Origin of the sequence: Microbacterium cremeum, assembly GCF_015277855.1 — a bacterium.
Lineage (GTDB): Bacteria > Actinomycetota > Actinomycetes > Actinomycetales > Microbacteriaceae > Microbacterium > Microbacterium cremeum.
This window is the reverse complement of record NZ_CP063812.1, coordinates 1935813-1993483: the sequence shown is the minus strand read 5'-3', so window position 1 is coordinate 1993483 and position 57671 is coordinate 1935813. Positions and strand designations below refer to the sequence as shown.

Genomic DNA, 57671 nt, shown 5'->3' with positions numbered 1-57671 from the left:
GCGAAGACCAGGCGCATGGGATTCCTCAGTGTTCGATCGATCAGAGGTCGAGATCGGGCACGTCCACCCGGACTCTCAGTGTATTGGCGGGTCCGGGGGCGCGTCCCTTCGCGGGGCGTCGAGCCTTGACCGCCTGGGCGACCACCGAGGCGCGCAGGCTCTCGGCCACCCGTGCGCCCAGCGCGTACTCGAAGCGCACGAGCGCGCGGACCCCCTCCGGGCGCGGGAGCGGCCCGAGCACGGCCTGCGCGTCAAGCTCGGGCACGGCGTGTCGCAGGTCGTCGAGCGCGGATTCGACCACGCTGCGTGCGCCGTCGACCGCCGCGACCCGCACGGTCGGGGGCATCCGCAGCGGGGCGCGCTCAGCGAGTTCGGCGCGCGCATATGCCGGCTGGGTCCAGGTGGCGAGAGCGCGGGCGATGGAGCCGCCGACGCCCACCAGGTGCACGGGAGCGCCCGGCGCCGCGAGCGCGGCGGCGTTGGACCACCATCGCAGGCACGACTCGCCGATGCGCAGGTCCTCTGCCATCAGCATCCGGTCGCCGTCGAGGAGGATGACGGCGCGATAGCCGCCCTCGGCCATGGGCTCCGCGCCGCGCGTGGCGACGACCAGTGCGGGCCGGGCGTCGACCGCCGCGACCGGGTGGTCGCCGTCGGCGACGATGACGCGCGTACCGGGGAACGCGCGGCCGAGCTCGTCGGCGGTCCGCTCGCTGCCGGACGACGCCATCCGAAGCAGCGTGGAGGAGCATTCCGGGCACTTCCACGCGGTCGCGGCGCGTCCGCACCAGGAGCACGACGGCGTCGCTCCGTGGCGCGGGGCGTGCAGCGGACCGCCGCAGTGCGCGCAGCGCGCGGGCTGACGGCATTGGGCGCACACCAGCACGGGGGCGTAGCCGGGTCGCGCGACCTGTACCAGCACCGGTCCGGAGGCGAGCGCTTCGCGCGCCGCCGCGAACGCCGATGAGGGCATCCGCGAAGAGCGCGACTCGCCCTCGCGTGTCGCGCTCAGCACCACCCGGGGGCTCGCACGACGCGTGGCCGGCACCTCGCGCACCCAACCGACCGCGACCAGGCGCTCGACGTCCGTCGTGCGCGTGTGCCCCGCGAAGATGAGTGCGCCGCCGTCGAGCTCCTGGCGCAGCAGCGCCGCATCGCGCGCATGGACGCCGGGGCTGAGCGGCTCGGCGAGCAGTGGATCGCCGTCGTCCCACAGGGCGACCAGACCGAGATCGCCCACCGGCGCGTACACGGCGGAACGATTGCCGATCACGATGCAGGGCGCGGCGGCGAGCGTGCGGAGGAACGCCGCGTACCGTGCCGGTCCGCTCTGCTTCGCGTCGTCGCGCACCAGGGCATCCGCCGGCAGGCGGGGCGCGAGGATCGCCTCGAGCTGGGCGCGGTCGCGGTGGTCGGGAACCGCGATGACCGCGCTCCGGCCGGCCGCCAGGACATGCATCGCGGCCGCGGCGAGGAGCACCGCCCACGATCCCACGACGACGCCGTCGTCCAGCGTCGTGGGCGCCGGCGGTGCATCGAGGGCGAGCCGCTCGCCGCCGGCGAGCGCATCGGCGAGGCCCGGATACGCATCGAGCACCGTGCCGGTCCACGCGACGACGTCGGGATCGAGCACGGCGGCCGACGGCGGATCCGCGGCCAGCCAGGCCTTCTCGGCGCGCACCATGCGCTTGGGGATCGCCAGGCGCAGGATGTCGCCGGCGGATCCCGCGGCGCGGTCCGCGGCACGGCGGGCGAGGGCGTAGAGGCGGGGCGGCAGGACCGCGACCGGCGAGACGACGTCGTCGAGCTCCGAGAGGGGGCGGTCGGAGGCATCCGGATCCCCGACCTCGACGAGGAAGCCGTCCACGACACGGCCGGCGGTGCGCAGCGGCACCCGCACACGCACCCCGGGCACCGCCGAGTCGGCGAGGGCTTCGGGGATCGCGTAGTCGAACAGCCGGTCCAGCTGCGGCAGCGGCGAGTCGATCAGCACCCGCGCGACCCGGCGCACGCTCACGCGTACCCCCGCCACGCGCTGCGCACCGGACCCACCGCGATCACGCGGCCGCCGTCAGAGTCCGGCCGCGGCGCGCAGGGCGTCCGCGCGATCGGTGCGCTCCCACGTGAAGTCGGGCAGCTCGCGGCCGAAGTGTCCGTAGGCGGCGGTCTGGGCGTAGATCGGGCGAAGCAGGTCGAGTTGGTCGATGATCGCCTTGGGACGCAGATCGAAGACCTCGAGGATGGCGCGGGTGATCGCCTCGTCCGAGACGTGACCGGTGCCGAACGTCTCGACGTACAGGCCCACCGGCTTCGCCTTGCCGATCGCGTACGCGATCTGCACCTCGAGCCGGTCGGCCAGGCCCGCCGCGACCGCGTTCTTGGCGACCCACCGCATCGCGTACGCCGCCGAGCGGTCGACCTTCGACGGGTCCTTGCCGCTGAACGCGCCACCGCCGTGACGGGACGCGCCGCCGTACGTGTCGATGATGATCTTGCGGCCGGTCAGGCCCGCGTCGCCCTTCGGCCCGCCGATCACGAAGGGACCGGCGGGGTTGATGTAGTACTGCACGTCGGGCAGTTCGAGACCGGTCGCCTCGAGCACCGGGTCGATCACCTCGGCGCGCACGGCGGCGCGCAGCGCCTTCTGCGAGATGTCGGGGTGGTGCTGGGTCGAGAGCACGACGGACTCGACGGTCCTGGGCGTCTGGCCGTCGTAGCCGAGGGTGATCTGGGTCTTGCCGTCGGGGCGGAGGAACGGGAGCGCGCCCGAGCGGCGCACCTCCGACAGGCGCTCGGCCATGCGATGCGCCGTCCAGGCGGCCATCGGCATGAGCTGCGGGGTCTCGGTCGTGGCGTAGCCGAACATGATGCCCTGGTCGCCCGCGCCCTGAAGGTCGTGCGGATCCTCCGAGCCGTCCTCCCGCCGCTCGAACGCCTTGTCGACTCCCGCGGCGATGTCGGAGGACTGCGCGCCGATCGACACGCTCACGCCGCACGAGTCGCCGTCGAAGCCGGTCTCGCTCGAGGTGTACCCGATGCGGTTGACGACGCCCCGGACGATCGCGGGGATCTCGACGTAGGCCGAGGTCGAGACCTCGCCTGCCACGTGCACGAGTCCCGTCGTCACGAGGGTCTCGACGGCGACGCGGCCGTCGGGGTCATCGGTGAGGATGGCGTCGAGGATCGAATCCGAGATCTGATCGCAGATCTTGTCGGGATGCCCCTCGGTGACGGACTCGGAAGTGAACAGACGAAGGTCGGTCATCGATTCTCCAGGTGAGAGGGGCGGACACCAGTATGCCCCCGAGGATCGACATCGCCGACCTCGAGGGCATACAGGACGTAACGGGATTACTCCGCGCGGCGCAGCCGCAGCTTGTCTTCGTGGATCTCGTGCAGCGCGATCGTGAGCGGCTTGTCCTCGACGGTCGAGTCGACGAGCGGGCCGACGTTGTCGAAGAGGTTGCCCTCGTGAAGGTCGGAGTAGTAGTCGTTGATCTGGCGCGCGCGCTTGGACGCGTAGATCACGAGCTGGTACTTCGAGTCGACCTTCTCGAGAAGAGTGTCGATGGGGGGCTCGATGATGCCCTGGTTCGTTCCGGCCATGGCGAAACCTCCTGGATCGGATGACGGGATGGGAGTCTGCGGAGCCTCGACGCGTCGAGGCATCCCACCATTCTACGCGAGAGGCCGCCGACTGCGGCGCAGCATCACCGCGCGAGCCGCGCGACTTCCTCGGCGGCGCGGGCCACGTCGTCGTTCACGACGCGATAGTCGAACTCGCCCTGCGAGGCGAGCTCGGTCTTCGCGGTGCGCAGTCGACGTGCACGCTCTGTCGCGTCCTCGGTGCCGCGGCCCACGAGGCGCTGCACGAGCTCGTCCCAGCTCGGCGGCAGCAGGAACACCAGCGTCGCGGACGGATCGGCTTCGCGCACCTGCCGGGCTCCCTGGAGGTCGATCTCGAGCAGCACGGTCCGACCGGCCGCGAGAGCCTGCTCGATCGGCGAGCGCGGCGTGCCGTACCGGTGGGCGTTGTGGACCGTGGCGTGCTCGAGAAGCTCGCCGGCCGCGATCATGCGGTCGAACTCGGCGTCGTCGACGAAGAAGTAGTGCTCGCCGTCGACCTCGCCGGGGCGCGGCGTGCGCGTGGTCGCCGACACCGAGAGGTGGATCTCGGGGTGGTGCTCCTTGATGTGCGCGGCCACGGTGCCCTTGCCCACTGCCGTGGGCCCCGCGAGCACGACCAGCCGGCTGCGGCCGCCGCGCGGCTCGAGCTCGGGCCACCGCGCATCGAGGAACTGCCGGAGGCCCTCGCGCTGCCGCGAGCCGAGACCGCCCAGGCGCTTGACCGGCGAGATCCCGAGGTCACGGAGGATGCGGTCGCGCTTGCCCTCGCCGATCGCGGGGATCGCGGTGAGGAACTCGGGCACACGCATCGCGCCGGCGGGCGACGCCGGATCGGCCAGGGCACGGCGCAGCAGCTCCTGCGGTGTGATGACGCGCGTCGCGACGTCCTTCTTGAGCGCGGCACGCTCGCGCCGCGCGGCCACCGCACGGCGGGACGCGGCGACCCGGTCGACCTCGGGAGGCCGCGTGGGCGCGCCGGGTGTGCGGGGAGGAGTCCCATCGGGCGTGCGGGCGGCTGCGGGTTCAGGCATGTCGATCACCACGGTAGAGAAGGGCGCGCTCGGTGATGCGCGCGGCGAGCCGGTCGGGTCCGGCAGCCAGGATGCTGCGGCTCTCCGACGCTATCACCGCGGGCGCCATCTCCCCGAAGCGGGACCGGACGTGCTCGGGCTCGGCGCCCTGATGCCCGAAGCCGGGACCGAGGATCGGCGCCACCGGCGCGAACGGCGAGAGGCCGGCATCCGTCCAGTCCACCGTCCCGCCGACGACGAAGCCGAGGCTCCCCCACTCCCCCTCCGGCGTGATGCGGGCGTTGCGCGCGGCGACCTCGCGGACGATCGCGCCCGACACCGTCTCGCCGGTGCCCAGGCGTGCCCGCTGCGCGGTGAACGCGTCGGGGTTGCTCGTCGCGGCGAGGACGAACACGCCCTTGTGGGCGCGCTCGGCCAGGTCGAACGTGCCCTCCAGCGTGCCGACGCCCAGGAACGGGTTCGCGGTGAGCGCGTCGGCCTCGAGGGGCGACCCCGGCGTGAGCCACGCTTCGGCGTAGGCGTCCATCGTCGAGCCGATGTCGCCGCGCTTGGCGTCGGCGATCACGAGCAGACCGGCGTCGCGCGCCGCGGCGAGGACGTCCTCGAGCGCGGCGAACCCGGCCGAGCCGTAGCGCTCGAAGAACGACACCTGGGGCTTCACGATCGCGACGCGCCCCGCCGCGGCGTCGACGACCCGCAGCCCGAACTCCCGCGCGCCGGCGGCCGAGGCATCCAGCCCCCACTCCTGCAGCAGCGGCACGTGCGGGTCGATGCCCACGCACAGGCGCCCGTGTGCGGCGATGCCGGAACGGACCCGCTCGCCGAACGGCGTGCCGTCGCCGGCGGGCGAGGTCACGCCCGTGCCCGACGGTCGGCCGCGTACTCCTGGAGGCTGCGCACGCGGAACCCTTCGCGCAGCACCGGCAGCGCGCTCACGGCGGCACCGAGCACGGCCATCGTGGTGAACAGCGCCTTGTCGCCGGCCACCGCCGCCGCCCGGATCTCGTAGCCGTCGGCCCGCGCGGCGCCGCCCGAGGGCGTGTTGACGACCATGTCGATCTCGCCGGCGTTGATGAGGTCGACGATGTTGGTGCCGCCGGACTCCTGAGTCTCGGAGTACTTGCTCACGACGCGGACCTCGATGCCGTTGCGGGCGAGGATCTCGGCCGTGCCCTCCGTCGCGACGAGGTCGAATCCGAGCTCCTGCAGGCGGTGCGCGGGGAGGATGACCGCGCGCTTGTCGCTGTCGGCCACCGAGATGAACACGGTGCCCTCGAGAGGCATGCCGCCGTACGCGGCCTCCTGCGACTTCGCGAACGCCGTCGGGAAGTCGCGGTCGATGCCCATCACCTCGCCCGTGGAGCGCATCTCGGGTCCGAGCACCGAGTCCACGGTCTGCCCGTCGGCGGTGCGGAAGCGCTTGAACGGCAGCACCGCCTCCTTGACGGCCACGGGGGCGTCCAGCGGCACACGGGAGCCGTCCTGCGGCGGCAGCAGGCCTTCGGTCTTCAGCTCGGCGATCGTGGCGCCGGCCATGATGCGGGCGGCGGCCTTCGCGAGCGGGATGCCCAGCGCCTTCGACACGAAGGGAACGGTGCGGCTCGCGCGCGGGTTCGCCTCGATCACATAGAGCACGCCGGCCGAGATCGCGAACTGCACGTTCAGCAGTCCGCGCACGCCCACGCCTTCGGCGATCGCGCGCGTGGCCTCGCGGACCCGGTCGATGTCGCTGCGGCCGAGGCTCACCGGGGGCAGCGTGCACGACGAGTCGCCGGAGTGGATGCCGGCCTCCTCGAGGTGCTCCATGACTCCGCCGATGTACAGCTCGTCGCCGTCGAACAGCGCATCGACGTCGATCTCGATCGCGTCGTCGAGGAAGCGGTCGACCAGCAGCGGCAGCCCGGGACCGATGATCGCCTGGTCGGCGATGCGCACGAAATAGTCGCGCAGCGCCTCGGTCGAGTACACGATCTCCATGCCCCGGCCGCCCAGCACGAAGCTCGGGCGCACCAGCACCGGGTAGCCGATCTCCTCGGCGACCGCGACGGCGCCGTCGACGTCGATCGCCGTGCCGTTGCGCGGCGCCACGAGCCCGGCACGGTCGAGCAGGCGCGAGAACAGCTCGCGCTCCTCGGCGAGGTCGATCGCTGCGGGCTTGGTGCCGAGGATCGTGTAGCCGGCGGCCTCGATGCCCTTGGCCAGGCCCAGCGGCGTCTGGCCGCCGAGCTGGCAGATCACGCCGAGGATCTCACCGGACTGCGCTTCGGCGTGCAGCACCTCGAGCACGTCCTCGAGCGTCAGGGGCTCGAAGTACAGGCGGTCGGAGGTGTCGTAGTCGGTCGACACGGTCTCGGGGTTGCAGTTGACCATGACGGTCTCGTACCCGGCGTCGGCCAGCGCGAACGACGCGTGCACGCACGAGTAGTCGAACTCGACGCCCTGGCCGATGCGATTGGGCCCCGACCCGATGATGACGACCTTGGTGCGCTCGGACGGCGTCACCTCGGTCTCGAAGTCGTAGCTGGAGTAGTGGTACGGCGTGAGCGCCGGGAACTCCCCCGCGCACGTGTCGACGGTCTTGTACACGGGACGCACGCCGAGAGCATGGCGGATGCTGCGGATCTGGGCCTCGGAGTCGTCGCGCAGCTGTGCGATCTGCGCGTCGCTGAAGCCGTGCTCCTTCGCGATGCGCAGGGTCGCGGCATCCAGTTCCGGCGCCTGCGCGACGTGCTCGGCCACCTCGTTGATGAGGACGATCTGGTCGAGGAACCACGGGTCGATCTTGGTCGCCTCGAACGCCTGCTCGACCGTCGCGCCCTTGCGGAGCGCCTGCTGCAGCACCACGATGCGGCCGTCGGTGGGGGTCTTCGCGATCTCGAGCAGTTCGTCCACCGACCGGGGCTCGTCGCCCCAGTGGAAGCTCGAGCCGCGCTTCTCGAGCGAGCGCAGCGCCTTCTGCAGCGCCGTGGCGTAGTTGCGGCCGATCGCCATCGCCTCGCCCACCGACTTCATTGTGGTGGTCAGCGTCGTGTCGGCGGCCGGGAACTTCTCGAAGTTGAAGCGCGGAACCTTGACCACGACGTAGTCCAGCGTCGGCTCGAAGCTCGCCGGCGTCACCTTCGTGATGTCGTTGGGGATCTCGTCGAGCCGGTAGCCGATCGCGAGCTTCGCCGCGATCTTCGCGATCGGGAAGCCGGTCGCCTTCGAGGCGAGGGCCGACGACCGCGAGACGCGCGGGTTCATCTCGATGACGATGACGCGGCCGGTCGCGGGGTCGACCGCGAACTGGATGTTGCAGCCGCCGGTGTCGACGCCCACCGCCCGGATGATGTCGATGCCGATGTCGCGCAGCTTCTGGTACTCGCGGTCGGTGAGCGTCAGGGCCGGCGCGACGGTGATCGAGTCGCCGGTGTGGACGCCGACCGGGTCGACGTTCTCGATCGAGCAGACGACGACCGTGTTGTCGGCCGTGTCGCGCATCAGCTCGAGCTCGTACTCCTTCCAGCCGAGGATGGACTCCTCGAGGAGCACCTCGGTGGTCGGCGAGTCGCGCAGGCCCGCGCCGGCGATGCGGCGGAGGTCGTTCTCGTCGTACGCGAACCCCGACCCGAGGCCGCCCATCGTGAACGACGGGCGCACGACCAGCGGGTAGCCGAGCTCGTCGGCGGCGGCGAGCACCTCGTCCATGGTGTGGGCGATGCGGGATGCCGCGACATCCGCCCCCGCGTCGAGCACAAGCTGCTTGAAGATCTGGCGGTCCTCGCCCTTGTTGATCGCCTCGAAGTTGGCGCCGATCAGCTCGACGTCGTACTTCTCGAGGATCCCGTGGTTGTGGAGGTCGATCGCCGCGTTGAGCGCCGTCTGGCCGCCCAGGGTGGGCAGGATCGCGTCCGGCTTCTCCTTGGCGATGATCGTCTCGATGACCTGCCACGTGATCGGCTCGATGTACGTCGCGTCGGCGAAGTCGGGGTCGGTCATGATCGTGGCCGGGTTGGAGTTCACGAGGATGACGCGCACGCCCTCTTCGCGGAGCACGCGGCACGCCTGGGTGCCGGAGTAGTCGAACTCGCACGCCTGGCCGATGACGATCGGGCCGGAGCCGATGACGAGGACGGAGTTGATGTCGGGGCGCTTGGGCATCAGTGCGCGGCCTTCTTCTCGAGGTTCGCGAGGACCATGTCGCGGAAGCGGTCGAACAGGTAGTTGGCGTCGTGGGGGCCGGCGGCGGCCTCGGGGTGGTACTGCACCGAGAACGCCGGGATGTCGAGGGCGCGCAGGCCCTCGACGACCTGGTCGTTGAGGCCGACGTGGCTCACCTCGATGCGGCCGTAGCCGTGAGGGCTGTCGAACTCGCCCTCCACCGGGGCGTCGACGGCGAAGCCGTGGTTGTGCGCGGTGATCTCGACCCGCCCGGTCGCCTTGTCGAGCACCGGCTGGTTGATGCCGCGGTGCCCGAAGGGCAGCTTGTAGGTGCCGAGCCCGAGCGCACGCCCGAGCAGCTGGTTGCCGAAGCAGATGCCGAAGAACGGCAGGCCGTCGTCGAGCACGCCCCGGAGCAGGTCGACGTGGTCGCCCGATGCGGCGGGGTCGCCGGGCCCGTTCGAGTAGAAGACGGCGACCGGGTCGATCGCGCGGATGTCGTCGATCGTGACGTCCTGCGGCAGCACGTGCACGTCGAATCCGCGCGCGGCGAGGTTGTCGACGGTGGCCTGCTTGACACCGAGGTCGAGCACCGCGAGGTTGCCGATGCGCTCGCCGGACGCGGGGGTCACCTCGGCCGCCGCCACCGACACCGCGGCCGACAGGTTCCGCCCCGCCATCTCGGGCGCCTCACGCACGAGGCGCAGCTGCTCGTCGGGGTCGATCGCCGCGGCCTCGCCGGAGAAGATGCCGCCGCGCATGCTGCCGGCCGAGCGGATGTGACGGGTGACGGCGCGGGTGTCGATTCCGCTGATGCCCACCACGCCGTCGGCGATCAGGGCGTCGTCGAGCGACTCGTCGGCCCGCCAGTTGGACACGACGCGCGACGGGTCGCGCACGATGTAGCCCGAGACCCAGATCCGGCGGGATTCCGGGTCCTCTTCGTTCATGCCCGTGTTCCCGATGTGGGGGGCCGTCTGCAGCACGATCTGGCCCGCGTACGAGGGGTCGGTCAGAGTCTCTTGGTAGCCGGTCATGCCGGTGGCGAAGACCACTTCGCCGAGCGTCGTGCCGGCGGCGCCGTAGGCGCGCCCGACGTGGCGCGTCCCGTCCTCGAGGACGAGGACGGCCGGGTCGGTGTGGAACAGGGAGGTCATGCGCGGGTTCCTGTCTGGTTCTGGGGAAGGATGCCGGTCACGGCGTCGGCGAGGGCGCGTGCCGAGGCATCCTGGGGGCGGAGATACGAGTCGACGACGGTGGCGTCGTCGGGGCGCCAGGAGAGGCGCACGAGGCCGTCGCGCTCGACGACGCGGTCGATCGCCACCGTCGCCTGCGCGACGTCGGCGATCCGCTCGACCGGCAGGAACACGCGCGGCTGGCCGGTGAGGTCGAGGGCGACGCCGGCGTCGGTCACCGTGACATCGGCCTTCGACCGGAAGCCGAGGCCCGTGATCGCGAGGCGCTCGAGCGGCTCGCCGTGTCGGGTCGTGGCGACGTAGAGCGCGGCGAACGTCGAGATAACGCGTGCTGCGGCGGGCGCGTCGCCCACCGGGGCACGCAGTCCGGCGTCGCGCCGGGAGCGTCGCCACCACGCCCAGGCGAGCACGGCGACGAGCGCCAGTACGGCGATCGCGGTGAGGGCGAGTGCGCCCTCGCGGGTCATGCGCGCTCCCCGGGGGTGTCGAGGACCGCGCCGTCCGCGACCGTGACGATCCCTTGGTGCAGCGTCCAGCGCACCTCGCCCGGCAATTCACGGCCCACATACGGTGAGTTGACGCTGCGACCGCGGAGGTCGTCGGTCGTGAAGGGGCGCACCGGAGCGGGATCGTAGAACGCCAGCGAGGCGGGGTGTCCTGCGGTCAGCGGTGTGCCGTGGCCGGCGAGGCGGCCGATGCGGGCGGGCTCGCGCGACATGATCCGCGCGACGTCGCCCCACGTGATGAGCCCGGTGTCGACCATCGCCTGCTGCACGACGCGCAGCGCGCTCTCGAGCCCTACCATGCCGTTCGCGGCGGCGTGCCACTCGCACGCCTTCGCCTCGGCGGGGTGCGGTGCGTGGTCGGTCGCGACGATGTCGATCGTGCCGTCGGCGAGGCCTTCGCGCACGGCGAGGACGTCCTCTTCGCGCCGCAGCGGGGGGTTGACCTTGAATCGCGCGTCGTAGCCCCGCACGAGCTCGTCGGTGAGGAGGAGGTGGTGCGGCGTGACCTCGGCGGTCACCTGAACACCCCGCTTCTTGGCCCACCGGATGATCTCGACCGAGCCGGCCGTCGACAGGTGGCACACGTGCAGGCGCGAGCCGACGTGCTCGGCGAGCAGCACGTCGCGCGCGATGATCGACTCCTCGGCGACGGCCGGCCAGCCGGCCAGGCCCAGCTCGGCCGACACCGCGCCCTCGTTCATCTGTGCGCCCTCGGTCAGCCTCGGGTCCTGTGCGTGCTGCGCGATCACGCCGTCGAAGGCCTTCACGTACTCGAGAGCACGTCGCATGATGAGCGGGTCCCACACGCAGAACCCGTCGTCGCTGAAGACGCGCACGCGCGCACGCGAGTCCGCCATCGCGCCGAGCTCGGCGAGGCGTTCGCCCTTCTGCCCGACGGTGACGGCTCCGATCGGCTGGACGGTGACGAACCCGGCCGCCTGACCGAGTGCGAGCTCCTGCTCGACCACCCCCGCCGTGTCGGCGACGGGCGAGGTGTTGGGCATCGCGAACACCGCGCTGTAGCCCCCCGCCGCTGCGGCGCGGGAGCCGGTGAGGATGGTCTCGGATGCCTCGTACCCGGGCTCGCGCAGGTGCGTGTGCAGGTCGACCAGACCCGGCAGCAGCACGAGCCCGTCGACGTCGACGACCGTCGCGCCGGCACGGCTGAGGCCGGTGCCGATCTCGGCGATCAGGCCGTTCTCGACGATCACGTCCGCGGGCGCGGATCCTTCGGCGAGAGCCCCGCGGAACAGGATGGTCTCGGTTGCCGAGTCGCCGCCGGCGGTGTGTCGAGGCGTGGTCATCGTGCGCTCCCCTTCTGTGTGGCATCCGTCGTTCCGGTATCGCGCTCCGCGCCCGCGAGCAGCAGGTAGAGCGCGGCCATGCGCACCGAGACGCCGTTCGTCACCTGTTCGAGCACTGTCGAGCGGGGCGAGTCCGCGGCTTCTGCAGAGATCTCCAGACCCCGGTTCATGGGCCCGGGGTGCATGACAATGCTATCCGTTCGGAGCGCCCGGAGGCGTCCGGCGTCGAGGCCCCACCGCCGGGAATACTCCCGTTCAGTGGGGAAATACGCGGCATTCATCCGTTCCAGCTGGATGCGGAGCATCATGAGTGCGTCCGGCCCTGCGGCGATCGCTTCATCGAGGTCGTACTCGACGCGCGCCGGCCACAGCGAGACGTCCTGCGGGATGAGGGTGGGCGGCGCGACGAGCGTTACGCGTGCGCCGAGCGTGCTCAGCAGCCACACGTTGGATCGCGCCACGCGCGAGTGCAGGATGTCTCCCACGATCGTCACCTGGACGCCCGACAGATCCCTGCCGCGGCTGTCGCCTCCGAACCGGCGCTTGCGGATGGTGTACGCGTCCAGGAGCGCCTGCGTGGGGTGTTCGTGGGTGCCGTCCCCCGCGTTCACGACGCCGGCCGTGATCCAGCCGCTCGTGGCGAGGGTGCGTGGTGCACCGGAGGCGCCGTGACGGATGACCACGGCATCCGCCCCCATCGCCTGCAGTGTCTGCGCGGTGTCCTGGAGCGACTCGCCCTTCGAGACGCTCGAGCCTTTCGCCGAGAAGTTGATGACGTCCGCCGACAGGCGCTTCGCCGCGGCCTCGAACGAGATGCGGGTGCGGGTGGAGTCCTCGAAGAAGAGGTTGACCACCGTCCTCCCGCGCAGCGTCGGCAGCTTCTTCACCTCGCGCCGCTGCGTGTCGGCCATATCCTCAGCGACGTCGAGGATCCGCAGTGCGTCCTCGCGGGAGAGGGACTTCGTGTCGAGGAGGTGCCTCATGATCCGATCGTCACCTCGTCGCGGCCGTCGATCTCGGCCAGACGCACGTTGACGCGTTCGTCGCGGGCGCTCGGCAGGTTCTTGCCGACGAAGTCGGGGCGGATGGGCAGCTCGCGGTGGCCGCGGTCGATGAGGGTCGCGAGGCGCACCACGGCCGGCCGGCCGATGCCCTGGAGGGCGTCGAGGGCCGCGCGGATGCTGCGGCCCGAGAAGAGCACGTCGTCCACCAGCACCACGACCCGGCCGTCGATCCCTCCTGGGGGGATCTCGGTCGGCTGCGGCGCCCGCGTCGGATTGCGGTGCAGGTCGTCGCGGTACATGGTCACGTCGAGGGAACCGACCGGGACCGGAGCGCCGCCGAACTCCTCGACGAGAGGGGCGATGCGCCGAGCGAGGGTCACGCCACGGGTCGGGATGCCCAGGAGGACCAGTCCATCGGGGCCCCGGTTGGACTCGAGGATCTCATGGGAGATCCGAGTCAGGGCCCGCGTGATGTCGGCGCCGTTCAGCACGGTGCGCGTGCTCATCCGCCGCTCCCTTCTCCGCCTCACGGGACGGGGTTAAAGGTTGCTGTGATCGCCGCTCAGTCTAGGGCACGGTTCTGCCCGGCTCCGAATCAGGCCGCGGGCGTCGTCGCTGCGCGGTACAGGTCGTCCTCCACCTGGGACGCGCGGATCGGGTGTCCCTGGCTCGTCAGGCACTTCCCGCTGGCGAGGTCCCATTTCCAGTCGTGGAGCGAGCAGGTCAGCACGCCGTCCTCGATCTTGCCGGTCTTGGTGAGATCGGCGCGCAGGTGAGGACAGCGGCGCTGCACGAGCCACTCGCCCAGCTGCGCGTCCTCGGTCTGGTCGGTCTGCTCGGCGTACCAGTTCTCGACGTACTCGATGCGGTCGCGCGAGAGGCACTTGAGGAAGGTCGTGAGGAACTCGTTGAACTTGCCGCTGCGGCCGACCTCGAACTGCATCGAGAGGAAGATCGAGTTCGACCAGTCGATCTCGTGGTCGGCGATGTTGGCCGAGACGAGGTCGGCGGGGATCGTGTACCAGTAGATGCACTCCTCGCCCGCGTACTCGCGGACCTTCGCCTTCGGGAAGTCCACGACCATGTCGAGCTCGCCGATGCGGAAGCGCACGTTGCCGCCGACGCCGTTGCGGATGGTGCGCCCGCGCCGCAGCAGCGGCTCCCACCACTCCTTGATCGCGGCGAGCATCTCGTCGGGCGGCAGCACGGCGGGCCGGGATGCCTCCTCCGCGGCGATCTCGTCCTGCCGCGTGTCACGCTGCTCGGCCAGGTAGGTCCACTTGTCGTCGAAGATGCGGTCGATCTCGGCCTGCGTGTACAGCGTCTGCGTGATCGAGAGCTCGCCGTGGTTCAGCTCCACGACGGTGCCGGGCAGGAACTCGTAGCCCTTCTGCTGGGGACGCGCCTCTTTCATGTGCTGCAGGAACTGCCGCTGGTCGGTGAAGATGGCGTCGTCGTCGAGACCCCACCCGTTGTACTTGAACAGCTCGTCGCGCAGGAACATCGGGGGCCCGGCCATCGGGAAGACGTGCTCGGCGTCGACCTTCTCGATGTAGTACATGGCGCGCTTGTTCTGCGCGTCGCGCTTGAGCTTGGCGAAGTTCTGCTTGGCGTCCTGCGGCAGGTCGTAGACCATCGGCCACCAGATCGCGCCCGACACCTGGGTGAAGTACGCCTCCGGCTTCGAGAACGACATGAGCCGGTCGAGATCGAGCGGGTGCGAGTCGTTCTGGTTGAGGATGCTGGCGGTGCCGTCGTCGACGCTGAGCGACGAGTCGCCGATCGGGCCGTCGCTGGGCGCGCGCAGCGGCGTCACCATCAGCTTGAGCGCGCCGAACTCGAGGGGCACGCCCGCCTCGGTGTAGACGATGTTGTCGTAGCCGAGCCTGCGCAGATCCTGCTCGAGGTCGTCGGTCGGGTACTCGGGCAGGAGGACCTTGATGTCCTTCGGGATGTGCCGCTGCATGAGCGCCGGATCGAAGTGATCGCGGTGCCGGTGCGAGATGTACAGGAAGTCGGCCTTGCCGAACCTCTCCCAGTCCAGGCCCCGGTTGTCGGGGAACGGGAACCACGATCCGAAGAAGGTCGGACCGATCACCGGGTCGCAGAGGATGGTTCCGCCTGCCGTCTCGATGAACATTCCCGCGTGGCCGAGGCCCGTGATGCGCATGGGATTCCTCCTGTGTCGAACCAGACGATTCTAGGCGAGGCCGTCCCTGCCCCCGGCCGGACGAGCCGTCAGTCGTCGAAGAGCGCGCGGATGTCGTCCGAGGTCAGCGTCCTGCCGAACAGGGCGTCGTCGTCCATCACCGCTCGGAACAGGCGCGCTTTGCGCTGCTGCAGGGCCATCACCTTCTCTTCGATCGTGCCGTTGGCGATCAGCCGGTACACCATGACGCTCCGGTGCTGCCCGATGCGGTGGGCGCGGTCGACGGCCTGGGCCTCGGCCGCCGGGTTCCACCAGGGGTCGAGCAGGAACACGTAGTCCGCCTCGGTGAGGGTCAGGCCGAATCCGCCCGCCTTCAGGCTGATGAGGAACACCGGCGCCTCTCCCCCGCGGAACGACGCCACGGCGGCGTCGCGGTCGCGGGTCGAGCCGTCGAGGTAGGCGAAGGGGATGCCGCGCTCGGCGAGCCTCGCCGACACCAGTGCGAGGAACGAGGTGAACTGGCTGAAGACGAGCACGCGGTGGCCCTCGGCGAGCACCTCGTCGAGCTGCTCGAACAGCGCGGTCAGCTTGCTCGGCGGGATGTGCGCGTGGGCGGGGTCGACCAGCTCCGGCGCGAGGCTCAGCATGCGCAGCAGGGTCAGCGAGCGGAACACGATGAACCGGTTGCGGTCGAGATCGTCGAGGAGTCCCAGCACCTTCTGCCGCTCGCGCTGCAGGACCGTGTCGTACAGCGCGCGGTGCGCGGCTCCGAGCTCGACGCGTACCTCCTGCTCCTGCTTCTCGGGCAGGTCGGCCGCGACGTGCTCCTTGGTGCGGCGGAGCACGAGCGGCCGGATGCGGCGCCTCAGCCGTGTCAGCCGCGCGGCTCGGTAGGCACCGCCCTCCTGGTTCTCGGGCACCTTGCCCTTCTCGATCGGACCCACGTACTCCTCACGGAAGCGCCGGCCCGACGCGAACAGCCCGGGTGCGGTCAGCGACAGCAGCGCCCACAGCTCGGTGAGGCTGTTCTCCAGGGGCGTCCCGGTGATCGCGAAGACCACATCGGCGCGCAGCGCCTTCGCCGCCCGGTACGTCTTCGTTCCGCTGTTCTTGACGAACTGGGCCTCGTCGAGGACGAGACCCGCCCACTCGACGCGCGCGAACTCCGGCTCGTCCAGCCGCAGCAGCGCGTACGACGTCACGATGACGTCCGCACCGGCGGCCACCGCGGCGGGGGTCGCCTCGCGCCGGGCCGTCGTGGTGTCGATGATCTCGACCCGGAGCCCCGGTGCGAACCGCTCGGCCTCCGAGCGCCACGTGGAGAGCACCGATGTGGGAGCCACGACCAGGAACGGGCGTGTCTCGCCGGCGTCGCGGGTGCGGGCGATGAGCGCGAGCATCTGCAGCGTCTTGCCCAGCCCCATGTCGTCGGCGAGGATCCCGCCGAGACGATGCGTCCAGAGGAATGCGAGCCAGTCGTAGCCCGCCTGCTGGTACGGGCGCAGATCGGCCCGGAGGCCCGTGGGGACGGGGGCCGGCGGGACCCCGCCGGACCCCCGCAGCGCCTCGACCGTCGCGCGCCACGACACCGCGGGTGCGGCCTCGTCGGCGACGTCCTCGAAGTCGGCCCACAGCGCCGTCTGATAGCGGCTGAGGCGGGGTCCGGTCTCCCACTCGTCGAGATCGCCGGCCTCCTCGATCAGGTCGCGCAGGCGCTGCAGCGACGGATGCGAGAGCGAGAAGTACGCGCCGTCACTGAGGAGCAGCTTCTTGCGGCCGCGCGACAGTGCCGTGAACAGCGCGCCGAAGGGGATGCGGCGACCATCGATCGTCACGATGACACCCAGGTCGAACCAGTCGGGATCCGTCGATTCGGCCGTGGTCACCTCGATCCGCGGGTCGCCGGCGAGCTCTCGATAGCGGGGCCGCTCCCCCGAGATCACGACGTCGACGTCGGCCTCGGCCTCGAGCACGGGGAGCAGTCGCGAGGCGAACTCGGCGGCGTCCAGACCCGACAGGCTGCCGGCGTGCGCGTACGCGGTGGGCGAAGCGTCGCGCCACGCCGCCTCGACGCGGCCACGGATCTCGTCCTCGACGCGAACGTCGCGGTCGGGCGTCCGCGGCGCGTCGATGCCGACCGGATCGTCGCCGCCGTACCGCCAGGCCAGCTCCCAGTCCAGCCGATGCGACGGCGCGAACCGCACGCGCACCACGAGAGCCGGCCGCGGCAGTGCGGGCACCTCGATCCCGGCGGCCGTCACGGCGATGCGGCGGGCGATGCGCGGCAGATGGTCGCGCACGAACTCGTCCGCCTCGGCCGACGGCACGCTCACCGGTGCACGAGCCGCCAGCACGGCAGGGGCGGGATCGGGCAGCGGCAGCTCGGCCAGCACGATGCCGATGCGCTCGCCCTGCACGGTGAAACGGTAGAGCCCGGTGCGTCCGATCGGGCGCAGGGCCGCGGCATCCACCGCCTCGCCGTCGATCGTGACGACCGGCGCGACCTCCACCCCCGAGGTGGTGCGGCCGGCACGCAGCGCGAGCGTCGCCGTGTCCGCCACGGCGACGGTCATCGTGCGCTTCGTCGCGACCAGCGGGATGCCGTGGGCCCCGGCGGTCGCCAGATGCGGCCACAGCAGGCTCGATTCGACATCGTCGAGCGTCAGCCACTCCGACACGTCCGAGAACGCGCCGAACGTGCGCACGTCACGGCCGATGCTGTGCAGCTCGGCGAACCACCGCGCCTGCGCGGGGTCGTACGTCGTCGTGGGACGCCGCAGGGCATCCCACGACACGGCGCCCTTGATCCACGCGTCCGAGCGCGCACTCCGCTCGAGCGGGCGCAGACCCACGAGCACATCGGTGCCGTACTGGTGCAGGCCGCGCGCCGAGGCGCTCTCGATGCGCGCCGGTGCCCATGTCGAGGCGCCGCGCCGCACGCGCTGGCGCAGCTCCACGCCCAGGGCGAGAGCCGTGGTCGGGCGTCGGGGCGCGGCATCCGTCGGCGCCAGCACACTCCGCCACGACGTGGTGTGCGCCGGGCTGCTCTCTGCCAGGCGGTTGCCGGCGAGAAGGGTCGCGACGGCGTGCTTGCAGTCGAACTGCATCGGGCACGTGCACGACGTGGCGGCGATGAGCCGTTCCGGATGCTGCGGATCGAGGCGGATGCGGCAACGGTAGCTCCGGTCCGCGCTCCCCGCGACGACCGACTCCATCACCGATGACAGCGGATCCCACGCGACCTCGAGCACCGCGCCGCCGTCGAAGTACGCCGCGCCTCGCTCGTACGCACCGTCGTCGGCGAGCCGGCGGATGTGCGCGACGGCGACGAACGGAGGGATCACGGCATCCATCCTCGCAAGCGCCGCCGACAGCCCGCGGCGCGGGTCAGGTCGAGCGGGCGATCCGCGCCAGCACGCCGTGCACGAACGACGGCGAGTCGTCCGTCGAGAACTCCTTGGCGAGCTCGACCGCCTCGTCGATCGCGACCGCCGTCGGCACCTCGTCGTTGTAGAGGATCTCCCACGTCGCCAGGCGCAGCACGGCTCGGTCGACCGCGGGCATGCGGGCGAGCGACCAGTCCTTCGCGAACGTGGTGATCTGCTCGTCGATCGCTTCGCGGTTGTCGATCACGCCGTCGACGATCTCTCGCGCGTAGAGCCACGACGCCTCGCGCGCCGGTTCGCTTGCGGCCCGCTTCGCTTCGGCGGCGAGGATCGTGGCGACCTCGTCGCCGCGGACGTCGGCCTGGAACAGGATGTCGAGGGCGCGCTTGCGCGCCTTGGTGCGGGCACTCATCGGTGGGACGCCGCCGCGTCAGCTGACGCGGCCGAGGTAGTCGCCCGTGCGCGTGTCGACCTTGACCTTGGTGCCCGTCTCGAGGAACAGCGGCACCTGGATCTCGTAGCCGGTCTCGACGGTCGCCGGCTTCGTGCCCGCCGAAGAACGGTCCCCCTGTAGGCCGGGCTCGGTGTAGGTGATCTCGAGCACGACCGAGGCGGGCAGGTCGACGTACAGCGGGTTGCCGTTGTTCAGGGCGATCGTGACCTGCTGGTTCTCGAGCAGGAAGTTCTTGGCGTCGCCGACCGTCGCGGCGGGCACCGTGATCTGGTCGTAGTCGCTCATGTCCATGAACACGAAGCCTTCGCCGTCGTTGTACAGGTACGTGAAGTCGCGGCGGTCGACGTTCTCGATGTCGACCTTGGCGCCGGCGTTGTAGGTCTTGTCGACGACCTTGCCGGTCATGACGTTCTTGAGCTTGGTGCGCACGAACGCGCCGCCCTTGCCCGGCTTGACGTGCTGGAACTCCACGACGCTCCAGAGCTGGCCGTCGATGCTGAGGACGACGCCGTTCTTGATGTCTGCGGTGGATGCCATGAGGGGTGAAGTCCGTTCTGCCCAGCCGGTCGCTGAGCTCGTCGAGTGCGGTCGTGTGCCGGTGCGGCGAGACGCGCCCGGATGCCGACGTTCGATTCTACGGGATGCCCGATCCGGGCCGCCGCGTCAGCCGTCCGCGGTGCCGGTGACGACCGCGACGAGCCGATCCACGGCGGTCGCGTAGCCGCGGACGCCCTCGCCGACGACGTGGACGACGGCGACGTCGGCGACGTAGGAGTGACGGCGGAAGGGCTCGCGCGCGGTGATGTCCGAGATGTGCACCTCGGCGACCGGAAGTCCGACGCCGGCGAGCGCGTCGCGCAGCACGACCGAGGTGTGCGTGAGGCCGGCGGGGTTGATCACGATCCCCGCGCAGTCGGTGCGCGCATCGTGGATCGCGTCGATCAGCACGCCCTCGTGGTTGCTCTGCACCGCCCGGATGTCGAATCCGCGCGCGGCTGCGGCATCCGTCGCGATGCGCTCGACGTCGGCGAGCGTGTCGGTGCCGTACACCGCGGGCTCGCGCGTGCCCAGCAGATTCAGGTTGGGACCGTTGACGAGGAGAAGACGGCGCGGCATGGTCACGCGCCCACCCTAGCGGGGCGCTCCGGCGACCGATGACGGCCGCCGCGTCACACCGCCTTCTGCGCGCCCCCCTGCGGCTCGCCGGCGCTGTCCTCGGCGGCGTACTCGGCCAGCAGCTCCCGCTCGCGCTTCGCGTTCGGGAACTTCCATGCCACCAGGGCAGCGCCCGCCACCACGGCGATGATGCCGGCCAGGTACGCCCATGTCTGGCCCTGCTCGAACGACTCCTTCGCAGCCTGGACGATCGCGTCGGCGTACTGGGGGTACTGCTCGGCGATGTTCGAGGCGCTCGAGAAGGACTTCGTGAGCTGGCTCTGCACCGACGACGTGATCTGGTCGGCGTTGGGGGCGTCGGCGATGAGGGCGTTGGCGGATGCCGCGTACCCGGCCGTCAGGAGCGCGCCCAGGATCGACTGCATGATGGCCCCGCCGAGGTCGCGCTGCAGGTCGGCCGTCCCGGAGGCCATGCCGGCACGCCGCACGGGCACCGCTCCGGTGAGCGAACGCGAGGCCGGGGTGCCTGCCAGCCCCACGCCCGCGCCGACGAACGCGTAGCCGAGGCCCACCACCCAGTACGGAGCGTCGCCCCGCCACAGCAGCAGCATCGTGAGGAAGCCGAGGAGCACCGCGGCGTAGCCGAGCAGCAGCGTGAAGCGGGCGCCCCGGGACTCGACCAGCTTGGCCGAGCGCGGAGCGAGCAGGATCATGAAGATCGCGGCGGGAAGGATCGCGAACCCGGACTCGATCGTCGAGTAGCCGAGCACGTTCTGCAGGTACTGCTGCCCGATGAACATCGCGCCCATGAGCGCGCCGAAGACGATGATGCCTGCGCACGCGGCGACCCAGAAGATCGGCCGCGCCGCGATCTTGAGGTCGTACAGCGGGTTGCGGGCCCGGCGCTGGCGGATGAGGAACGCGATGAGCGCCGCCACCCCGATGATCGTCAGGCCGAGCACGAGCATCCCCGCATCCGGTACCGCCGCGAAGTTGATCGCCAGGATGAGCGCGCCGACCAGGACGAGCGACAGGATGCCGCCGAGGTTGTCGACCGGGTCCGACGACTCGTTCACATGGCTCGGCACGAACTTCAGGATCATGAAGAACGCGACCACGATGAGCGGCACCGTCACCAGGAAGACCGACCCCCACGGCAGCGAGCTCAGCATCATGCCGGAGATGAGCGGGCCCAGCGCCGAGATCGCGCCGCCGATCGCCGACCACAGCGCGATGGAGCGCGTGCGTCGTGGGCCAGACCACAGCGCGGTGATGAGGGCGAGCGTCGTCGGGTACGCCATGCCGGCGGCGAGGCCGCCCACGATGCGCGCGATGATCAGCACCTCGATCGACGGGGCGAACGCGGCCAGGAGCGCCGCCGGAAGCGACAGCACCACGCCGATGACGAGCATCATCTTGCGTCCGTAGCGGTCGCCGACGGCACCCAGCCAGAGCACCGAAGCCGCGAGGCCCAGCGAGTACCCGACCGCGACGAGGTTGAGCTGGGTCTGCGAGGCGCTGAACGCCTTGCCGATGTCGGGCAGTGCGACGTTCGCCACCGACAGCGGCAGGTTCGCTACCGCGGCGACGAGGATGAGCGTCGTGAGGATGACGCCGCTGCGAGCCGGGGTGGCCGAGGTGCTGCTCATGGGTGCTCCGTCCGACGGGCGCACCGGGCGTGCGCGACGTCAGTATCTCAGCGGTCGGCGCACCGGGCCATCACGCGGTCTGCGTGGAATCGGGCGCTCGCGCGGTCAGCCCGCGACCTCCTGGTACGCGGCGAAGAGCAGCGACTCGTCGGGGGCCTGCAGCACCGTGGGCTTGGCGATGTCGTCGAGGACGATGAAGCGCAGCATGCCGCCGCGGCTCTTCTTGTCGCGCTGCATCGTCGCCTGCAGCTGCGGCCAGGCGCCCGGCCGGTAGCTCGTCGGCAGCCCGAGGGTTCCGAGGATGTCGCGGTGACGCTGCGCTGCGGCATCCGGGAGGCGTCCTGCCAGACGCGACAGCTCCGCGGCGAACACCATGCCCACAGAGATCGCCGCGCCGTGGCGCCAGCGGTACCGCTCCGCGTGCTCGATCGCATGCCCGAGCGTGTGGCCGTAGTTGAGGATCTCGCGGAGGCCCGCTTCGCGGAGATCCTCTCCGACGACGCGCGCCTTCATGTCGATCGCGAGCTCGATGGTGCGCCGGAAGGCGTCGCTGCGCGGATCGACCGCGGTTTCGGCGTCGGCCTCGACCAGGTCGAGGATCTCGGGCGCCCAGATGAAACCGGCTTTGACGACCTCGGCGTATCCGGCGACGCGTTCGTTGCGCGAGAGCGTGTCGAGCAGGTCGAGGTCGCACACGACGGCCCGCGGCGCCCAGAAGGCGCCGACGAGGTTCTTGCCCTCAGCGGTGTTGACGCCGGTCTTGCCTCCGACCGCCGCATCGACCATCCCGAGCACCGTGGTCGGCACCTGGACGACCTCGACGCCGCGCAGCCAGGTGGCCGCGACGAAGCCGGCGAGATCGGTGACGGCTCCGCCGCCGAACCCCACGACGGCGTCCGTACGCGTGAAGTCGGCCTTGCCCATCACCTGCCAGCAGAACGCGGCGACTTCGATCCGCTTGCCCGCCTCGGCGTCGGGGATCTCGGCGAGCAGCACTTCACGGTCGCCCACCAGCTGGGCGCGCAGGCGCTCGGCCTGCTCGGCGAGAGTCGGCGGGTGGATCACGAGCACCTTGCGAGCGGCGGGAGGCAGAACCTCGCCGAGCGACGACAGGATGCCTCGCCCCACGGTGATGTCGTAGCTCGCGTCGCCGCTCACCCTGATCGTCGTGACGTCGGTCATCGTGCCTCCTCCGGATCGGCGCTGCGGGGCTGTTCGCGGATCCACTCCACGATCGCGTCGACGATGTGCTGCAGCGGGCCGCTCGAGGTGTCGAACGTCGCGTCGGCGAGCGAACGGTAGACCGGCATGCGCTCCTCGAGGATCGCACTCCAGCGCGCCATCGCGTCCTCGCCCCGCAGCAGGGGGCGGGCCGAATCCCGCACGCGTCCGGCCACGACCTTCGGCGCCACGGTGAGCAGGATCACGCGGTGTGCGCCGAGATCGGCCCGGGTGGCGGGGTGGAGCACCGCGCCCCCGCCGAGCGACACGATGCCGCCCTGCGAGAGGCCTTCGACCACGGCCTCGCGTTCGAGGGCTCTGAAGTGCTCCTCGCCGTGCTCGGCGAAGAGCTGCTCGATGGGTCCGTGATCGCGGACGATCGCGATGTCGGTGTCGAAGAACGGCACGCCGAGCGCGCGCGCGGCCTTCTTGCCGATGCTCGTCTTGCCGGCCCCCATCGGGCCGATCAGGACGACGGCGTCAGAGCGCGAGGTCATGCTCGGCGAGGTCCGCGTCGCTCTCCGGCGCGGTGCGCAGGGACTCCGGGATCGCGGCGAGGTACGTCTGGATGTTGCGACGGGTCTCGGCGACGCTGTCGCCGCCGAACTTCTCGAGCACGACATCGGCCAGCACGAGCGCCACCATCGCCTCGGCGACGACGCCCGCCGCCGGCACCGCGCACACGTCGGAGCGCTGGTGGTGCGCCGCCGCCGCGTCGCCGCTCGCGACGTCGACGGTGCGCAGCGCCCGCGGGACCGTGGCGATGGGCTTCATGCCGGCGCGCACGCGCAGCACCGTTCCGGTCGACATGCCGCCCTCGGTGCCTCCCGCCTTGTCGCTGGAGCGCGTGATGCCGCTCGATGCGGTGAAGAGCTCGTCGTGGGCCTGCGAACCGCGCCGGCGGGTCGTCTCGAACCCGTCGCCGATCTCGACGCCCTTGATGGCCTGGATGCTCATGAGCGCCTGGGCGAGCTTGCCGTCAAGGCGCCGGTCCCAGTGCACGTGCGATCCGAGTCCGGGCGGCAGCCCGTACGCCAGCACCTCGACGATGCCGCCCAGCGTGTCGCCGTCCTTGCGGGCCGCGTCGACCTCGGCCACCATCGCCTCGCTCGTGGCGGCGTCGAAGCACCGCAGCGGGTCGGCGTCGAGCGCGTCGACGTCGTCGGGTGTCGGCAGGGCCGCGCCCGCAGGCACCTGCACCGGCCCGATCGACAGCGTGTGGCTCACCAGACGGATGCCGAGCTCGGCCAGGAACGCGCGCGCGACGGCGCCGAGCGCGACGCGGGCGGCGGTCTCGCGCGCGCTCGCGCGCTCGAGGATAGGCCGGGCCTCGTCGAAGCCGTACTTCTGCATCCCGACGAGGTCGGCGTGCCCCGGACGGGGGCGCGTGAGCGCCGCACCGCGGCCGCGGGACTTCTCGGTGAGCTCGACCGGCTCGGCGCTCATCACCTCGACCCACTTCGGCCATTCGGTGTTCCCGATGCGCAGCGCGAGGGGGCTCCCGAGCGTCAGGCCGTGACGGACGCCGGCCGAGACGGTGAGCTCATCCTCTTCGAACTTCATGCGCGACCCGCGGCCGTAGCCGAGCTTGCGGCGTTCCAGATCGGCCTGGATGGCGGCGCGGGAGACGGGGACGCCCGAGGGCAGGCCCTCCATGACGGCGACGAGTTCGGGGCCGTGGGATTCGCCGGCCGTGAGCACGCGGAGCATTCGTCCAGTCTCCCACGTGCCCGGCGACGGTTACGCCGCGGGGGGCGCGACGGCGGCGCGCATGGCGGCGATGACGGCGTCCTCGTGCTCCAGCGGCGCGTCGGCGTCGCCGGTCGCGAAGATCCGGATCTGGAGCACGGCCTGGTGCAGCAGCATCCCGAGACCCGACCGCGCCGGGCGGCCGGCACGCGCCCACGCTTCCGAGAGAGCGGTGGGCCAATGCCCGTAGACGACGTCGAGGAGCAGTCCCCCGGCGCTCGCCAGCGCGTCGGCGGCGGCATCCTCGATGCGGGCGTCGCCCGGGAGGGTGGCGATCGTGAGGGGGACGTCGGCGTGGCGGGATGCCGCGAACGACGCCGCGACGACGTCCACGCCCAGTAGCTCCCCCAGCGCGCGAAGGGGCTGGACGGCCTCGGGGCGCCGAGCGACGACTTCCACCAGATGCGCGCCCAGTTCCGCGACGGCCACGAGCGCCGACGTGGCGGTGGCGCCCGCGCCGATGATGCGGGCGGTGGGCACCGCGGCGATACCGTCCTCGGCCAGGGCTCGGACGATCCCGCCGACATCGGTGTTGAACCCGTGGTGCCCGCCGGCATCCAGCAGCAGGGTGTTGGCGGCGCCGGTCAGCTCGGCGTGGCGGTCGAGCACCGCTGCCGCCGTGAACGCCTCACCCTTCAGCGGCATCGTGAGCGACAGGCCGCGCCACGTGCGGTCGAGACCGGCAAGCTCTGCCCTGAACGCCGCCTCGGACACCTGACGGCTGCCGTACTCCCACGCAAGACCGAGCACCGCGTACGCGGCCGTGTGCAGGTGTGGGGACCGGCTGTGGCTGATCGGGTCGCCCCACACCTCCAGCCGCGTCGCGTCGGGGCTCAGCACCCCGAGTCCGGGTTGTCGGAGCACCACTGCTGCCACTGCCGGACGGCGCGGTTGTGGTCCGCGAGGTTGTTCGTGAAGATCGTCTCGCCGGTGTCGAGGTTCACCGTCACGAAGTACAGCCAGTCACCGTCGGCCGGGTGCATCGCCGCGTTGATCGCGACGTCGCCAGGGTTGGCGATCGGACCGATCGGCAGTCCAGGGTGCACGTACGTGTTCCACGGATTGTCGTCGGTGAGCGCCTCCTCCGACGAGCTCACGGTGCCGTCGTCCTCGCCGATGCCGTACTGGGCCGTCGAGTCCATCTGCAGCAGGCCGAACGTCTCCTGGTTGCTCGGATCGAGGCGGTTCTGGATGACACGCGAGACCTTCTGCATGTCCTGCTCGTAGCGTGCCTCGCGCTGGATGATCGACGCGATCGTGAGGATGCGCTGCCGGTCTTCCGGCGCGACGCCGGCCTCGTCGAGCGACTGGATCGTGCGGTTGACGAGTGTCTGGATGGCGGACTGCGCGGTGACGCCGGGGTCGAAGGTGTAGGTCGCTGGAAACAGCCAGCCCTCGAGGCTGTCGGCGGGGACGCGGTAGACGGACGGGTCGGCCCGGGCGGCCTCGAACTCCTCCAGCGGGATGCCGGTACCCTCGGCGAGTCGCTCGAGCGTGCCGTCGACGGTGAAGCCCTCGGGGATCTGAGCCGTCAGCTCCATCTTGTTCGCGGGGTCCATCAGCGCCGCCAGTGCGGCCTCGGAGGTCATCTGCTTCTGCAGCTTGAACACGCCCGGCTGGAACGGAGGGTCCTGTCGGCTCTTGATGAGGTAGTCGTAGAACGCGTCGGGGGTCTTCGTCACGCCCGCGTCGTGGAGCTTCTGCGAGATCGGCGAACCGGTGTCGCCCGATTCGATGGTGATGAACGCCTCGCCGTTCGCCATGCCCGCCTCGTACTCCTGGGACTCCTGCCAGCCCATGACCTCGCGGATCTGCTTCTCGTAGGTCGACCACACGTACCAGGCGCCGCCTGCGATCCCGCCGAGGACGACCAGCACCACGCCGAGCGCGATCCATCCGCCGATGCGGCGGCGGCGTTTGTTGCGCGGAGGCGGCGCGTCCCCGAGTTCGTCGGTCGAGGACGCGCCGGTGAACAGATCGTCGAGGGTGGCCGGCGCGGGCTTCGGCGAGCCGGCGTCCGTGCGTCGGCGGCCCGCGTCCGTGGCCGTGTCGCCGGGCGCCTGCGAGGCCGTGCCGGCGGCCACGGTGGCGGTGGCGCCGGTGCGGCTGTACGGCATCGCGGGGGTCGCGCCGGAGAAGATCCACGGATCTTGCGCCGGGCCTTCGGTCTCGACGATGTCGACCGGCTGCGTGGGCCGGGGCGTGCGCAGCGGAACCGGCTGGAACCCGGCACCGGTCTCGGCGCCCGCAGGCACGTCGGGCACGGTGCCGGCGGCAGCGGCACGGGCGGCGGTGACGGACGGCGCGGGCTCGCGCGCCGTGGCCCCGTCGGACGAGGGTGCGGCCGATGCCGGGGTCTCGCCCGCCGCAGCCCGCCGTGCCGCCTCACGGGCCGCGCGACGCGATGGCGGCGCTCCCTCGGGGTTCACAGGTGGCTTCGGAGCGGGTGATGTCGTGCCCGCGGAGCCGTCGGTGTCGGCCTCGGAGCGTGCGCGAGAGTCGGCGAGTCTGCCGAACAGGTCCGCGAAGGGATCGTCGGGCGTTGATTCGGGCATGTCAGGCGGGCTCCTGGGGGACGGGGATGCCGGGGGGCCGTCCTGTGCTCTTCTCGACGTCGAGGGCTTGCTGCAGCAGGACGACTGCGGCGACCTGGTCAACGATGCTACGCGAGGAACGCTGGGTTCTGCCCGCACCGCGCAGCGCCGCGTGTGCCGACACGGTCGAAAGTCGTTCGTCAATCAGGCGCACGGGTGTCCCGGCCGCCTCGGCCACCGCTGCGGCGAACTCCCGTGCGTCGAGCGTCGAACGGGTGTCCTCGCCGCGGAGATTCAGGGGCAGCCCGACCAGGATCTCGACGACCGAGTGCTCCTGCGCGAGCGCGACGACGCGAGCGACCGCCCCCTCGTCGCGCGGGACGGTCTCGACCGGGGTGGCCAGGAGCCCGTCCGGGTCGCTGCGCGCGACGCCGACGCGAGCCGTGCCCACATCGACGCCGAGGCGTGCGCCCCGCCGGAATCCGCTCATCGGAGCCGTCCGTTCACGCGCCGAGTGCGTCCTTCACCGAGGCCAGTGCCGCCGGCAGGGCCGCAGCATCCGTCCCCCCGCCCTGCGCGACGTCGTCACGACCGCCGCCGCCACCGCCGAGCACCGAAGCGGCGCCCTTCGCGAGGGCCCCGGCCTTCGCGCCGGCGGAGCGTGCAGCCTCGTTCGTCGCCACGATCACCACCGGGCGCCCGTTCACCTCGGCGCCGAGCGCGACCACGGCCGCGTCCGAGCCCAGGCGCTCTCGCACCTGCAGCGCGAGCGAGCGCACGTCGTCGGCCGACGACGCCGCGCCGAGCGACTCCGCCACCACGCGGGTGCCGTTCACACGGCCGGCGGCGGCGACGAGCGCCGGCAGACGGTCGCCGAGGGCCTTCGCCTCGAGCGCCGCGATCTTCTTCTCGGCTGCCTTGAGGCTCGCCTGCAGCTCGGCGATCCGCGCGGGAAGCTGCTCCCGCGGAGCCTTCAGCGTCGACGTCAGCTGCGACACCAGCGCACGCTCGGCCGCCAGCGACCGGAACGCGTCGAGTCCGACCAGCGCCTCGACGCGGCGGTTCGACGCGCCCACCGACGACTCGCCGACGAGGCTGATGACGCCGATCTCGGCGCTGGTCGACACGTGCGTCCCCGCGCAGAGCTCACGCGACCAGGGACCGCCGATGTCGACCATGCGCACTGTGTCGCCGTACTTCTCGCCGAACAGGGCCATGGCACCGAGCGAACGCGCCTCGTCCAGCGCGAGCACGCGCGTGGTCACCTCGAGGTTGTCGCGCACGGCGTTGTTGGCGATCTCTTCGATCTCGGTCTTCGTGGCGTCCGAGAGCGCCTGGCCCCACGTGAAGTCGAAGCGCATGTAGCCGGCGCGGTTGAGCGACCCGGCCTGGGTCGCCGTCTTGCCGAGAGTGTCGCGCAGCGCCGCGTGCACCAGGTGCGTCGCGGAGTGGGCCTGCCGCGCGGAGCGGCGGTTCGCGGCGTCCACGATCGAGGTCGCCGGCTGGTCGACTCCCACCTCGCCGGACGTCACCTCCACGGTGTGGCTGACCAGGCCCGCGACCGGCTTCTGCACGTCGAGCACCTCGAGCTCGTAGCCGGGGCCCACGATCACGCCCTTGTCGGCCACCTGGCCGCCGGACTCGGCGTACAGGGCGGTCTCGGCGAGGATCACCTCGGCGATCTGGCCCGCGCTCGCGCGGTCGACCGGAGCGCCGTCGACCAGGATGCCGAGGACGCGCGACTCGGTCTCGAGGTCGGTGTACCCCGTGAAGACCGTCTCGCCCTTCGCACGCAGGTCGCGGTACACGCTGGTGTCGGCGAGCTGGCGCTTGCGTGCGCGGGCGTCGGCCTTGGCGCGGGCGCGCTGCTCCTGCATGAGGCTGTCGAAGGCGCCGCGGTCGACCGTGAGCCCGGCCTCCTCGGCGATCTCGAGCGTGAGATCGATCGGGAACCCGTAGGTGTCGTGCAGCAGGAAGGCCTCGGCACCGTCTATCGTCGTCCCGCCGGCCTTCTTCGTCGCGGCCAGCGAGTCGTCGAGGATCGTCTCACCCGCGGCGAGGGTCCGCAGGAACGTCGCCTCCTCGGCGAGGGCGTACTGCGAGATGCGCGGCCAGTCGGCCTCGACCTCCGGGTACGCGTCCTTCATGGCATCGCGGGAGGCCGTGAAAAGCTCGCCGAACGTCGGTCCGTCCACGCCGAGCAGCCGCATCGAGCGGATCGCGCGACGCATGAGGCGCCGCAGGATGTAGCCACGGCCGTCGTTGGACGGCGTGACGCCATCCGACATGAGCATGAGCGAGGAGCGGACGTGGTCGGCGACGACGCGGAAGCGCACATCGTCGTCGTGGTTCGCTCCGTAGGTGCGGCCAGAGAGCTCGACCGCCTTGTCGAGCACCGGGCGCACCTGATCGGTCTCGTACATGTTGTCGACGCCCTGCTTGATGAACGCGATGCGCTCCAGGCCCATGCCGGTGTCGATGTTCTTCGCGGGCAGCTCCCCCACGATGTCGAAGTCGTACTTCGATCGGACGTTCGTGATCTCGTACTGCATGAACACGAGGTTCCAGATCTCCACGTACCGGTCGTCGTCGGTGGCCGGTCCGCCGTCGATGCCGTACGCGGGACCGCGGTCGAAGAAGATCTCGGAGCAGGGTCCAGCAGGGCCGGGCAGGCCCGTGCTCCAGTAGTTCGTGTCTTTGCCGAGACGCTGGATGCGCTCTTCGGGCAGCTCGGTGAGGCGCAGCCAGAGGTCGTGCGCCTCGTCGTCCTCCTCGTACACGGTGACCCACAGGTCCTTCGGGTCGAAGCCGAGGCCGCCGTCCGCCTCGGGCGCGGTGAGCAGATCCCACGCGTAGCGGATCGCGCCCTCCTTGAAGTAGTCGCCGAACGACCAGTTGCCGAGCATCTGGAAGAACGTGCCGTGACGCGGCGTCTTGCCGACCTCTTCGATGTCGTTGGTGCGGATGCACTTCTGGTTGTCGGCCGCCCGCGGGTACGGCGCGGGCACGTCGCCCGAGAGGTACGGGATGAACGGGACCATGCCCGCCACCGTGAACAGCAGCGCAGGGTCGTCGGTCACGAGCGATGCCGACGGCACGATGGTGTGGCCGTTCTTCTCGAAATAGTCGAGGAAGCGCTGGGCGATCTCGGCGGTCTTCATTCGGGTCCTTGCCATGGCGCGGTCATCCGCCCCGGCCCGACCGGGGACGGCATGATCGCTGGATCAGTCGGTGAGCTTTCGTGCGGTCTCGGAGGCTGCGTCGGCGGCGTCGGATGCTGCCGCCTTGGCGTTCGCGACGGTCTCGGCCGCAGCACCCCGGGCGTCCTCGACCAGTCCCGCGAACCGCGACTCCTGCTCGCGGTAGGCGTCCGCGATGCGGTCGGTGAACTCGGTGATGCGGGCATCGACGTCGGCGAGGATCTCGTGCCCCCGCGGGTCCTTGTTCATGAAGTGGGCCACGACGAATCCACCGGCAACTCCGAACAGGAACCACACCAGGGTCTTCATGTCAGCACTCCTCGCGGCCGCCGGGCGCGGCATCCCTCCATCGTAGAGCGAAATGACGAAGGGCGCCGGGTCTCCCCGACGCCCTTCGTGCTCCGGTCGCTGAGCGAGCGAAGCGAGACGGAACGCGAACCGCGCCGCGTCCGGTCGCAGCCTTAGCGGGCGGCGTAGTACTCGACGACGAGCTGCACTTCACAGGTCACGGGGACCTCGGCGCGCTTGGGGCGACGCACGAGACGGGCCTGGAGCTTGTCGAGCTCGACCTCGAGGTAGCCCGGAACCGGGGGCAGGACGTCGGCGTGACCGCCGGCGGCCGCCACCTGGAAGGGCTCGAGGCCCTCGCTCTTGGGCTTGACGTGGATGAGCTGACCCGGCTTCACGCGGAACGACGGGCGGTCGACGAGCTGGCCGTCCACGAGGATGTGGCGGTGCACGACGAGCTGGCGGGCCTGCGCGGTGGTGCGGGCGAAGCCGGCGCGGACCACGAGGGCGTCGAGACGCATCTCGAGCTGCTCGACGAGGTTCTCACCGGTCAGGCCCTGGGTGCGGCGGGCCTCCTCGAACTGGATGCGCAGCTGCTTCTCGCGGATGCCGTACTGCTCGCGCAGACGCTGCTTCTCGCGAAGACGGACGGCGTAGTCGCTGTCCTGCTTGCGCTTGGTGCGGCCGTGCTCGCCCGGAGCGTAGGGACGCTTCTCGAGGTACTTGGCCGCCTTGGGGGTGAGTGCGACGCCGAGGGCGCGCGACAGACGCACCTTGCGGCGGTCCTGGGACTTCGTAGCCACGAAGTGTTCCTTTCGATGACGCTGCCGTGTCTTTCACGGCTCGCGGGCGTATCGCCCCTCTTCGCCCTTCCGGACTGCACGCCGGGGCATGCCGGAAGGTGGTGAAGAAGAGAGGGGATGCCCGAAAACTCGGTTTCGAGCCGCTCTAGCTTACCAGACCTGCTGTCGGTGCCCTTTGGCCTCAGCTGAGCGCGACGACGAGGGTCGCGGCGGCGAGCACGATGCACACCGGGGTCATCGTGAGTCGTTCGGTGCGGCTGCGCGAGATCGCGTTCATCGCGATGCCGACGACGAAGTAGGCGAAGAGCACCCACGTGAGCACGCGGACGACGACGGTGTCGCCACCGGGAAGGAGTCCGGCTCGGCTGGCCAGCACCACGGCGATTCCGGTGTACAGGGCGACGGCGACGGCACTTCCCACTCGCAGCCGCGTCGGCAGCACACGGTGCTGCCCGCCCCACACCAGGCGGCCCCACGGTGCGCCCGCGGCGACGCACAGCTGCAGCACGGCGAGGGCACCGAGCACGGCGCACGCCACGAGGCTCGCGATGACGGCCGGCGTGTTCACAGCCGAAGCTCCTCGTGGATCACCTGATGCACGCGACCTACCATATCCCTACAAGGGATATGGATCTTCCACTGAGGGACGTCAGTCGCCGTCCAGGATGCGGCGGATCTTCTCGAGACGGGCCTGGACGTCGCGTTCGGCGCCGAGCGACTTCGGCGCGTAGTAGCGACGACCGCGGAGCTCGTCGGGCAGGTACTGCTGCGGTGCGACGCCGATCTCGGAGTCGTGCGGGTACACGTACCCCTTGCCGTGGCCGAGCCGCTTCGCGCCGGGATAGTGGGCGTCGCGCAGATGCACCGGCACGCGCCCGAACCCACCCGCGCGCACGTCGGCGATGGCCGCGTCGATCGCGAGGTAGGCGGCGTTCGACTTCGCGGTGGTCGCGAGGTACGCCGTCGCCTCTGCCAGTGGGATGCGGCCCTCGGGCATGCCGATGAACTGCACGGCGTCGGCGGCCGCGACGGCGATCGGCAGCGCCTGGGGGTCGGCCAGCCCGATGTCTTCGGCGGCCGAGATGATCAGGCGCCGCGCGATGAACCGCGGGTCCTCCCCCGCCTCGATCATGCGCGCGAGATAGTGGATCGCGGCGTCGACGTCGGAGCCCCTGATCGACTTGATGAAGGCGCTGATGACGTCGTAGTGCTCGTCGCCCTGCCGGTCGTAGCGCAGCAGTGCGCGGTCGACGGCCTGCGCGACATGCTCGGCCGTGATCGAGGGCAGGGTCTCGGCATCCGTCCCGTCGTCGTCATCGGCGGGGACGGCGAGGGATGCCGCGGCCTCGAGTGCGGTGAGCGCTCGGCGCGCATCGCCCGAGGCGAGTCTGACCAGCGCATCCTTCGCATCGTCGCCGAGCGAGACGGTCGCGGCCAGGCCACGGGGGTCCGCGACGGCGCGGTCGACGAGCATGCGCAGGTCGTCGTCGGTGAGCGGCTTGAGGGTCAGCAGGAGCGAGCGGGACAGCAGGGGCGAGATCACCGAGAACGACGGGTTCTCGGTCGTGGCGGCGATCAGCACGACCCATCCGTTCTCGACGCCCGGGAGGAGCGCGTCCTGCTGCGCCTTGGTGAAGCGGTGGATCTCGTCGAGGAACAGGATCGTCGACTGGTCGTACAGGTCGCGCTGGGTCAGCGCCTCCTGCATGACCTCGCGCACGTCGCGCACGCCCGCGGTGACCGCCGACAACTCGACGAAACGCCGACCCGACGAGCGCGCGATCGCCTGGGCGAGGGTCGTCTTGCCCGTTCCAGGAGGCCCCCACAGGATGACGGATGTCGCGGCGCGGGTCGGCGCGTCGGGATTGGCCAGGGCGACCAGTGGCGATCCCGGGCGCAAGAGGTGCGACTGACCCGCGACCTCATCCAGCGAGGTGGGTCGCATGCGCACCGCGAGCGGGGTCTGCCCCTGGAACAGGGCCGCCGGCGTGCCCGCGCTCCCCGAGGCTCCGCGCGACGCGCCGGCCGCGCGCGGAGAGGGAACGGGGGTTGTCACCTTTCCAGGCTATCCCGCGGGTGCGACACCGGACCGGGCGAGGTTTGGCCGGTGCACCGGCCGCGCCGTAGGATCAACCCGGCCCGGGCGGAGGGTCCGGATCGAAGGAGGCGCCGTGGCGGTCGGATCGAAGGACCGGAAGGATCGCGAGGCACGCGCAGCGCGCGAGCGGACGCGGCTGTATCAGGCGCGTCGTCAGTTCCACCAGGGTCAGGCCCGGCGCCGCACACGTGACAACCTGATCGCCGGGATCGCCGGCGGCCTGTTGATCGTCGGGATCGTCGCCGCCCAGACGGTGTACTTCGTCGCCGGTCCGGGAGCGCCCGAGCCTGTTCCCACGCCGACTCCCACAGGCATGACGCCGAGCCCCACGGACACCGCACCGGCTCCCGACCCGAGCGGCGAACCCACCCCGACTCCCTGACACGGAGATCCGAGTCACCGGGAACGAGGCATCCGCCGTACTAGGCTTGTGAGCCGTCCTACTCCCACAGACGGCGCAAGCCGTGATGAGGTGCATCCCGTGACTGCCGCAGCAGACCCCCAGCCCGACAACGACGCTCTCGAGAGCCCCGAGACCAGCGGTTCCGAGGCGTCCACCGCCGACGAAGTCGTGGCGGCGGAGAACGTCGCCGCCGCCTCCGACGATGCGCCTGACGCCGCCTCCTCGGACGACGCGCCGGCCGAGCCGAGCGAGTCCGGCGCGCAGGCGCAGGCCGAGCCCGCCGCCGGTGAGGCCGACGAGGCAGCCGGGGCCGAGACTGAACCCACGGTCGCCGAGCCGGGCGCTGAGCCCGCCACCGAGCCCACGGCCGCGGAGCCGGCGGCGGACGCCGAGCCTGTGCCCGCTGAGGCTGAGCCTGTGCCCGCTGAGGCCGAGGCTGAGGCTGAGTCCGCGGCAGAGCCGACCGCCGACGACGAGGCAGCGGCGCCCGCGCCGGCACGGCCCGCACCCGCGTCGCCGGCCGACATCATGGCCGCGATGGGAGGCCGCGCGGCGGCGCGTCCGGCCACCAGTGGCAGCGACGAGCCGTGGGGCCGCGTCGACGACGACGGCACCGTGTCGGTGCGCGAAGCCGGAGGATGGCGCGTCGTCGGGCAGTACCCTGACGGGTCGCCCGAGGAGGCGCTCGCGTACTTCGAGCGCAAGTACGCCGATCTCGCCGGCGAGGTGACGCTGCTCGAGGTGCGCCACCGTCGCGGCGGCGCCACGGCGTCCGATCTGCGCACCACCGCACGCGCGCTGCAGGCGAAGATCGAGGGCGCCGCCGCCGTGGGCGACCTCGCGGGCCTCGAGACGCGCATCGCCGCACTCACCGAGACGCTCTCGGCGGAGTCGGCCACCGAGGCCGCCGCCGCACGCCAGGCCGTCGACGACGCCGTGAAGGCGCGCACCGAGCTCGTCGAGAAGGCGGAGGCTCTCGCCGCCCGCGACCCGCGCTCGGTGCAGTGGAAGCAGGCGACCGCCGACCTGAACGCGCTGTTCGACCAGTGGCAGTCGCAGCAGCAGCACGGTCCCCGGCTGCCGAAGTCCACCGCGCAGCAGCTCTGGAAGCGATTCCGCGATGCCCGCGCCACCGTCGACAAGCACCGCCGCGCGTTCTACGCCGAGCTCGACGAGGCGCACAAGGGCGTCCGCGACCGCAAGACCCGCCTGGTCGAGAAGGCCGAGGCGCTGGCTCCCAAGGGCGAGGACGGCATCCCCGCGTATCGCGAGCTGCTCGACCAGTGGAAGACCGCCGGTCGGGCCGGCAAGAAGGTCGACGATGCCCTCTGGGCACGCTTCAAGGCCGCGGGCGACGCGCTGTACGGCGCGCGCATCGAGCGCGAAGCCGCCGACGCCGAGGCTTCGCGAGAGAAGATCGAGGCCAAGCGCGCCCTGCTCGAGCAGGCGAAGGCCGTCGCCGACGAACGCGACCTCGCGAAGGCGCGATCCCTGCTCACCAACGTGCAGCGGCAGTGGGACGACATCGGCCGCATCTTCCCGCGCGACGCCGAGCGCGCCCTCGACGACGAGCTCCGCAAGATCGAGCAGGCGCTGCGTTCACGCGAAGAGACGGACTGGAAGCGCAACGACCCCGAGACCAAAGCGCGTGCGAACGACATGACCCGCCAGCTGATGGATTCCATCCAGAAGCTGGAGGACGAGCTCGAAGCGGCGAAGAAGTCGGGAGACAAGAAGGCGATCGCGACCGCGACCGAGGCCCTCGAAGCACGGAAGTCCTGGCTGTCGGCCCTCGGCGGCTGAGTCCGCGGACCGCCGCGCGGGTGGTGCCGGCCGGGTTTGTCCACAGGGCACGCGGTCGCGGCATCCGCGCGGTCGTCCTTTGGGGCACACTTCCCCCATGGCCTCCCCGTTCCTGTACTTCGCAGGCGACCGGCTGTCGCGTGCCGAGCTGACCGCGGCCTGCCTGGACGGCGACCTCGTCGAACTCGGAGACGCGTACATCCCGGCGGACGCCGTCGAGACGCCGGCATTGCGGGCAGGATCGCTCCTTCCCGTGCTCGGCGAGACGCTGGCCGCGACGCACCTGACGGCGGCCTGGATCCACGGGGCTCTCCCCCGGCAGCCGGCGCGGCACACCGTGCAGCGGGCGGTGTCGCGGCGCCTGCATGTCGTTCCCGACCGTCAGGTCGTCTATCGCGACCGTGCGCTCTCGGCGGAGGACCTGCAGCTGATCGGCGGCGTGCGCGTGACCACGGTGCCTAAGACCCTGGCCGACCTCTCGCGTGTCGACGACGACGAGCATGCGCGCGCCGCACGCCTGCTCGCGGGGGCGGACCGGGATGCCGTCGCCGCGGCGATCGCCGGGCTCGAGGGCGCCGCGCTCCCCCACAAGCGCGCCGCGATGGCATTCCTGCGCCGTCTGGCGGCCGAGGTTCAGGAGGAGGTCACGCGGTACACGTCGTAGACCGCGTCGATGCGACGCACGGCGTTGAGAACGCGATCGAGGTGCACGATGTCGCCCATCTCGAAGACGAACCGGCTGATCGCGAGACGGTCGTTCGAGGTCGACACGGTCGCCGACAGGATGTTCACGTGGTGCTCGCTGAGCACGCGGGTGACGTCGCTGAGCAGTCCGGAGCGGTCGAGCGCCTCGACCTGGATCTGCACGAGGAACACGCTCTTGGTCGTCGGGGCCCACTCGACCTCGATGAGGCGCTCCTGATCGTTCATGAGCGACTTGACGTTCGTGCAGTCGGTGCGGTGCACCGACACACCGCTGCCCCGGGTCACGAAGCCGACGATCTGATCGCCCGGAACCGGCGTGCAGCACTTCGCGAGCTTGACCAGAATGTCGGGGGCGCCGCGCACCAGGATGCCCGAGTCGCCGCCCCGCGGCGCGCGCGCCCGGCCGAGCGCCGGAAGGTCGATGGGGCCTGTCGCGGTGTCGTTCGCGGCGACGAGCGCCGTCACCTTCTCGATGACGGACTGCGTCGAGACATGGCCCTCGCCGACGGCGGCGTAAAGCGCTGACACGTCCTCGTACCGCAGCTGATGCGCGACCTCCGAGAACGAGTCCTGGCTCATCAGGCGCTGCAGCGGCAGGTTCTGCCGTCGCATCGCGCGGGCGATGGACTCCTTGCCCTGCTCGATCGCCTCCTCGCGCCGCTCCTTGGTGAACCAGCCGCGGATCTTGTTGCGCGCACGGGTGCTCTTGACGAACCCGAGCCAGTCCTGGCTCGGACCGGCGTCGGGGTTCTTCGACGTGAACACCTCGACGACGTCACCGCTCTTGAGCTCGGACTCGAGGGGCACCAGGCGCCCGTTGACCTTCGCCCCCATCGTGCGGTGGCCGACCTCGGTGTGCACGGCGTAGGCGAAGTCGACCGGGGTCGCACCGGCGGGAAGCCCGATCACGCGGCCCTTCGGCGTGAAGACGTAGACCTCCTTCGCGCCGATCTCGAAGCGCAGCGAGTCGAGGAACTCGCCGGGGTCGGCGGTCTCGGCCTGCCAGTCCGAGATGTGGGCGAGCCAGGCCAGGTCCGTGTCGACGGACTTGGGGTCGGCTTTGCCGCCGTTCATCTGCTCTTTGTACTTCCAGTGCGCCGCGACGCCGTACTCCGCCTGCTGGTGCATCTCGTGCGTGCGGATCTGGATCTCGACGGTGCGGCCGCCGGGCCCGATGACCGTGGTGTGCAGCGACTGGTAGAGGTTGAACTTGGGGGTCGCGATGTAGTCCTTGAAGCGACCGGGCAGCGGGGTCCAGCGCGCGTGGATCGCGCCCAGCACGGCGTAGCAGTCGCGCACGCTCCCGACGAGGATGCGGATGCCGATGAGGTCGTAGATGTCGTCGAACTCGCGCCCGCGCACGATCATCTTCTGGTAGACCGAGTACAGCTGCTTGGGACGGCCCATGACGCGTCCGCGGATCCGGAGCTCGCGCAGGTCGGTGTCCACCGCCTCGATGACGTTCTGCACGTACTGCTCGCGCTGCGGCGTGCGCTGTTTGACGAGGCTGTCGATCTCGGCGTACAGCTTCGGGTGCAGGACCGCGAAGGAAAGGTCCTCGAGTTCGGACTTGATCGCCTGGATGCCCAGCCGGTGGGCCAGCGGCGCGTAGATCTCGAGCGTTTCGGTGGCCTTCTTGCGCGCCTTCTCAGGCGGCACGAATCCCCACGTTCGCGCGTTGTGGAGGCGGTCGGCGAGCTTGATCAGCAGGACGCGGATGTCGCGCGACATCGCCACGATCATCTTGCGGACCGTCTCGGCCTGGGCGCTCTCGCCGTACTTGACCTTGTCGAGCTTGGTGACGCCGTCGACGAGCATCGCGACCTCGTCGCCGAACTCGGCGGTCAGGGTGTCGAGCGAGTACTCGGTGTCTTCGACGGTGTCGTGCAGCAGGGCCGCGGCGATCGCCCGGGGTCCGAGGCCCAGATCGGCGAGGATCTGCGCGACCGCGAGCGGATGGGTGATGTATGGCTCACCGCTCTGGCGCGCCTGCCCGGCGTGCGCCTGCTCTGCGACGGAGTAGGCCCGCTCGATGATCGACAGATCGCCCTTGGGATGATGCGTGCGCACCGTGCGCAGGAGCTGCTCGACATCGTCGCGACGCGCGGAGCGGGAGAAGATGCGCGGTACGAGGCGTCGCAGCGACGACGTCTGGGCGGGCGGGACGGTCTCGGTCACACGAATCCCTCCCCTCCGCCGGACCTCACAATCCTACGCCCGCGGACGCAGGCCCTCGTCGGCGGCGATCAGGCGGGGACGCCGGCCAGCTCGCGAGCGGCCAGCACCCGCTCGTCGCGCGCCTTGATCGCGGGCTCGTTCTCGCGCAGCAGCGAGTACAGCGGCGCCGCGACGAAGATCGTGGAGTACGCGGCGACGATCGTGCCGACGAAGATCGCGAGCGAGAGGTCGGTGAGGGTCTGGGCGCCGACCCAGACGAGACCGATGAACAGGATGGCGCCGGTCGGCAGGACCGCCACGACCGTCGTGTTGATCGAGCGCACGAGCGTCTGGTTCACGGCCAGGTTCACGGACTCGCCGAACGTGCGACCCGAGACTTCTCCGTCCTCGCTCGTATTCTCACGGATCTTGTCGAAGACGACGGTCGTGTCGTACAGCGCGTACGACAGGATCGTGAGGAAGCCGATGACGGCGGCCGGCGAGATCTCGAACCCGAACAGGGCGTACACGCCGATCGTGATGACGAGCACATCCACGAGGCCGATGATCGCCGACACCGACATCTTCCAGGTGCGGAAGTACAGGGCGAGGATCAGGAAGGTGAGGGCGAGGAAGATCGCGAGCCCCCACAGCGAGGTGCGGGTGACGTCGGCGCCCCAGCTGGGGCCGATGAACGTGTAGCTGACTTCGCTCTCGGGGACGTCGTAGGCTTCGGCCAGGGCAGCCGACACCTCGCGGCTGTCGGCATCCGTCATCTCGTCGGTCTGCACGCGCACGGCGTCCTCGCCGATCGTCACGACCTTGGTCGTCGCATCGGGCACGACGGACTGCACCGCCTCGGTCGCCAGCAGCTGGTCGGGCGAGGGCACCCCGTTCACCGTGAACTGCGAGCCCCCCGTGAACTCGATCGAGAACTGGATCGGACGGAACAGCGGCACCAGGGCCGAGCCGACCACGAGGATCGCCGCGATGAGGAACCACAGCCGACGGCGCCCGATGAACGGGAAGGAGGTCTTGCCGGTGTAGAGGTCGTTACCGAGCTGGCTCATGGAGCGCATCAGTCGTCTCCCTCCTTGACGGTCGCGGGCTGTTTCGCCGAAGTCTGCTTGGAGCCGTCACCGGTCGCCGCCGCGGCGAGCTCGGCCTGCTTGCGCTCGGCGATGGTCTGACGGCGCGCCGCCTCGCCGCGCGACTTCGCCGCACGGCGCCCTGCTGCGCTGGTCGCGGTCGCGGCGACGGGCGCGCGGAATTGCGCACGACCGCGGTAGACCGCCCCGAGCGCTGTCGGGTCGAGCCCCGACAGCGGGTGGCCCGAGCCGAAGAACCGCGTGCGTGCCAGCAGCTGAAGCACCGGGTGCGTGAAGAGGATGAAGATCAGGACGTCGATCGCGGTCGTGAGTCCCAGGGTGAAGGCGAATCCCTTGACCGTGGAGTCGGCCAGGATGTACAGCACGACGGCGGCCAGGATGTTGATCGACTTCGAGATGTATATCGTCCGCTTCGCGCGGCCCCAGCCGTCCTCGACCGCGCTCGTGATGGTCTTGCCGTCGCGCAGCTCGTCGCGGATGCGCTCGAAGTACACGATGAACGAGTCCGCCGTGAAGCCGATCGTGACGATCAGGCCGGCGACACCCGCGAGCGAGAGGCGGAAGCCCATGCGCCACGCGAGGATGCAGAGCGTGACATACGTGAGCACGGCCATCACGGCGAGCGACGCGATGATGATGAAGCCCAGCGCGCGGTACACGATCAGCGAGTACAGAGCGACGAGCGCGAGGCCGATGAGGCCCGCGATGAGTCCGATCTGAAGCTGCTGCGAACCCAGCGTCGCCGAGATCGAGTTGGAGCTCTCGACCGTGAAGCTCAGCGGCAGCGCGCCGTACTTGAGCTGGTCGGCGAGCACCTTCGACGTCTCCTGCGTGAAGCTGCCGGTGATGCTGGGCTTGCCGTCGAGGATCAGGCCGTTCATCGACGGTGCCGAGAGCACGTAGCCGTCGAGCACGAACGCGAACTGGTTCAGCGGCGGCTGGGCGCCGAACAGGCGCTTGCTGATCTCGCCGAAGGTCTGGGTGCCCTCGTCGTCGAAGTCGAGGTTGACGGCCCACTGGTTGTTGGTGGTCTGGAGCCCGAACGTGGCGTCGTCGATCGACGACCCGTCGAGCTCGACCGGGCCGAGGATGTACTTGACGGAGCCGTCGGCCTCGCACGTGATGAGCGGCTCGTCGGCCGGAGCGTTCGCCGGGTCATTGGCGGGGTTCGCGCAGTCGTAGGCGAGGAACTCGGCCTGCAGCTTCTCGGTGACCCACGCCAGGTCGCTGGCGTTCGTCGGCGACACGGTGGGGGTCGCGTTGAGGGTCGGGTCGGGCGTCGGATACGGAGTCGCGGTGCCGTCCTCGCCGACGAACGTGTTCGCCGGGGCGCCGGCCACCAGGACGGCGCGAAGCTGGAGCTGCGCGGAGGCCTCGATGCGGTTGCGGGTCTCTTCGTCTGCCTGGCCGGGGATCTGGACGACGATCTGGTTGCCGGCCTGCGTCGTGACGTCGGCCTCGCCGACACCGGACGCGTCGACGCGCTGGCGGATGATCGTGACCGCCTGCTCCATCTGCTCCGTCGACGGGTCGGCCCCGTCCTCGGTCTGCGCCTCGAGCACGATCTGCGTGCCGCCCTGCAGGTCGAGGGCCAGTTCGGGAACCCACGAGCTCTGGTTGAACACGTAGACGCCGAGGCCGTTGATGCCGAAGAGGACGGCGGTGACGGCGAGGAGGCCGGTGAGCGCGCGCCACGCATGCCGGACGGGAGTGGATGTCGCCACGTCTTCGCTTTCTGGAGTTGCCCGGTGGGCAGTCGGTCAGACGGTCAGTCTCGCGGCTTGGTGCCGGAATCGGCGTCGGGCTCCGCCTCGTCGGTCTTGCCCGCGTGCTGGTCGTCGCTGATCGACGAGATGTCGCCGCTGGCGACCCCCTCGGCGTACTCGGCGTGGCTCTCCTCCGCGGCGAGGTAGTCGTCTTCGCTGACGGCGCCCTCGGTGGGGCTCACGATGCGCAGGATCGCCTGGCTGTGGACCTTGATCTCGACGCCCGGCGCGAGTTCGACGATGGCGGGCTGGTCGAGGTTGTCGGGGTCGTACGACACGATCGTGCCGTAGAGACCGCCCTGCAGCAGCACCTCGGCGCCGGGGACGGTCTGACGTGCCTTCTGCTCCTGCTCGAGCTTCTGCTTCTGCATCCTGCGGCGGGAGCTCCAGAACATGAACACGAGGAGCACGACCAGCAGGAGGATGAGGCCGTAATTGCTCAAGAACGAGGCGAAGTCCATGGAGGTGAGAGCACCTTTCGGGTCAGGCACGCGCCGGGGCGGCGCTGCCTTGCAGGAGGAGGGTGGGCGAAAGCCTCCAGTGATTATAGGTCATCGAATCCGAGCACCGAGTCGACCGCCGGCACGCCCAGGTGCGCGTACGCGTCGGGCGTGGCGACGCGGCCTCGCGGCGTGCGCCCCATGAAGCCTATGCGCACGAGGTACGGCTCCACGACCGACTCGATGGTGTCGGGCTCTTCGCCGACGGCCACCGCGAGCGTGCTCAGGCCCACCGGGCCGCCCTGGAACCGTCTCACCAGCGCGTCGAGCACCGCGCGGTCGAGCCGGTCGAGCCCGATCGCGTCGACGTCGTAGAGGTCGAGGGCGGCGTGGACGATGTCGGCGTCGGCCGCGCGCCCGTTGCCGTGCACGATGCTGTAGTCGCGCACGCGGCGCAGCAGCCGGTTCGCGATACGGGGGGTGCCGCGGGAACGGCGGGCGATCTCGGCGCGCGGCCCGGGCGGGACGGTCACGCCCAGCATGGCGGCGGATCGCTCGATGACGCGCTCGAGCTCGTGCGGCTCGTAGAACTCGAGATGCGCGGTGAAGCCGAACCGGTCGCGCAGCGGGTTGGGCAGGAGACCGGATCGTGTCGTGGCGCCCACGAGTGTGAACGGTGCCAGGTCGAGCGGGATGCTCGTGGCGCCCGCACCCTTGCCGACCATGATGTCGATGCGGAAGTCCTCCATCGCGAGATACAGCATCTCTTCGGCCGAGCGCGCCATGCGGTGCACCTCGTCGATGAAGAGCACCTCGCCCGGCGTGAGGCTCGACAGGAGCGCTGCGAGGTCACCCGCGTGCTGGATGGCAGGACCGCTCGACAGCCGCAGTGGCCGGCTGCTCTCGTGCGCCACGATCATGGCGAGAGTCGTCTTTCCCAGCCCCGGAGGGCCTGACAGGAGGATGTGGTCGGCGGGGCGCTGCTGGATGCGGGCCGCATCGAGCAGGAGCTGCATCTGCCCCCGCACCTTCTGCTGCCCGACGAACTCCGCGAGCGATGCCGGACGCAATGCCCCCTCGATCGCGAGCTCCGTCTCGTCGACGGGCTCCCCCGTCTCGCGCACGTCAACCACTCACGGGCTCCTTCCGGGCGGGGCCGAGAGCGGCCAGCGTGAGGCGAAGCAGCGCGGGGACCGAGGCGCGATCGGGGTCGGCGGCGTCGTTCGCGACCGCCTCCACGGCTTCGGCCGCCGTGCGTTCGGACCAGCCGAGGCCGACCAGCGCCTGCACGACCTGGGCGGGCACGGCCGCGGTGGCCGAGGCATCCGTCCGCGCCGCGCCGGCAGGACGCGACGCCGCGATCTTGCCGGCCAGCTGAACCACGATGAGCTTCGCCGTCTTGGGACCGATGCCCGACACGCGGCGGAACGGGGCGTCGTCGTCGGCGGCCACGGCGTCGGCGATCTGCGGGACCGTGAGCGTCGCGAGCACGCCGAGTGCGGACTTCGGGCCGACCCCCGTCACGCCCAGGAGCTGCGTGAACACGGTGAGCTCTTCGCGGCTCTCGAAGCCGAACAGCGACAGCGCGTCCTCGCGGACGATGAGACTGGTGTGCAGCAGGAGCGTGTCGCCGACGTGCGCGGCGCGCGCCACCTGGGGCGTGACCGCGACGTGCAGCCCGACTCCTCCCACCTCGACGACGACGGAATCGGCATCGACGTGCACGACCGTGCCGCGGACTGACGAGATCATGGCTCGAGCCTACGCGGCGGTTCGGACGTTTGTTCGAGCGACACGCGAAGCGCCGGCGTGCGCCGCGATCACCGGCGCGCCAGGCGCTCGGCGTCCGCCCACGCGCGCTGCGCCGGAGTGAGCGGGCCGGCAGCGGGGACCGAGGGAGCTCCCCGCCACGCGTGACAGAGGGCGAGCGCGAGTGCATCCGCGGCGTCGGCGGGCTTGGGAAGCTCGTCCAGCCGCAGCACGCGCGCCACCATGGTCTGCACCTGGCGCTTGTCGGCGTTGCCGTACCCGGTCACGGCGGCCTTGACCTCGGACGGCGTGTGCGTGGCCGCCGCGAGCCCGCGCTCCCCCGCGACCAGCAGTGCGATGCCGCTGGCCTGCGCCGTGCCCATCACGGTCTGACGGTTGTGCTGCGCGAACACGCGCTCGACCGCGACGACATCGGGCCGGTGCTCGTCGAGCACGGCGCGCAGTCCTGCCGCGATCACCGCGAGCCGCGCCTCGATCGGCGCGTCCGTATCGGAGCGGACGACGCCGACGTGCACCAGCACGGCGGAACGGTCCGGCGCCACGTCGACGATGCCGACGCCGCACCGGGTGAGCCCCGGGTCGATCCCGAGGACCCGCAGGGGCGCACGAGTCATTGCGGAAGCCACTCCCCCACGCTAGGCGAGGACGACGGATGCCCCGGCCAGGCGCGCCCGGCCGGGGCATCCGTTCGTTCTGCGCGCGCTCAGTCCTCGTCGTTCTCGAGCTCGGCCTGCACCTCGGGGGTGAGGTCGAAGTTGCTGTAGACGCTCTGCACGTCGTCGCTGTCTTCGAGCGCGTCGATCAGGCGGAAGATCTTGCGCGCCGTGTCGGCGTCGATCTCGACCTTGAGGTTCGGGACGAACTCGACGTCGGCCGACTCGTAGTCGATCCCGGCGTCCTGGAGGGCGGTGCGGACCGTGACGAGGTCGCTCGCCTCGGTGATCACCTCGAAGCCCTGCGCGTGCGGCTCGACCTCTTCGGCACCGGCCTCGAGCACGGCGAGCATGACGTCGTCCTCGGTGGTGTCTTCGCCGCCCACCACGATGACGCCCTTCCGAGTGAAGTTGTAGGCGACGCTGCCCGGATCGGCGAGCGTGCCGCCGTTGCGCGTCAGTGCCGTACGCACCTCAGCGGCCGCGCGGTTCTTGTTGTCGGTGAGGCACTCGATCATGAGGGCGACGCCGTTGGGCCCGTAGCCCTCGTACATGATCGACGAGTACTCGACCGACTCGCCGCCGATGCCCGCGCCGCGCTTGATCGCACGATCGATGTTGTCTTTGGGGACGGACGTCTTCTTCGCCTTGAGCACGGCGTCGAACAGCGTCGGGTTGCCCTGGAGGTCGGGTCCGCCGAGCTTCGCGGCGACCTCGATGTTCTTGATGAGCTTGGCCCACGACTTCGCACGGCGCGCGTCGATGACGGCCTTCTTGTGCTTGGTCGTCGCCCACTTGGAATGCCCGGACATGGTCCTCCTGAATCGCGCTCGTCGGCGGCGGGGCAGGTGACGGCTGCGCGCGTCGGCGTCCCGCCCGTCCGACAGACCATTCTAGGCCCGATGCCGCGGTGTGCCCGCGCGGGCGGCGACGGACGCCCGCGCGCCCGCTACAGCGCGAACTCGAAGCCGAAGCGCGACGACAGCAGGGCGACGAGGTCGCGCGGCACCTTCGTCAGGTAGGCGGGTGCGGGGGCAAGGGTCTCGGCAGAGCCGATGAACGGGAAGTAGACGGGACCGTCCGTGAGCTGCTCGACGCGCTCCCGGACCGCCACGATCTCGCCGCCGACGCGACGCAGGCTGGGCAGGGTGATCGGCGTCGCGAGGCGCAGGGTGTCGCTGATCGGCATCCGCCAGTGCGGGAGGTCTTCGCCGCGGCGGTCGCGGGACTGCTCGCCGAGGGGACCGAGCACCCGCCCCCACGCCGCGATCCCCGGAACCGGCAGCGTCCGGTCCCACACGAACAGCGTGTCGCCGGGCTCGGTGTACCCCACGAGCTCGTGCGACCACTCGAAGCGACGGTCCTCACCGGCCTTGGGAGCCGAGAGCGCATCGCCGACGACCCCGCGCGACGGCGCGATCATCCAGTAGCGCTCCTCCGGGTGGGCACGCCACCAGTCGTTGATCGCCATGGTTGAGAATCTACCTTCGGGCGGCGCGATCCACGCGCTCCGGCGCGCGCAGCCGGTGCGGCGATCGCGCGGTCGCCGCACCGCAGGTCATGAGGCGCCGGCGCGGACCATGTCGAGGAACAGCCCGTGGAAGCGGGTGTCTCCCGTCATCTCGGGATGGAACGAGGTGCCCAGGATGCTCCCCTGCCGCACCGCGACGACGCGCCCGTCCTCGAGAGCTGCGAGGGTCTCGACGCCCGTCCCCGCCTGCTCGACGAGCGGGGCACGGATGAAGACGGCGTGCACCGCGGGCGCCCCGAGCACGGGCACGTCGAGGTCGACCTCGAACGAGTCCACCTGGCTGCCGAACGCGTTGCGCCGCACCGTGACGTCGAGGCCGCCGAACGTCTGCTGGCCCTCGATCCCGTCGACGATGCGGTCGGCGAGCAGGATCAGCCCCGCGCAGGTGCCGTAGACGGGCAGCCCGCCGGCGATCGCCTCGCGCACCGGTTCGCGCATGCCGAAGGCCCGCGACAGCTTGTCGATGACACTGGACTCGCCACCGGGGATGACGAGCCCGTCGACGGCCGCGAGCTCGGACGGTCGCCGCACCGGGGTGACGGCGGCGCCGAGGCCCGTGAGCACCCGCACATGCTCACGGACGTCGCCCTGCAGCGCGAGGACGCCGATGCGGGGGCTTGCGCTCACCAGCCGCGCTCGGCCAGGCGGTGGGGAGCGGGCAGGTCGGCCACGTTGATGCCGACCATCGCCTCGCCCAGGCCGCGCGAGACGTCGGCGATGACCTTGGGGTCGTCGTAGAACGTCGTGGCCTTCACGATGGCGGCGGCGCGCTGTGCGGGATTGCCCGACTTGAAGATGCCGGAGCCGACGAACACGCCGTCGGCGCCCATCTGCATCATCATCGCGGCGTCGGCCGGAGTGGCGACGCCGCCGGCGACGAACAGCACGACGGGAAGCTTGCCGGTCGCGGCGATCTCTGCCACCAGCTCGTACGGAGCCTGGAGCTCCTTCGCGGCGACGTACAGCTCGTCCTTGGTCATCGAGCGGAGCACGTTGATCTCGCCGGTGATCTTGCGGATGTGCTTCGTCGCCTCCGACACGTCGCCGGTGCCGGCCTCGCCCTTGGAGCGGATCATGGCGGCGCCCTCGTTGATGCGCCGGAGGGCCTCGCCGAGGTTGGTCGCGCCGCATACGAAAGGAACGGTGAAGTTCCACTTGTCGATGTGGTTGACGTAGTCGGCGGGCGAGAGCACCTCGGACTCGTCGATGTAGTCGACGCCGAGCTCCTGGAGCACCTGGGCCTCCACGAAGTGGCCGATGCGCGCCTTCGCCATGACCGGGATCGACACGGCGTCGATGATGCCGTCGATCATGTCGGGATCGCTCATGCGCGACACGCCGCCCTGGGCGCGGATGTCGGCGGGCACGCGTTCGAGCGCCATCACGGCGACAGCGCCGGCGTCCTCGGCGATCTTGGCCTGCTCGGGCGTGACCACGTCCATGATGACGCCGCCCTTCAGCATCTCGGCGAGGCCGCGCTTGACGCGGTCGGTGCCCGTGTCGGCAGTGCTCACGTGGGATCCCTTCGGTGGTGCGCGTGACACGCACGCGCGAGTGGTCAGGACAATGCGGGTATTGACCTAGGCCAAAAGATAGCATGGACTCCGCCCTACAATCGGCAGGGCATGGACGGTGACATGGACCTCGATATCAGCGGCCGCTCCGCGTCGGAGATCGCGGATAGTCTGCGCGCGCTCGTCGAGCGGGGCCGGCTCCGGCCCGGAGACCCTCTCCCGTCCGTTCGCGCGCTCGCCGAGAGCCTCGGCGTCAACCGCAACACCGCGGTGGCCGCCTACCGTCAGCTCACGCAGGCAGGAGTGGTCGTCACGCGCGGTCGTGGCGGGACGAGGGTCGCCGACCCCGCTCCGGTGGCGCAGGAGGGCTTCGCCGTCGACAGCGTGCTGCGCGACGTCGGAACCGGCAACCCCGACCCCGACCTCATTCCCGACCCCTCGCGCGCGCTCACGGGGATGGCGGGCCGCCCCGTCCTCTATGGCGAGCCGGTCATCGACCCCGCGCTGGAGGGGTGGGCCCGGGAGTGGATGCGCGAGGGCCTCGCGCCGGCGGCATCGATGCGGCTGACGGTCACCAGCGGAGCGGCGGACGCCGTCGAACGACTGCTCGCGCAGGCGCTCACGCGCGATGACGCCGTCGCGCTGGAGGACCCTTGCTTCCTCACGAGCATCCACACGGCCCGCATCGGCGGCTACCGGCCCGTGGCGGTGCCGGTGGACGACGAGGGGATGACGGTGGCCGGGCTGCGCGCCGCGCTCGAGCAGGGCGTCCGCGCCGTGGTGTGCACGCCGCGTGCGCAGAATCCGACGGGGGCGAGCCTCTCGGCGCGCCGCGCCGAAGAGCTGCGCGCCGTGCTGGCCGACCACCCTTATGTGCTCGTGATCGAGGACGACCACTTCTCGATGCTCTCGCGCCGGCCCTTCCACTCGGTCATCGGCCCCGACCACCAGCGGTGGGCGCTGGTGCGCTCGGTCTCGAAGTTCCTCGGTCCCGACATGTGCCTGGCGGTCACGGCATCCGACCCCGAGACGGCGGACCGTCTCGCGATGAGGCTCACACCGGGCACGACCTGGGTGAGCCACCTGCTGCAGCGGCTCACGCTGGCGCTCGTCACCGACCCCGAGGTCGTGGCGGCGATCGAGCGCGCCGCCGCCCACTATGCCGCCCGCAACGATGCGTTCGCACGCCGGCTGACCGCGCACGGCATCCAGGCTCGCGCCGGCGACGGCCTCAACCTGTGGATCAGCCTTCCGGTCGCGGCGCGCTCGGTCTCGGAGCAGCTGATGCGCCGTGGGTGGCTGGCGCGCACCGGCGACGAGTTCGTGCTCGCGGGCGAGCTCCCCTCGCGCCGGCTGCGGCTCACCGTCCATGATCTCGACGACCGCGACGCCGAGCAGCTCGCCGGCGACATCGCGGCGGCCGTGCGCGCAGCGCGTGGACGGCTCGCGACCGCCGAAGTGGCATGATCGAGCGGGTGAAGATCCTCTCGATCCAGTCCGCAGTCGCCTACGGCCACGTCGGCAACTCGGCAGCCGTGTTCCCGCTGCAGCGCATCGGCGTCGAGGTCATGCCGGTCTACACAGTGAACTTCTCGAACCACACCGGCTACGGCGCGTGGCGCGGCCCGCTCATCAGCCCCGACGACGTGCGCGAGGTCATCACCGGCATCGAGGAGCGCGGGGTGCTCCCCCAGATCGACGTCGTGCTGTCGGGGTACCAGGGCGGCGAGGGCATCGCCGAGGTGATCCTCGACGCGGTCTCACGCGTGAAGGCGGCCAATCCCGACGCCGCGTACGCGTGCGACCCGGTCATGGGCAACGCCAAGTCCGGCTGCTTCGTCGCCCCGGCGATCCCGGTGCTCCTGCGGGACCGCGTCGTGCCGGCGGCCGACATCATCACCCCGAATCAGTTCGAGCTCGGCTTCCTCACCGAGACCGACCCGGCCGATCTCGACTCGACCCTCGCGTCAGCCGATCTCGCGCGCGCGATGGGACCGCGTACCGTCCTCGTCACGAGCGTCGAGCGGCCGGACCGCGCCGAAGGGACGATCGAGATGCTCGCCGTCACCGACGACGGCGCCTGGCTCGTCACGACTCCCCACATCCCCATGAAGGCGAACGGCTCGGGCGATGTGACGGCGGCGCTGTTCACGGCGCACTACCGACGCACCGGCGATGCCGCCGACGCCCTCGCGCGCACCACGTCGAGCGTGTTCGATCTGCTCGAGCGCACGCATGCGTCGGGCGAGCGCGAGCTGCAGCTCGTCGAGTCGCAGGAGGCTTACGCGAACCCCCGCATGCAGTTCGAGGTCGCGCGGGTGCGCTGACGCCGACCGGTCGGCGAGCGACCGAGGGACGAGGAAGACGAAACGCCCCCGACGTCGTCGAGAGCTCAGGGCGCTTCGTCTCGTCGCCGGCGCTCTTCGCTCAACGGTCGGTGCCCTGCCAGGCTCCGGCCACGGCGCGGCGCACGTCGCCCAGCAGCTGGGGCAGCGCCTTCGTCTTGGCGATGATCGGGAAGAAGTTCGCGTCGGACGCCCACCGCGGAACGATGTGCTGGTGCAGGTGCTCGTCCACGCCCGCGCCGGCGACGTGGCCCTGGTTCATGCCGATGTTGAATCCGTCGCAGCGCGACACCTGACGCAGTGCGCGCATGCCCTGCTGCGTCAGCTCTCCGATCTCGGCGACCTCCTCAGGCGTCGCCTGATCGTAGGTCGCGATGTGGCGGTACGGACACACCAGCAGGTGGCCCGAGTTGTACGGGAAGAGGTTGAGCAGCGCATAGGCGGTGGCCCCGCGGAACACGATGAGCCCGTCTTCGTCGGACTTGCGCGGCGCCTCGCAGAACGGGCACTCGCTGCGCAGCTCCTCCGGCCCCGCTTTGATGTACGCCATGCGGTGAGGAGTCCACAGCCGCTGGAACTCGTCGGGCACCCCGGCGAGCGTCGCTGCGTCGACGAGCGCGGGGTCGTCGCTCACGCGAAGTCCTCCGCGGTGCCGACGAGCGCGTGCGACGAGATCGCGTCCCGCACGCGGCGGACGGCGTCGGCGATCGGCACGCCGTTCTCCTGTGAGCCGTCGCGGAAGCGGAACGACACCGTGCCGGCGGAGCGGTCCTGTTCGCCCGCGATGAGCAGCAGCGGCACCTTCTGCGTCGTGTGGGTGCGGATCTTCTTCTGCATGCGGTCGTCGGAGTGGTCGAGCTCGGCGCGCACGCCCTCCTCCTGCAGCTGTCGCACCACGTCGCCGAGGTAGTCGGCGTACTCTTCGGCGACCGGGATGCCGACGACCTGGACCGGCGAGAGCCACACCGGGAACGCGCCGGCGTAGTGCTCCAGCAGGATCGCGAAGAATCGCTCGATCGAGCCGAAGAGCGCCCGGTGGATCATGATGGGCCGCTTCTTCTGGCCGTCGCGGTCGGTGTACTCGAGCTCGAAGCGCTCGGGCAGGTTGGGATCGACCTGCACCGTGGACAGCTGCCACACGCGTCCGATCGCGTCACGGGTCTTCAGGTCGATCTTCGGCCCGTAGAACGCCGCTTCGCCGGGCACCTCGGTGAGCTTCAGTCCGCTCGCCACGGCGACATTGCGCAGCGCATCGGTCGAGTACTCCCAGAACTCGTCCGAGCCGATCCATTTGTCCTTCTCGTCGTCGCGCATCGACAGTTCGAGCTCGAACTCGTCCAGACCGAAGTCACGCAGCATCGAGATGACGAACTCGAGCACTCGGGTGGCCTCCTCCTCGAGCTGCTCGGGGGTGACGAACAGGTGCGAGTCGTCCTGCGTGAAGCCGCGCACCCGGGTGAGGCCATGCAGCGCTCCCGACAGCTCGTTGCGGTACACCGTCCCGTTCTCGGCGAGTCGCATCGGAAGATCGCGGTAGCTGCGAGCCCGCTCCTTGTAGATGAGGATGTGCATCGGGCAGTTCATCGGCTTCAGGTAGTAGTCCTGGCCGTGCTTGACGATCTCGCCCTGCGCGTCGCGCTCCTCGTCCATCACGATGGGCGGGAACATGCCCTCCTTGTACGTGACGAGGTGGTTCGAGGTGAGGAACAGGTCCTCCTTCGAGATGTGCGGCGTGTACACGTAGGTGTAGCCGCCCGCCACATGCCGGCGGCGCGCGTGCTGCTCCATCTCACCGCGGACCACGCCTCCGCGCGGGTGCCACACCGACAGGCCCGAGCCGATCTCGTCCGGGAACGAGAACAGGTCGAGCTCCTTGCCGAGTTTGCGGTGGTCGCGCTTGGCGGCCTCCTCGAGGCGCGTCTGGTAGGCGCGCAGCTCGTCCTTGCTCGGCCAGGCGGTGCCGTAGATGCGCTGCAGCTGCGGGTTCTTCTCGCTGCCTCGCCAGTACGCGCCCGCGATGCGCTGCAGCGCCCAGCCGTTGCCGATCATGCGGGTGCTGGGCAGATGCGGCCCGCGGCAGAGGTCCTTCCAGACCGTCTCGCCGTCGCGGTTGACGTTGTCGTAGATGGTGAGCTCGCCGGCGCCGACCTCGACGGACGCGCCCTCGGCGGCATCCGCGCCGGACCCGGGGCCGCCTGCGAGATCGATGAGCTCGAGCTTGAACGGCTCGGCGGCGAGCTCGGCGCGCGCCTCCTCCTCGGTCACGACGCGGCGGACGAACCGCTGGCCCTCGCGGACGATGCGCTGCATCTCCTTGTCGATGGCTTTCACATCCTCGGGTGTGAACGGATGCTCGACGCCGAAGTCGTAGTAGAAGCCGTCCGTGATCGGCGGGCCGATGCCCAGGTTCGCCTGCGGGTGGATTCGCTGCACGGCCTGCGCGAGCACGTGAGCCGTCGAGTGACGGAGGATCGCGAGCCCGTCCGGGCTGTCGATGGTGATCGGCTCCACGGCATCCGTCGCGTGGACCGTCGTGGCGAGGTCCTTCAGCTCGCCGTTGACGCGCAGGGCGACGACGGAGCGATCGGGGAAGAGGGCGAACCCATCGGCGGGGTAGGACACGGCGTCAGACACGGCATCCAGGCTATCGTCCCGGACGTATCACGCCGTCCGCCGCGTGCTCCACAACTTCGTGACGCGAACGCACTCCGGGCAATATGCTGACCCCGTCGTCGCCCCATGGTTCGAGAGGCTGCCTGTCGCGACGCACTCCGCGCGGCATCCGCACTCGGTTCGAGATGGCAAGGGGTCGATATGAGCGACGGCGAGACCACGACGACGGACGATCTCCCCCCGCGGCGGGAGGCTTGGCCGCCCGACGCCGGAGACACGACGGCCACGGCGCGCGTGCGCAGGCCGCTCCGATGCGGCGAGCCGGCGATCCACGAGTTCAGCACCGAGGACGGCGTGACCCTGCGGCTCACCCGTTTCGAAGGCGGGACCAAGGGGCCGGTGATCCTCTCCCCCGGGTTCGGCACGTCCGCCCTCGCGTACACGATCGACACGACCGACACGAACTTCCCCGAGTACCTCCATGAACACGGCTACGACGTGTGGGTCCTCGACTACCGCGCGAGTCCCGCGCTCCCCTCCGGCGGCACCCAGTTCACGCTCGATGACATCGCCCGCTACGACTATCCGGCGGCTGTCGAGACGGTGCGCGAGATCAGCGGCGCCGACTCGGTGCAGATCATGGCGCACTGCGTGGGGTCTCTCACGATGCTCATGGCCCTGGGCCTGGGCCTTCAGGGCGTGCGGTCGGCCGTCGCGTCCCAGGTCACGCTCCACCCGCGTGCCGGCACCCTGAACGAGCTGCGCGCGGGCATCTATGCGGGCGATCTCATCCAGGCGCTCGGGATCGACACCCTGACCACCGAGATCGACGACGATCCGTCGTGGCTCGAGACGCTGTACGACAAGGCCCTCGCGCTCTACCCGTCGGGCGACGAGCCGTGCGAACGCCCGTTCTGCCGCCGCGTGATGTTCATGTACGGCGAGGTCTACGAGCACGACCATCTCAACGAGGCGACGCACGACCATCTCGAGGAGGCGTTCGGCGTCGCGAACATGACGACGCTGCGTCACATCACGAAGATCCTCCGCGCCGATCACGCGATCAGCATGGACGGCGCGCACGACTATCTCGACGACGTGACAGGACTGCGCGTGCCGATCGCGTTCCTCCACGGGGAGAACAACCGCCTCTTCGTGCCGGAGGGCAGCGCCCTCACCTTTCGCGAGCTGAGCGAGCGCAACGGCCCGGAGTACTACAGCCGCCACGTGGTCCCCGGCTACGCACACATGGATCTCTTCATCGGACAGGATGCCGCGCGCGACGTCTATCCGGTGATCACCGCCCAGCTCGACACCCACAACTGACCGGAACGAGGACCCCGCGATGAGCACGATCGATCAGGCCAGCGCCGCAGCGGCGGCATCGGCGCACCCGGCGCTCGCCGATCTGGCGCAGTACCCGTTCCTGTCGGCGCTGACGGAGCGGCGCACGCGTCGGATCCCCCGCGGCTTCTCGGTCAACGCCGGGCCGCTGAGCCACGAGAGCCACAACCCGCCGGCCCCGCTCAGCAAGCTGGAGGAGGCGATCCTCATCACGTGCATCACCGGCATCACCGGCGTCACGACGCACGACGGACCGCTCGTCGAGCACAACGGCGTGGACGAGCTCGGCACGCCGTTCCTGAACATCATGGCGCGCACCGGAAGCAGTGCCGACAACGCCCAGGCGACGCACTTCTTCATGATCAACGATGACGGCATCTTCCTGCTGCGCGCTCCACGCGGGAAGCGTGCGCTCGAGCTCCTGAAGGAACTGCCGCCGCGCTGGGGCGACTGGTCGGACGCGGATTGGATCGCCGCGGCGGACGAGTGCCTCGTCCGCGTATCGGACCGGCGCCTCAGCTTCCCGCGGGAGTGGCCGTACTACCTCGGCTGGAACAACCAGGCATCCAACGCCCCGGGCACCACCGTCTTCTTCCCGGTCGTCGACTGCACGTGGCAGTACATCAACGCGATCCTCATCCTCCTGACGGAGCCGGGCGGCATGCGCCCGCTGTTCCTCGACGACTGGCGCACCTTCCATCCGCGCGGGTTCGTGGAGTGGATGGCGAAGATCGGCAGCGGGCTCGGCATCACCCCGAAGATCCCGTACCACCCGATCGGCGGGCTGTCGCGCGTGCGCAGCGGCTACGTCAGCGCAGACAGCCAGGCGCCGCTCGGCTTCGCCGGCGCCATGCGCACCGACTACGAGGCGTTCTTCTACTTCCAGAACCTCATGCTGCTCGGCCAGGCGATGGGTCTCGGCGGATGGATCCACGGCTCGGTGTTCCCGCCGTACATCTGGCAGCAGGATGAGGCGAAGGGGTGGCACGGTCTCGGCTTCCGCCTCGAGGAGCCCAAGAAGCACCGGAAGTGGCCGCCCGTCCCCGCCTCGCAGGCGAACCCCGTCGGCATCGACGGCATCCTCGAGGGACTGACTCCGCCCTACGTGTCATCCATGGACGAGGCCGTCGACCGGGTCATCGAGTCCAAGTACAGCGCGACCGGCGCGGCGTACGGCAACCAGGACGTCTTCGCCCGCCCCTATCGCAACCGCGATGACGCACGCGCGTTCGTGGAGAAGGGCACGCGCTTCGGGCCCGAAGAGGTCGCCTACACGAAAGAGATCTGCAACTACATCTGGGACACGTACGGACGCTTCCCGGCACACGTCGACGCGTTCTACACGCCCGGGATGTGGCTGCAGTTCTCGCACCTCGAGATGGAGTACTACGACCGCTACTTCGATCCGGCGCAGTACACCCGCCAGGCGGCTCACGACGGGCTCTGGCACCGCTGAGCTGCGAGCACCGGGCCCGGCGTGCCGCTGCGCACCGGGCCCGGTGCGTCACACGTGCTCGTCGAAGAAGGCCACGACGTCGTCGGCGCGCTCGTTGATGTAGCGGTAGCCCTCATAGCGGCCTGTCGAGGGGTGGGTCTGCACGCCGAGGGATCGCGGCGTGCGCCGCGAGAACTCCTCGACGACCGCCATCTCGCCCCACGGATCGCCGGTGCCCTGCACGTACTGCACGACGGTCTCGCCCAGCAGCGGCGCCACCTGACCGGGGTCGTGCCGGCTCGGCAGCGGCGCGCGCATCGCCAGATAGATCAGGTCGATGCCGCGGGCTGCGAGGGGGCCGAGCGGTCCGAGCTCGGTGCGGGCGAACCGTCGGTTGAATCGCGGCACACGCGTCGGCTGCACAGCGAGCAGTGCCCGGATCGGCTGGCATTGCGGGATGCCGTAGATCGCGGTGTTCCCGCCGGCCGAGGTGCCGATCACGCCGATGCGCTCCGCGTCGACGTCGTCGCGCGTGCGCAGGTACGCCACGGCGCCCGCGAAGTCGCGCGCCTCGTGCGGCCCGTACGTGAGCGGCGGACGCGGCTGGCTGTCGCCGTGCCCGGCGAGGTCGAACAGCAGCACGTGGTACCCGGCGTCGTGCAGGGTGCGGGTGATCGGCAGGAAGTCGACGTCGACGTCGTGGAACGGCACCTGCCCGGCCACGTTCCCGGTGCGGTTCCACAGCCAGCCGTGCACGAACACGATGACCGGCCGGCGCTCGGACGCGGCGGGCACGAACCACCCGCGCAGCGCGACGCCGTCTGTCGACGAGAAAGCGACGTCCTCGAACGCCAGCTCCACCTCCGCCGGCGTGCGGGTCGGGGGCAGCACGCGACCCCAGACCATCAGGCGCACCAGCACGGGGAGCTTCGCGAGCCCGCGGGGCTGCTTCTCGGTCACGGCTTCGTCTCCCCGGCTGCGGGCACGGCCGGAACGTGCGCGCGGAAGTCCACGGCCAGCCCGCTCACCGGCAGCGGGAACAACTCGTTGGTGAGCGTGAGGTCCTGGTCGGGCAGCGTCCATGTCGCGTGCCGCAGCAGGAGGGTCAGGTACAGCTGCACCGCGACCGTGACGATGTTCTCGCCGGGGCATCGATGATGCGTCGCGTGGCCGTCGCCGTGCGGTACATAGCTTCCGGGCGGCAGCGCGGACTCGCGCGCCGGCTCGAAGCGTGACGGGTCGAACCGGTCGGGGTCCGGGAAGACGTCGGGATTGCGCATGTTGATGTGGATGCCGCCGATCGCGCCCCATCCGGCCGGGATACGGTACCCGCCGACCTCCATCGGCTCCTTCACGCGCCCGAAGAACGTCGCGGAGTTCATCGCGAAGTAGCGGCGAAGCTCTTTCGACACCTGCTCGAGGTAGTCCATCCGCTGCAGCTGGTCGAGGGTCACCTCTCCCTCCGGGGCGATGCGCAGCACCTCCTCGCGGGCGCGCTCGCGGATGTCCGGGTGCTGCGCCAGCACCATCGTGACCAGCACGAACGGCACGAAGTAGCCGCCCTGGCTTGCGAAGATCAGGTGGCGCAGATCGCCCTTGACGGCGTCGATCGGAACCTCGGCGTCCCGCGCGGCGGCCAGCAGCCGGGAGGTGATGTCGTCGAACTCGCCGTCCTGGTGGCGGGCGACGGCGACGTCGACCGCCCGCGCGAGCCGGTCGCGTCCTTTGATCGCGCGACCGAACTTCGTCCAGGGCAACGGCACCGGAAGCGTCATGAAGGCATCCCGTGCATCGGCGGAGGCGGCGTCGATCTCGGCGGCGGCCTCCTCGCTCTCGTCGCCGGTGTACAGGGCGCCCGTCATCCGGGCGGCCAGCCGCTGCAGGTCCGGCTGGATCGTGATCGGCCCGGGACGCGACATCCACCCGGAGACGACCTCCCCGATCAGCTGCTGCATCCGTGGCACGTAGGCCTCGATCGCCGAGCGGAACCCCACCCCCCGCAGCATCAGCGCCTTCCGGAGGTGGTGCTCATCGCCGTCGATCAGCGCCAGCGAACCCCGGAACATCTTCTCGGCCGTGATCGGGTCGGCATCGCCGCGTTCGATGCGGGGATCGGTGGCGAAGACGTGGAACGCCTCGTGTCCTGAGAACACGACGAAGTCGCTGCCGAACAGCCGCGTCTTGAAGATCGGGCCATACGCGGCCAGGCGGTCCTTGTAGAACCCGTGGTTGCTCCGCACGAGCGCGAGCGTCTCGCCCAGCCACGGTGCGCCGAACCGGCCGGGCGGCAGGGGGCGCGGTGCGCGGCCGCCTCTGGTGGTGGTCATCGGAAGTCCCTCAGCTCGCGGCCGCTGCCGGATCGGCGCCCGCCGTCGCAGCCTGTTGGGGTGTCGTGCGCTCGGACGTGCGGACCTTCCACGGTGCGAACGCGTTGTCGACCCCGGCCAGCGCCGGAGCGAGCTGGGGATAGTGCCGCAGCAGCACGCTGCGCATGTCGTTGTCGGCGATCCACTGCATGCCGGTCTTGGTGTAGTACTCCTCGGTGTAGCAGTCCGTGATGAACCGGTCGCTCTTCAGGCGCCTGCTCGCCATCAGGATGAAGACGCGGAACGCGGTGTCGCTGAAGCC

General features: G+C 70.7%; 52 protein-coding genes (2 of these 52 cut by a window edge). 7 read left to right on the top strand and 45 right to left on the bottom strand.

Annotated elements, in window-relative coordinates; genetic code table 11:
• The 29 genes from fmt to IM778_RS08855 all read right to left on the bottom strand — a co-directional run.
• Window positions 1-17, bottom strand: partial view of a methionyl-tRNA formyltransferase gene (gene fmt, locus IM778_RS08995; protein WP_194408584.1) — the 5' end (the start) only. 907 nt of this gene lie to the left of the window's left edge; only the first 17 of its 924 coding nucleotides appear in the window; it begins with the start codon at window positions 15-17; the stop codon falls past the left edge of the window.
• A 23-nt stretch (window positions 18-40) separates the two neighbouring features.
• Window positions 41-2017, bottom strand: coding sequence for a primosomal protein N' family DNA-binding protein (locus IM778_RS08990; RefSeq protein ID WP_420488853.1), 1977 nt, complete (start codon window positions 2015-2017; stop codon window positions 41-43).
• 54 nt (window positions 2018-2071) lie between these two features.
• Complete coding sequence (gene metK, locus IM778_RS08985; protein ID WP_194411648.1) at window positions 2072-3265, bottom strand: methionine adenosyltransferase; 1194 nt, start codon at window positions 3263-3265, stop codon at window positions 2072-2074.
• Window positions 3266-3351: 86 nt separating this feature from the next.
• Window positions 3352-3606, bottom strand: a complete 255-nt coding sequence (gene rpoZ / locus IM778_RS08980) for a DNA-directed RNA polymerase subunit omega (RefSeq protein WP_127820216.1) — start codon at window positions 3604-3606, stop codon at window positions 3352-3354.
• A gap of 104 nt (window positions 3607-3710) precedes the next feature.
• Window positions 3711-4658 (bottom strand): guanylate kinase, encoded by a 948-nt coding sequence (gene gmk, locus IM778_RS08975; protein WP_228484815.1) that lies wholly within the window; start codon window positions 4656-4658, stop codon window positions 3711-3713.
• Window positions 4651-5514 (bottom strand): orotidine-5'-phosphate decarboxylase, encoded by an 864-nt coding sequence (gene pyrF, locus IM778_RS08970; protein WP_194411647.1) that lies wholly within the window; start codon window positions 5512-5514, stop codon window positions 4651-4653. The genes gmk and pyrF overlap by 8 nt, the downstream gene beginning before the upstream one ends.
• Entirely contained in the window at window positions 5511-8798 is a 3288-nt protein-coding gene (gene carB / locus IM778_RS08965) for a carbamoyl-phosphate synthase large subunit (RefSeq protein WP_194411646.1), read from the bottom strand. Before carB ends, pyrF begins: the two co-directional genes overlap by 4 nt.
• Window positions 8798-9955: a glutamine-hydrolyzing carbamoyl-phosphate synthase small subunit gene (gene carA, locus IM778_RS08960; protein ID WP_194411645.1), complete on the bottom strand. Its 1158-nt coding sequence runs from the start codon at window positions 9953-9955 to the stop codon at window positions 8798-8800. The genes carB and carA overlap by 1 nt, the downstream gene beginning before the upstream one ends.
• Window positions 9952-10461: a PH-like domain-containing protein gene (locus IM778_RS08955; RefSeq protein WP_194411644.1), complete on the bottom strand. Its 510-nt coding sequence runs from the start codon at window positions 10459-10461 to the stop codon at window positions 9952-9954. The genes carA and IM778_RS08955 overlap by 4 nt, the downstream gene beginning before the upstream one ends.
• On the bottom strand, window positions 10458-11804 hold the full coding sequence (locus IM778_RS08950; RefSeq protein ID WP_194411643.1) for a dihydroorotase: 1347 nt from the start codon (window positions 11802-11804) through the stop codon (window positions 10458-10460). Before IM778_RS08950 ends, IM778_RS08955 begins: the two co-directional genes overlap by 4 nt.
• Complete coding sequence (locus IM778_RS08945) at window positions 11801-12787, bottom strand: aspartate carbamoyltransferase catalytic subunit (RefSeq protein ID WP_194411642.1); 987 nt, start codon at window positions 12785-12787, stop codon at window positions 11801-11803. Before IM778_RS08945 ends, IM778_RS08950 begins: the two co-directional genes overlap by 4 nt.
• Window positions 12784-13314, bottom strand: coding sequence for a bifunctional pyr operon transcriptional regulator/uracil phosphoribosyltransferase PyrR (gene pyrR / locus IM778_RS08940; RefSeq protein WP_194411641.1), 531 nt, complete (start codon window positions 13312-13314; stop codon window positions 12784-12786). The genes IM778_RS08945 and pyrR overlap by 4 nt, the downstream gene beginning before the upstream one ends.
• 89 nt (window positions 13315-13403) lie before the next feature.
• Window positions 13404-14978, bottom strand: a complete 1575-nt coding sequence (locus IM778_RS08935; RefSeq protein WP_194411640.1) for a Rieske 2Fe-2S domain-containing protein — start codon at window positions 14976-14978, stop codon at window positions 13404-13406.
• A 68-nt stretch (window positions 14979-15046) separates the two neighbouring features.
• The gene (locus IM778_RS08930; RefSeq protein WP_228484814.1) at window positions 15047-18301 is read right to left on the bottom strand and encodes a DEAD/DEAH box helicase; all 3255 of its coding nucleotides are present in this window, start codon (window positions 18299-18301) and stop codon (window positions 15047-15049) included.
• A gap of 43 nt (window positions 18302-18344) precedes the next feature.
• Window positions 18345-18755 (bottom strand): transcription antitermination factor NusB, encoded by a 411-nt coding sequence (gene nusB, locus IM778_RS08925; protein ID WP_194411638.1) that lies wholly within the window; start codon window positions 18753-18755, stop codon window positions 18345-18347.
• Between the two features lie 18 nt (window positions 18756-18773).
• On the bottom strand, window positions 18774-19334 hold the full coding sequence (efp, locus tag IM778_RS08920) for an elongation factor P (RefSeq protein ID WP_194411637.1): 561 nt from the start codon (window positions 19332-19334) through the stop codon (window positions 18774-18776).
• A gap of 126 nt (window positions 19335-19460) precedes the next feature.
• Window positions 19461-19919 carry a type II 3-dehydroquinate dehydratase gene (locus tag IM778_RS08915; protein WP_194411636.1) on the bottom strand — a complete coding sequence of 153 codons (459 nt, stop codon included), beginning with the start codon at window positions 19917-19919 and terminating at the stop codon, window positions 19461-19463.
• Between the two features lie 47 nt (window positions 19920-19966).
• The gene (locus IM778_RS08910; RefSeq protein WP_194411635.1) at window positions 19967-21562 is read right to left on the bottom strand and encodes an MFS transporter; all 1596 of its coding nucleotides are present in this window, start codon (window positions 21560-21562) and stop codon (window positions 19967-19969) included.
• Window positions 21563-21667: 105 nt separating this feature from the next.
• Window positions 21668-22744, bottom strand: coding sequence for a 3-dehydroquinate synthase (gene aroB / locus IM778_RS08905; RefSeq protein ID WP_194411634.1), 1077 nt, complete (start codon window positions 22742-22744; stop codon window positions 21668-21670).
• A complete protein-coding gene (locus IM778_RS08900) occupies window positions 22741-23280 on the bottom strand; it encodes a shikimate kinase (protein ID WP_194411633.1) in 540 nt (179 codons plus the stop codon). Before IM778_RS08900 ends, aroB begins: the two co-directional genes overlap by 4 nt.
• Window positions 23264-24493, bottom strand: a complete 1230-nt coding sequence (gene aroC / locus IM778_RS08895) for a chorismate synthase (RefSeq protein WP_194411632.1) — start codon at window positions 24491-24493, stop codon at window positions 23264-23266. The genes IM778_RS08900 and aroC overlap by 17 nt, the downstream gene beginning before the upstream one ends.
• A 30-nt stretch (window positions 24494-24523) precedes the next feature.
• Complete coding sequence (locus tag IM778_RS08890) at window positions 24524-25399, bottom strand: shikimate dehydrogenase family protein (protein WP_194411631.1); 876 nt, start codon at window positions 25397-25399, stop codon at window positions 24524-24526.
• Window positions 25366-27087, bottom strand: a complete 1722-nt coding sequence (mltG, locus tag IM778_RS08885) for an endolytic transglycosylase MltG (protein WP_228484813.1) — start codon at window positions 27085-27087, stop codon at window positions 25366-25368. Before mltG ends, IM778_RS08890 begins: the two co-directional genes overlap by 34 nt.
• A gap of 1 nt (window position 27088) precedes the next feature.
• Window positions 27089-27556 (bottom strand): Holliday junction resolvase RuvX, encoded by a 468-nt coding sequence (gene ruvX, locus IM778_RS08880; protein ID WP_194411630.1) that lies wholly within the window; start codon window positions 27554-27556, stop codon window positions 27089-27091.
• 13 nt (window positions 27557-27569) lie between these two features.
• The gene (alaS, locus tag IM778_RS08875; RefSeq protein WP_194411629.1) at window positions 27570-30227 is read right to left on the bottom strand and encodes an alanine--tRNA ligase; all 2658 of its coding nucleotides are present in this window, start codon (window positions 30225-30227) and stop codon (window positions 27570-27572) included.
• A gap of 63 nt (window positions 30228-30290) precedes the next feature.
• Window positions 30291-30575 carry an ATPase gene (locus IM778_RS08870; RefSeq protein WP_194411628.1) on the bottom strand — a complete coding sequence of 95 codons (285 nt, stop codon included), beginning with the start codon at window positions 30573-30575 and terminating at the stop codon, window positions 30291-30293.
• Window positions 30576-30727: 152 nt separating this feature from the next.
• Window positions 30728-31357 carry a 30S ribosomal protein S4 gene (rpsD, locus tag IM778_RS08865; protein ID WP_194411627.1) on the bottom strand — a complete coding sequence of 210 codons (630 nt, stop codon included), beginning with the start codon at window positions 31355-31357 and terminating at the stop codon, window positions 30728-30730.
• A 181-nt stretch (window positions 31358-31538) separates the two neighbouring features.
• Window positions 31539-31925 carry a hypothetical protein gene (locus IM778_RS08860; protein WP_228484812.1) on the bottom strand — a complete coding sequence of 129 codons (387 nt, stop codon included), beginning with the start codon at window positions 31923-31925 and terminating at the stop codon, window positions 31539-31541.
• Window positions 31926-32006: 81 nt separating this feature from the next.
• Entirely contained in the window at window positions 32007-33302 is a 1296-nt protein-coding gene (locus tag IM778_RS08855; RefSeq protein WP_194411795.1) for a replication-associated recombination protein A, read from the bottom strand.
• A gap of 226 nt (window positions 33303-33528) precedes the next feature.
• Between IM778_RS08855 and IM778_RS08850 the strand changes: the two genes are divergently transcribed.
• The 3 genes from IM778_RS08850 (at window position 33529) to IM778_RS08840 (ending at window position 36325) form a co-directional block, all read left to right on the top strand.
• Window positions 33529-33837, top strand: coding sequence for a dioxygenase (locus tag IM778_RS08850; protein WP_194411626.1), 309 nt, complete (start codon window positions 33529-33531; stop codon window positions 33835-33837).
• A gap of 99 nt (window positions 33838-33936) precedes the next feature.
• Entirely contained in the window at window positions 33937-35661 is a 1725-nt protein-coding gene (locus tag IM778_RS08845; RefSeq protein ID WP_420488852.1) for a DUF349 domain-containing protein, read from the top strand.
• A 97-nt stretch (window positions 35662-35758) separates the two neighbouring features.
• Window positions 35759-36325, top strand: coding sequence for a hypothetical protein (locus IM778_RS08840; RefSeq protein WP_194411625.1), 567 nt, complete (start codon window positions 35759-35761; stop codon window positions 36323-36325).
• Here IM778_RS08840 and IM778_RS08835 read toward each other — a convergent pair.
• The 11 genes from IM778_RS08835 to pdxS all read right to left on the bottom strand — a co-directional run bounded on the left by IM778_RS08835 (window position 36295) and on the right by pdxS (window position 47306).
• Window positions 36295-38544, bottom strand: coding sequence for a RelA/SpoT family protein (locus IM778_RS08835; protein ID WP_194411624.1), 2250 nt, complete (start codon window positions 38542-38544; stop codon window positions 36295-36297). The two genes, IM778_RS08840 and IM778_RS08835, sit on opposite strands and share 31 nt — an antisense overlap.
• A gap of 68 nt (window positions 38545-38612) precedes the next feature.
• Entirely contained in the window at window positions 38613-39602 is a 990-nt protein-coding gene (secF, locus tag IM778_RS08830; RefSeq protein WP_194411623.1) for a protein translocase subunit SecF, read from the bottom strand.
• A complete protein-coding gene (gene secD, locus IM778_RS08825) occupies window positions 39602-41356 on the bottom strand; it encodes a protein translocase subunit SecD (protein ID WP_194411622.1) in 1755 nt (584 codons plus the stop codon). Before secD ends, secF begins: the two co-directional genes overlap by 1 nt.
• A gap of 44 nt (window positions 41357-41400) precedes the next feature.
• Window positions 41401-41859: a preprotein translocase subunit YajC gene (locus tag IM778_RS08820; protein WP_194411621.1), complete on the bottom strand. Its 459-nt coding sequence runs from the start codon at window positions 41857-41859 to the stop codon at window positions 41401-41403.
• A gap of 83 nt (window positions 41860-41942) precedes the next feature.
• The gene (gene ruvB, locus IM778_RS08815) at window positions 41943-42971 is read right to left on the bottom strand and encodes a Holliday junction branch migration DNA helicase RuvB (RefSeq protein ID WP_194411620.1); all 1029 of its coding nucleotides are present in this window, start codon (window positions 42969-42971) and stop codon (window positions 41943-41945) included.
• Window positions 42964-43590 (bottom strand): Holliday junction branch migration protein RuvA, encoded by a 627-nt coding sequence (ruvA, locus tag IM778_RS08810; protein ID WP_194411619.1) that lies wholly within the window; start codon window positions 43588-43590, stop codon window positions 42964-42966. The genes ruvB and ruvA overlap by 8 nt, the downstream gene beginning before the upstream one ends.
• Before the next feature lie 68 nt (window positions 43591-43658).
• Window positions 43659-44222: a crossover junction endodeoxyribonuclease RuvC gene (ruvC, locus tag IM778_RS08805; RefSeq protein ID WP_194411618.1), complete on the bottom strand. Its 564-nt coding sequence runs from the start codon at window positions 44220-44222 to the stop codon at window positions 43659-43661.
• Window positions 44223-44311: 89 nt separating this feature from the next.
• A complete protein-coding gene (locus IM778_RS08800; RefSeq protein WP_194411617.1) occupies window positions 44312-45073 on the bottom strand; it encodes a YebC/PmpR family DNA-binding transcriptional regulator in 762 nt (253 codons plus the stop codon).
• 137 nt (window positions 45074-45210) lie between these two features.
• Complete coding sequence (locus IM778_RS08795; protein WP_194411616.1) at window positions 45211-45732, bottom strand: hypothetical protein; 522 nt, start codon at window positions 45730-45732, stop codon at window positions 45211-45213.
• 87 nt (window positions 45733-45819) lie between these two features.
• Window positions 45820-46422, bottom strand: a complete 603-nt coding sequence (gene pdxT, locus IM778_RS08790; RefSeq protein WP_194411793.1) for a pyridoxal 5'-phosphate synthase glutaminase subunit PdxT — start codon at window positions 46420-46422, stop codon at window positions 45820-45822.
• Window positions 46416-47306 (bottom strand): pyridoxal 5'-phosphate synthase lyase subunit PdxS, encoded by an 891-nt coding sequence (gene pdxS, locus IM778_RS08785; RefSeq protein WP_194411615.1) that lies wholly within the window; start codon window positions 47304-47306, stop codon window positions 46416-46418. Before pdxS ends, pdxT begins: the two co-directional genes overlap by 7 nt.
• A 111-nt stretch (window positions 47307-47417) precedes the next feature.
• Here pdxS and IM778_RS08780 point away from each other — a divergent pair, with 111 nt between their 5' ends.
• Both IM778_RS08780 and pdxY read left to right on the top strand, forming a co-directional pair.
• Window positions 47418-48773 (top strand): aminotransferase class I/II-fold pyridoxal phosphate-dependent enzyme, encoded by a 1356-nt coding sequence (locus tag IM778_RS08780; RefSeq protein ID WP_228484811.1) that lies wholly within the window; start codon window positions 47418-47420, stop codon window positions 48771-48773.
• An 8-nt stretch (window positions 48774-48781) separates the two neighbouring features.
• Window positions 48782-49633: a pyridoxal kinase PdxY gene (gene pdxY / locus IM778_RS08775; protein WP_194411614.1), complete on the top strand. Its 852-nt coding sequence runs from the start codon at window positions 48782-48784 to the stop codon at window positions 49631-49633.
• Between the two features lie 100 nt (window positions 49634-49733).
• On the opposite strand, the gene IM778_RS08770 is transcribed toward pdxY, so the two are convergent.
• The gene (locus tag IM778_RS08770) at window positions 49734-50285 is read right to left on the bottom strand and encodes an HIT family protein (protein ID WP_194411613.1); all 552 of its coding nucleotides are present in this window, start codon (window positions 50283-50285) and stop codon (window positions 49734-49736) included.
• Entirely contained in the window at window positions 50282-52285 is a 2004-nt protein-coding gene (thrS, locus tag IM778_RS08765) for a threonine--tRNA ligase (RefSeq protein ID WP_420488851.1), read from the bottom strand. Before thrS ends, IM778_RS08770 begins: the two co-directional genes overlap by 4 nt.
• 180 nt (window positions 52286-52465) lie before the next feature.
• Here thrS and IM778_RS08760 point away from each other — a divergent pair, with 180 nt between their 5' ends.
• The gene (locus IM778_RS08760) at window positions 52466-53590 is read left to right on the top strand and encodes an alpha/beta fold hydrolase (protein WP_194411612.1); all 1125 of its coding nucleotides are present in this window, start codon (window positions 52466-52468) and stop codon (window positions 53588-53590) included.
• Window positions 53591-53609: 19 nt separating this feature from the next.
• Window positions 53610-55064, top strand: coding sequence for a hypothetical protein (locus IM778_RS08755; protein ID WP_194411611.1), 1455 nt, complete (start codon window positions 53610-53612; stop codon window positions 55062-55064).
• A gap of 48 nt (window positions 55065-55112) precedes the next feature.
• Here the strand turns inward: IM778_RS08755 and IM778_RS08750 are convergent, their stop codons facing one another.
• The 3 genes in view from IM778_RS08750 to IM778_RS08740 are tightly spaced (at most 10 nt apart) and all read right to left on the bottom strand, a layout consistent with a single transcriptional unit that may run on beyond the window.
• On the bottom strand, window positions 55113-56003 hold the full coding sequence (locus tag IM778_RS08750) for an alpha/beta hydrolase (RefSeq protein ID WP_194411610.1): 891 nt from the start codon (window positions 56001-56003) through the stop codon (window positions 55113-55115).
• The gene (locus tag IM778_RS08745; RefSeq protein WP_194411609.1) at window positions 56000-57370 is read right to left on the bottom strand and encodes a cytochrome P450; all 1371 of its coding nucleotides are present in this window, start codon (window positions 57368-57370) and stop codon (window positions 56000-56002) included. The genes IM778_RS08750 and IM778_RS08745 overlap by 4 nt, the downstream gene beginning before the upstream one ends.
• 10 nt (window positions 57371-57380) lie before the next feature.
• Window positions 57381-57671, bottom strand: partial view of a peroxidase family protein gene (locus IM778_RS08740; protein ID WP_228484810.1) — the 3' portion only. 1548 nt of this gene lie beyond the right edge of the window; 291 of the gene's 1839 nt are visible here — the last part of the coding sequence; its start codon lies beyond the right edge, outside the window — the gene reads right to left on this strand; its stop codon occupies window positions 57381-57383.

Bases quoted from the DNA above. Each gene is read 5' to 3' on its own strand.
- metK (WP_194411648.1), bottom strand. From the start codon at position 3,265: ATGACCGACCTTCGTCTGTTCACTTCCGAGTCCGTCACCGAGGGGCAT.
- rpoZ (WP_127820216.1), bottom strand. From the start codon at position 3,606: ATGGCCGGAACGAACCAGGGCATCATCGAGCCCCCCATCGACACTCTT.
- gmk (WP_228484815.1), bottom strand. From the start codon at position 4,658: ATGCCTGAACCCGCAGCCGCCCGCACGCCCGATGGGACTCCTCCCCGC.
- carB (WP_194411646.1), bottom strand. From the start codon at position 8,798: ATGCCCAAGCGCCCCGACATCAACTCCGTCCTCGTCATCGGCTCCGGC.
- carA (WP_194411645.1), bottom strand. From the start codon at position 9,955: ATGACCTCCCTGTTCCACACCGACCCGGCCGTCCTCGTCCTCGAGGAC.
- IM778_RS08955 (WP_194411644.1), bottom strand. From the start codon at position 10,461: ATGACCCGCGAGGGCGCACTCGCCCTCACCGCGATCGCCGTACTGGCG.
- IM778_RS08950 (WP_194411643.1), bottom strand. From the start codon at position 11,804: ATGACCACGCCTCGACACACCGCCGGCGGCGACTCGGCAACCGAGACC.
- IM778_RS08945 (WP_194411642.1), bottom strand. From the start codon at position 12,787: ATGAGGCACCTCCTCGACACGAAGTCCCTCTCCCGCGAGGACGCACTG.
- pyrR (WP_194411641.1), bottom strand. From the start codon at position 13,314: ATGAGCACGCGCACCGTGCTGAACGGCGCCGACATCACGCGGGCCCTG.
- IM778_RS08935 (WP_194411640.1), bottom strand. From the start codon at position 14,978: ATGCGCATCACGGGCCTCGGCCACGCGGGAATGTTCATCGAGACGGCA.
- nusB (WP_194411638.1), bottom strand. From the start codon at position 18,755: ATGAGTGCCCGCACCAAGGCGCGCAAGCGCGCCCTCGACATCCTGTTC.
- efp (WP_194411637.1), bottom strand. From the start codon at position 19,334: ATGGCATCCACCGCAGACATCAAGAACGGCGTCGTCCTCAGCATCGAC.
- IM778_RS08910 (WP_194411635.1), bottom strand. From the start codon at position 21,562: ATGAGCAGCACCTCGGCCACCCCGGCTCGCAGCGGCGTCATCCTCACG.
- aroB (WP_194411634.1), bottom strand. From the start codon at position 22,744: ATGACCGACGTCACGACGATCAGGGTGAGCGGCGACGCGAGCTACGAC.
- IM778_RS08900 (WP_194411633.1), bottom strand. From the start codon at position 23,280: ATGACCTCGCGCTCTGACGCCGTCGTCCTGATCGGCCCGATGGGGGCC.
- aroC (WP_194411632.1), bottom strand. From the start codon at position 24,493: ATGCTCCGCGTGCTCACGGCCGGCGAATCCCACGGCCCCGAACTCGTC.
- mltG (WP_228484813.1), bottom strand. From the start codon at position 27,087: ATGCCCGAATCAACGCCCGACGATCCCTTCGCGGACCTGTTCGGCAGA.
- ruvX (WP_194411630.1), bottom strand. From the start codon at position 27,556: ATGAGCGGATTCCGGCGGGGCGCACGCCTCGGCGTCGATGTGGGCACG.
- alaS (WP_194411629.1), bottom strand. From the start codon at position 30,227: ATGAAGACCGCCGAGATCGCCCAGCGCTTCCTCGACTATTTCGAGAAG.
- IM778_RS08870 (WP_194411628.1), bottom strand. From the start codon at position 30,575: ATGAAGACCCTGGTGTGGTTCCTGTTCGGAGTTGCCGGTGGATTCGTC.
- IM778_RS08855 (WP_194411795.1), bottom strand. From the start codon at position 33,302: ATGCGACCCACCTCGCTGGATGAGGTCGCGGGTCAGTCGCACCTCTTG.
- IM778_RS08840 (WP_194411625.1), top strand. From the start codon at position 35,759: ATGGCCTCCCCGTTCCTGTACTTCGCAGGCGACCGGCTGTCGCGTGCC.
- secF (WP_194411623.1), bottom strand. From the start codon at position 39,602: ATGCGCTCCATGAGCCAGCTCGGTAACGACCTCTACACCGGCAAGACC.
- IM778_RS08820 (WP_194411621.1), bottom strand. From the start codon at position 41,859: ATGGACTTCGCCTCGTTCTTGAGCAATTACGGCCTCATCCTCCTGCTG.
- ruvA (WP_194411619.1), bottom strand. From the start codon at position 43,590: ATGATCTCGTCAGTCCGCGGCACGGTCGTGCACGTCGATGCCGATTCC.
- ruvC (WP_194411618.1), bottom strand. From the start codon at position 44,222: ATGACTCGTGCGCCCCTGCGGGTCCTCGGGATCGACCCGGGGCTCACC.
- IM778_RS08800 (WP_194411617.1), bottom strand. From the start codon at position 45,073: ATGTCCGGGCATTCCAAGTGGGCGACGACCAAGCACAAGAAGGCCGTC.
- IM778_RS08795 (WP_194411616.1), bottom strand. From the start codon at position 45,732: ATGGCGATCAACGACTGGTGGCGTGCCCACCCGGAGGAGCGCTACTGG.
- IM778_RS08780 (WP_228484811.1), top strand. From the start codon at position 47,418: ATGGACGGTGACATGGACCTCGATATCAGCGGCCGCTCCGCGTCGGAG.
- IM778_RS08760 (WP_194411612.1), top strand. From the start codon at position 52,466: ATGAGCGACGGCGAGACCACGACGACGGACGATCTCCCCCCGCGGCGG.
- IM778_RS08755 (WP_194411611.1), top strand. From the start codon at position 53,610: ATGAGCACGATCGATCAGGCCAGCGCCGCAGCGGCGGCATCGGCGCAC.
- IM778_RS08745 (WP_194411609.1), bottom strand. From the start codon at position 57,370: ATGACCACCACCAGAGGCGGCCGCGCACCGCGCCCCCTGCCGCCCGGC.